The sequence below is a fragment of the Paenibacillus camerounensis genome, assembly GCF_000723885.1.
Taxonomy (GTDB): domain Bacteria; phylum Bacillota; class Bacilli; order Paenibacillales; family Paenibacillaceae; genus Paenibacillus_AQ; species Paenibacillus_AQ camerounensis.
Genome location: NZ_CCDG010000025.1, coordinates 57,522 through 99,519, shown reverse-complemented (window position 1 = coordinate 99,519; position 41,998 = coordinate 57,522). Strand labels below are relative to the sequence as shown.

Sequence of the window (41,998 nt, the reverse complement as noted above, 5' to 3'; positions counted from 1 at the left end):
CGCCATCGCCTTGCGCGGCCTGTCCGTCCGCAGCGCTCTGCCCTTGCATCGCCTGGCCCTGAGCTGCGTCGCCATCGCCTTGCGCGGCCTGCCCATCGGCATCGCCTTGCCCTTGCAGCGCCTGGCCCAGAGCCGCGTCGCCATCGCTTTGCGCGGCCTGCCCAACCGCAGCGCCTTGCCCTTGCAGTGCCTGACCCTGAGCCGCGTCGCCATCGCCTTGCGCGGCCTGCCCATCGGCATCGCCTTGCCCTTGCATCGCCTTGCCCAGAGCCGCGTCGCCATCGCCTTGCGCGCCACCGCCCGGCGCGCCACCAAAGCCGCCGCCGCCGAAGCCGCCCATGCTATTGCCGCTGCCGGAGCCGTCGCCGCTCGCGGCAATGGTACCGTCCAGTTGGCCGGAGACACTGGCGGCCATGGTTGACATGAAGGTCTTCACAGACTGGGTGCCGCTCTCATATTGTTCAAATGTATAGAAGGCAGAAGGGTCGGCCTTCACATAGCTTGAGATCATGGTGTCGAGCTCGTCCATCCGGGACTGGAAGGTATCATCCTGTAGGTATCCGTCGATCATCTGCTGGATGATGGCGTGATATTTCGCTTTGTACTCATCATTGGCAAGCAGCTTCGCGATCAGCGGACGCTCGGAGAGGGCGCCTTGGGTCGGCTCATCAATCATGACGTCGGAGCCGCCCATGCCGCCGAAGGCCATATTGTAGTCCCAAGGCAGAATGGAGAAAACACCGTCATCCTCATACAGGTAATAGTTCTGCTTGTTGCTGCCGAGATAACTGTCCATATTGCCGGTAACGGCATTAAGGGCAATATATCCGAGTGCGTCATCGACGTTGATGTATTTCTCGTAGCCGGTGCCGTTGTTCAGCTCATCCAGCATGTCGAGGAGAATATCATTGTTCGATTTATCGGACTTCATCTCAAGGCCGGTATAGAGGGAGGTATCGTCGCCGAGCCAGGTCAGATCGCTGCCTTGGCCGGTCATTACCCCCTTATACAGCGCGCCGTAGGAGTTGCCGAAGTTGCGTTCCAGATAAGCATCGCCGATCTGCTCTACCGCGAGATAGAAGCCCTTTAGCTCATCGTTGACATAAATGTTAACGAAGGAGTATTTTGGCGTCGGCAGGCCCATAGTCTCCGCGAGTTCATAGGTGAGAAACTCACGCATATAGGAAGCATCACTGTAGTTGTTGTTAAGATTGATTTTGCTAATCCCGAACAGGCTCTGATTTACGTATTCGTCAAAAGAAATTTTGAAGCTGTAACGGTCCGAGTCACTCATCTGCACAACGCTGCGCAGGCTTAAATTGCCTTTGGTCCGGATACCGACATTGTCCATTGTAATACCGTTGTATTCAACAGAAGCTGCTTTGTATTCCTCGGCGCTGGCATTGTCCAGCATATCCTGATAATCATCCGGATCTATCGTGATCCGCACATCCACAACCTTATCCTTCGGGAACACGTCAGTATCCAGACGCTGCTCCTCATTCGAAGCCGCCCGGTCCTGCGTATTCCCGTTAGCATTATTATTATCCGGCTGACATCCGGCCAGAGCGGCAGCCAGCAGCAGGCAGCACAGCATCAGCAGAAACGGCTTACCTCTTGCTTTCATCCCGGCACCGCCCTTCCTTAAGATACGTAGTCGCCGCTGTAGCTGATCAGCAGGACATTTTTGACACCGGTAATGTCGGAGACAGTGTTGACGAAACCGCCTTCCTTGTCGTCCAGACGAAGCTCCAGCGTCAGCTCAACATTGCCCTTTGTTACGGTTTTTTGCTTCACATTATAGCGTTTTACGGATTTGTTCAGATGGCTGTGGACCTCGCGTTCGCTGTCATCGCCCTCGCAGTTAACAACCAGCAGATAGGGGGTTTCCACTGAGGAACGTTTAATGAACAGGAACAGAATCAGACCGATAATAACCGAGCCGACAATAGCCAGTGTGAAAAAGCCTGCCCCGGTCACAATACCTGCTACCGCTGCCCAGAACAGGAAGATCAGATCCGTCGGATCTTTAATCGGCGTTCTGAACCGGACGATAGACAGGGCGCCGACCATCCCGAGTGACAACACCAGATTGGAGTTAATAGCGATAATAACCGTTGCGGTGATTAGGGTCATGCCCATGAGTGAAACATTGAAGCTTTTGGAATAGAGGACTCCGCTAAATACACGTTTATAGAGCAGGTAAATAAAGAAGCCTATCAGAAAAGCGACCCCGAGTGTAATCAGGATTTTGGAGATGCTGATGTCGGATACAAAGTTGTCGAGCACTGAATTTTTAATCATATCGGAAAAGGTTGTTGCTGTGTCATTGGCTTCAGCCGCAGTTGTTCCCGCAGCAGCCAGAGTAGATACAAAGCTCATTATTAATAATCCTCCCAAGTGTTGGTCTTCAAAAATTTCCGGCAAATCACATATTTTGACGCCGATTGCCGGTTCAAGCCTTCGAGCTGCAGCGCGATCCGGATGTATTCCGGAATGTATTCGTCGAATTTGACCTCGAAAATAATAAAGTTCTCTTCCAGCGCCCGCACAGGCTGCAGCCCCTGGTCAAAAATATCAGTAGCATGCAGACCGGTCCGCAGCTCCTTGTCAAAGGTAATCCGCACATTGCCGTTATGGCAGACGTAAGGCTCGCGCACATAATCGACGATTACTTTAGGGCGCAGCAGGTTATGGCGCATCTGATTGTAGAGCTCCATGAACAGCGGACTGCCGGGTACATTCAGCACCTCATAGTTGCCGGCCATAACCTGGTCGTACATCTCACGGGTTAACGGCTCTTTGACTTTGGCGATATAATCGTCCATTTTGATTTTTTTCTCAAAGTGAATGACATTATCCTGAGCATTGTAGATCCGGATGCGGTATTTGGCACGTTCCCTGAGCCCTCCGAGCTTTTCAGCCAGGGCTGTATTGTGCATATCATCAAAATAAAGGCTCCGGATATGATATTCCCCGACTTCATCGGCATTCTGATCGGCATCCATCAGGCTGTGCAGGCGCTGACGCAGAATCAGATATTGATGATAGTTGATGAAAAATTTCAGCTCATGCCGGAATTGCAGCTTGTTACTCATTTCACACCTCGTTTCTAACCCTTAGTAAATACCATTAACTGAACCTATCGTACGGGACAGACCTTATGATTGTCTTAAATCCAGCTGAGCGTTAGCTGAAAGTTTTTACACTGCGTTAACAAAAGTCGCGAATTGCGAGCACAATAGAGGGTTTCCGGTTGACTTTGGAGCTTAATGGAGGCTATCGTTGTTAACAAAGTACACAGCCTCAGGAGGGACCTGCGTGAAGGATTTGAAAATGGTGTTTATCATCGGAATGATTCTCATAGTGTTAATAGTAGCTGCGGTAGCACTGGAAAAACTGAAGACGGGGCGGACAGAGACTGCATTGTCACCGGGAACCCCGTATAACTTGGTTACTACGTTCAAAGAGGATACGGATACCAGCAGAGCGTTCACCTGGTATACGGAGGATGCTGCCGCTGCCGGGCGGCTGGAGGTTGTAAAGGGAGGCGAGGCCTCTTTTGACGGTGCTTCAGTATTCAGGATAAAGGCGGAAGATACCGCAATTAAGACGGATAAAGGAAAAAGAGGGGTGCATAAAGCGGAGGTTAGCGGGCTTGAGCCGGGTACCGTGTACACTTACAGGGCGGGTTCAGGCAAGGACGGGGAGTGGAGTGCTGCTGCCACCTTCACCACTGCGGAAGCAGACACTGACCAGGTGACCTTTATTAATGTGACCGATTCGCAAGGAATAACGCCGGCGGATTTTGCGGTGTGGGGAAGGACGCTGAACAAGGCGGCAGAGACCTTTCCGGCGGCACAATTTATTGTGCATAACGGGGACTTTACGGAGGATGCCGAAGATTCAGCAGCGTGGAACAGCTTTTTCAGCAATGTGGACAGCCTCGTATCCCGTATTCCGCTGATGCCGGTGACAGGAAACCACGATGAGGTCGATGAACAGGCAGCCGAATTCACCTCTCATTTCAATCTGCCGGATAACGGGGCCAAAGGCTCAATCGCCGGAACATCGTACTCCTTCGACTATGGACCAGTGCATATTACGGTGCTGAACACGGAGGGAAATTTGAAAAAACAGGCGGAATGGCTTAAAAAGGATCTTGCCGGAACGGACAAAGCCTGGAAAATTGTCGCTTTTCACCGTCCGGCATATGGCGGTAATACCTATAAGAAGCTGGACGAATGGGCTCAGCTTTTTGATAAATATGAGGTTGATCTGGTGCTGCAGGGGCATAATCATGAGTATTCGCGGTCTTATCCGCTGCTGGACGGGGAAATTGTAGCTGAGGGTGAAGGAGCCGCTGGTGCGTCCAGAGGAACGGTCTATGTCGTTACGAACGCTTCCGGCAACAAGTTCAATGAGAAAAAAGAAGACCAGTTCTATCATGCTGTACATTTTCAGAATAACAAGGCGATGTTTGCGGGCATTTCTATTAGCGGTAGAGTACTGAACTATCAGGCTTACGATGTGGATGGCAGCCTGCTGGATGAATTCACACTTACTCACTAAACACACGTAAACCCCTATCATTGATTGTTATCAACGACAGAGGCTTACGTTGTTTGCACTATACCCATGTTATGCTCAGACTCCTTATCCTATCCTTTGAACTCAGCCGGGTAGAAATCGTCCGAGGCGGCAGTGAATTTGCCTATCCTGTACGATAAATCTTCTCTAATTCATCCTCTGCCACGAGTGGATTGCGGTGTAACATTCGAGCTTTAAGAAGCTCCTGCCATTTCGTTCGGGGATGAATTGAAAGCTTTAACGCCAGAATCAAAGATATAGTCTCAAGCTCAGGGATTACAGCTGCTCAGGATTGCTGCGGAATCGTTACTGCTGTCCGTCAGACGTTCCTGCTAGCGGTGTAAGGTTCCCTTGAGTTGATGCCTTAAGTATACCTGCAGGCGGCTGGGCTGTAAAAAGCGCTAATCTTAAGAAATGGAACTATTTTTCAGCTCATCCTCTTGTAAGCGCTATTATTCTGTCTGGTTCTCAGTTTTTCGGTATTTACGGCCTGTACCCGGGTAATGCCTAGTTAGATCAATCGTGTATAATGAAGCCAACAGAGGAGGAGTATCAATGAAGCTGTTTCGGATAACAACATCACCTATGGGCGTAGAGCGGATCGGAGAGTTTCTGGAGAATAACTATATCTGTATCGGTTATCCCGGCACCGGAGATTTGGAACATGCCGGTCCGGAGGAGATGCTGGCCAGACTGCTGAAGAGCGGGGCATATAAGGGGCCGGAGCTTGAAGAAGCCGTGGTTAACCTTAACCTGTTCGTGCATGAAATGCAGGACGGGGATTATGTGCTGATTGCCGACGGGCAGTGGGTGCATCTGGGTGATCTGGGTGACTATTTCTATGACGAAACCGGCGATTCACCGGAGGACGGCCGCTGTCACCGGCGCGGTGTAACCTGGCTGAGAAGCATTCCGCAAAGCGCGCTGAATCCGGAAGCGGCAGAACTGCTGGCAGATGAGAGCCTGATCTCCAGGTACCGCGGGACGCTGCCGGCGGCACGGCTGGAGCTATGGATCGAAGGGAAGGGCCCTGCCGATTCCGTAGCTGACGGAAAGCGCAATTTGGTGGATGAAATAACCGTCACCAAAGCTGTTTCCGTCCTTAAAGAAGCTCTGCACAGCGAGGATGCGGACCGGCGTGAACGGGCAGCAATAGCCATCCTGCAATACGCAAAATAGAATGGGAGGCCAGGTGCGGGAGCACCTGTCTGAAAGCTTTTCGCAGACAAGCTGCTCCTGATATCACTCTGCTGATCATAATACAGCTGTGCGGATACATATTTACTTTACCGGTTTCTTCACAATATCCTGCCAGTGCGGCGGGAGCGGATAGCTTATTAAATGCGTGTAGTTAACCAGCCTGACTTCAGGTCCTGCGGAAATTTCAAAAGTTAACCGGTCTTCTCCAACAGAGATATGGGGGCCGACAACGGGTGTTACATCGAGCGTTACAGACAGCCGGAAGCCGCGAAAGCCGTTTATCCGCGCACACTCGGTTATTTTTACGAAATACGGATAGACGAGCGGCGGCTCAAGCAAGGAATGCTGATAATATTCCCGGACCGCCTCGTTGATATAGGGGGTCAAAAAATTCATAAGCGTATCCTGTATTCTCAGTTCGCTTGAATCCCTCACAGGTACAAGCTGAGCGGTTTCAGCTTGTACCTGAGTGGAAGAAGACAGGCTCAGAGCCGCAAACAGCAATAGTACGGTAAAGTTTTGTGTCCAATTCACTGATTACACCTCACCCCGGTTTTCAGGTAGGTTGTCCATATTCTCATATTAATAACGGGCTGTATGCAGCCTAACGCAACAAAAAAAAGCCTTCCGCCTAATGATGACGGAGGGCCTTTTTGCGCATTCTATAGCTGTTCTTCGTGTAAGGATCAGATGAAATCCACAAATTCGTTAACCGGCTTGCGGTAGCCGCGCGGTCTGATCTTATGCTTGTTGTCTTTGCCGATTGTGATCATCAGGGCAGGGACAAGGTTATCCGGTGCATTGAGCGTTGCATTCACAGCCTCGGGTACAAAACCGATCATCGGGCACGTATCCCAGCCCTTGTCCTTGGCGATCAGCATGAACTGCATAGCTGACAGGGAGGCGTTACGGATGGCCTCATCGCGCTGGAAGGCATCATTGCCTTCATAGGCATCATTAATGGACTGGATGGTGTTATCGTATTCCTCCTGGCTCATAGCACCGAGCAGCTTAAGGCCGCTGTAAATCTCCGGCGCCTGCAGGTAAGCATTCTTATCACCGTATACGATAATGACGGCTGAAGCAGTATGAACCTTGTACTGGTTGTATGCATCCTTGCGGAGCTGCTCCTTGACTGCCGGATCGGTAATTACCTTGTAGTGGGCATGCTGCAGATTGTTGCTGGAAGGGGCGAGACGGGCAAGCGAGAACATCTCCTCCAGCTCAGCCTTGGAAATAGAAACACCTTCTACGAAATTCATGGCGGATCTGCGGGCTTGGACTAATTCAGAAAAATTGCTCATTATTATGCCTCCATTAGTGTATGTATTGGTTAATAAAAATCAATAACTGATGTTTTATAATAAACTTACATTAAGTTACTTGCTTAAGATAGCATGGTGTTTGAGGATCGTCAATGATTTTAGGCAGTAATTCATAAATTTTTTTATAAAAAAGAAGGAAAAGCGAGAAAACGTCAATAAATAAGTGATTAATATCACAAATTAAGGCTAAATGGGTAAAAACTTTGTGACATAATTAACAATATCGGTGGTATAATAGGCACACTGACTTTGTGAGTTAGAGATGATTAAGCAGATATGTCAACGCGAAGGAGAGGCTAATATGTCTGAAACAATTACACAATCACTGCCTGAACAGGAAGAAACAGCTGCCGCAGCAAAAGTATCCAAGGAGGACTTGCTCGAACAGCTGCTGAAGCCTGAGGTTCAGGAGTCGCTTGCATTACTGGTGGAGGAGCTGCCTAAGCTGACTAAGCTGGCCGGAGTATTAACGAAATCGTTTGATTTTGTCCAGGCGGTTGCAACGGATGATGTGCTGAAGAATGACACTGTAGGTGCGATTAAGGAAATTGCCGAGCCTGTTGTAGGGTCGGTTAAAAACATGGCTGCCACCGTAATTGAAGCTAAGGACCGCGCTGAGGCCAGTACGGACAATATCAGCCTGTTCAGCATGATGAAAATGATCAAGGATCCCCAGGTTCAGAAAATGCTCCGCTTCGTGAACGCCTATCTGGAGGTCAGCGGCGAACGCAGTCCGCAGAAGTAAGTAACCTGTACTTTATTGATTTAGAATGTATACACACGTATGGACGGAGGAAATAGAATGTCAAAACATATTGTTATCCTGGGTGCAGGTTACGGCGGCTTGCTGAGCGCGCTGACTGTGCGTAAATATATGAGCAAAGCTGAAGCAAAAGTTACGGTTGTCAACCAGTATCCGACTCACCAGATTATTACAGAGCTTCACCGTCTGGCAGCCGGAAGCATCTCGGAAAAGGCGATTGCCATGCCGCTGGCGAAGCTGTTTGCCGGTAAAGATATTGATCTGAAGATTGCCAAGGTAAAATCCTTCTCCGTGGACAGCAAGCAGATCAGCCTGTCTGACGGTTCAACCCTTTCTTATGACGCACTTGTTGTCGGACTTGGCAGTACAACGGCTTACTTTGGTATCCCGGGTCTGGAGCAGTACAGCATGGTGCTGAAGTCGGCAGAGGATGCCAAAAATATTCACGCCCACATTGAAAGTAAAATCGCCGCATACGCGCAAAGCAAAAACCCTGCGGATGCAACCATTCTGATCGGCGGCGGCGGACTAACCGGCGTTGAGCTGGTTGGTGAAATTGCCGATGTTCTGCCTAAGCTGACTAAGCGTTATGGCGTAGATCCGAAAGAAATCAAGCTGCTGCTCGTCGAAGCAGGGCCGAAGATTCTGCCTGTATTGCCGGATCACCTGATTCAGCGGGCAACCGCAAGCCTTGAAGCACGCGGGGTACAGTTCCTGACCGGACTGCCTGTAACCAATGTTGAAGGCAACACCGTTGATCTGAAGGATGGTCAAAAGATCGTTGCCAACACCTTTGTATGGACCGGAGGCGTGCAGGGGAATCCGCTGGTCGGGGAATCCGGACTTGAGGTTAACCGCGGCCGTGCTACAGTTAATGATTTCCTGCAGTCCGCTTCGCATAAGGATGTGTTCGTTGCCGGAGACAGCGCCGTTCACTTCGCGCCGGACGGCCGTCCAAATCCGCCGACGGCACAGATTGCCTGGCAGATGGGCGAGCTGATCGGTTACAACCTCTATGCTTTGTTGAATAACAAAGCGATGGAAAGCTTCAGCCCGATTAATTCCGGAACACTTGCCAGCCTTGGCCGCAAGGACGGCGTTGCCATTATCGGCGGCAGCTCGACTCCGCTTAAGGGCCTTCCGGCAACTATGATGAAGGAAGCCAGCAATATCCGCTACCTGACTCATATTAAAGGCCTGTTCAGTCTGGCTTACTAGACGATTATCCCCTCCAATCCTGAAATGAGCCTTATTGAGGCCGGGATAATGGAGGGGATTTTTGCATTTATGGAAAAATCCGCTGTACTATTCGTTGCCCTTTGCTATAATATCCTTGTTTGCATTAATCTGGTTTGTCATAGGAGGATTTATAGTATGGGATTCAAGGATAATGATGTGATCGTATTTATCGGCGACAGCATCACAGACTGCGGACGTAATTATAGTGATGCTGCTTCACTGGGTTGCGGCTATGCCCTGATGGCTGCTGCCAGATTAGGACTGCTGTACCCGGAGAAAAAGCTGACCGTATTTAACCGGGGGATCAACGGCAACAGGATAACGGATTTGCAGCACCGCTGGGACAGTGACTGCCTTGAGCTGAAACCGGACTGGGTATCCATCTATATTGGAATCAATGATACCTGGCGCTGGTATGACTCAGGCTTTGAAACTACGTCAGAGGAATTTGAATCCGCTTACCGTGACCTGATTGAGCGTACACTGGCGGCAACGGATGCTAAGCTCGTTCTGATTGAGCCCTTTGTGCTGCCTGTGCCGGAAGACCGGAAGGGCTGGCGCACAGATCTTGATCCAAAAATTCATGCCGTGCGCTCACTGGCGCGCGAATACGGTGCAGCGCTTGTTCCGTTAGACGGCTTGTTTGCAGCTGCTGCGGTACAGGCGGAGCCTGCATACTGGGCGGGTGACGGTGTACATCCTTCACCTGCCGGGCATGCACTGATTGCTGAAGCCTGGCTTAAAGCAGCCGGCGCTATCTGCTAGCCCAGACAACAGCGTAAGACAGAAGACTGATCCGTACGTGTGTGCGGAACGGTCTTTTTTGAATCTGAGGCATGGCATTATCCTGTCTATATTTCATTCTGCTGCCCCGGACTGTTATAATGGATGGATATATACGGTTATGGAGGATAGGAATTTACTTTCACCGTTGAGCGATCAATATGCAGAAGGAAGTGGACAGATGACCAGCGATAACGCACATGATTTGCAGGGCCTGCAGGCAGCAGGGAAGGTGGTTGGCTATACCATCGCAGAGATGAAGCGCAGTGTGGTTCCGGGTATGACAACGGCAGAGCTGGATAAGATTGGGGAAGAGCTGCTGGAGCGTTTCGGGGCCAGATCGGCACCACGGGTCACCTATGATTTTCCGGGAAGCACCTGTATCAGTATCAATGATGAGGTTGCGCACGGTATTCCCGGCCCCAAGGTGATTCAGCCCGGAGACCTGATTAACATTGATGTATCGGCTGAGCTGAACGGATATTATGCAGATGCCGGGGTTTCTTTTCAGCTGCCCCCTTATAATGAAAAGCTGATTCACCTCTGCCGCAGTACGGAAGAGACCATGATGAGTGTAATTAATCATCTGCGGGCGGGGATGAAGGTCAATGAGATCGGCCGGGTGATGGAGCGCGAAGCCGGCAAACGCGGCTATAAAGTGATCCGTAACCTGTGCAGCCATGGAATCGGCAAAGCGCTGCATGAGAAGCCGTTTGAAATCCTGCCGTTTTATAATCCGCGCGTACAGACGGTGCTTAAGGAAGGCCAGGTCATTACTGTTGAGCCTTTCCTGAGTACCGGAGCGGATTTTGCAGAGCAGCAGAGTGACGGATGGACCTTAAGTGTCGGTGACGGCAGCCGGGTTGCCCAGTTTGAGCATACCATTATCGTGACCAAAGGCAAGCCGATTATCCTCACGAGCGCTTAAGAACTAACAGACAGCAGGAAATCGCGATGTAATCAGGGCTGCACCGGCAATAGTCAGGCAATGGCTGTCCGGGGCAGCTTTTATTATTGCTCGCCGTACTGCTCCAATGTTGTAAAAGCGCGGATCGTTCAAGACTGAAATGTTATCACAGGCGGCGGTGTCTCCACTTCTATTGACCCGGGGTTGTACATGCTGTCACTGCTGGCTGGTGAAGAGGCTATGCTGGAAGTGAAGAAGCAGATTGATTATCCTTATTTCCACAAGGGATCGCGCAGCGGCAGTGAAATTTGCTAGTTAAAGGGGCCTTTATAAATGAGCGGAAAAAAGGATCAATTTGAACCGTTGCAGGAGCTGCTTGACAGCAGCGGGTGCTGGCCGCAGCTTGAGGAATATATGCTGCGCAACAGCGGCCTGCCCGGGCCTAGAGCTAATCTTGCGCTGGCAGCACAGTTTGCCAGGTATTATGCCGAGAAGGAAATTACAGATACAGCATGGTCTTTACTTATACAATGGACCGGAGATCCCGGTGAATACCTCCCGTTCTGTGCCGTTCAAGCCTGTGCTGCCCACTACAGCTACGCAGACAACGAACGCCGCAGCCGGATCGGGGCCATACTCCGAACGGCCATGAACGATCCGAGGTGGAGAGTCCGTGAAGCGGCTGCAATCGGATTACAGTACATAGGGGAGGATGATTTCCGGCTGCTGCAGGAGCTGCTGGACGGCTGGAGGCCCAATGCTTCTGTTTTGGAGCAGCGTGCTTTCCTGGCCGGCCTGGCTCATCCGCCACTGCTCACAACCAGCCGTCAAATGCTGTATTGTCTGGAGCTGGCAGGTGAAATAACGGATGGCATTATTCAAGGGAAGACGCAAGGCTGTGATCCTGAGCATTTCCGCGTATTGTCCAAGGGTCTGGAATATAGTCTCAGCCTATTTGCAGCCGGCGAACCGGAGGCCGGATTCGCCCTGCTGCGCAGGCTGGGAGAGAGCGGCGATGCCAGGATGCTCCGGGTCGTAAAGGAGAATCTGGGCAAGGCGCGGCTCAGTAAAAAATATCCCGAGCAGGTTCAGGAGCTGCTTGCGGGATTGACAATAGTTTAAAATGTAACTATTATAGTTGCATCTATAGCTTTTGTCCGAAGGCCCTAAAGGAGAGATACTCATGAACATCAGCACCCGCTTTGCGGTCGCTATTCATATTTTGACGCTAATTGACAGTAATAAGGATGGAAAAAGCACCTCCGAGTGGATTGCCGGCAGTGTAAATACCAATCCGGTCGTGATCCGGCGGCTTACCGGTATGCTTAACAAGGCAGGGCTGGTGGAGGTCCGTCCCGGTGTAGCCGGTGCCAAGCTTACGCGCAGCGCAGCAGAAATTACCCTTTTGGAAATATACCGTGCTGTGAACGCTGTAGATGAAGATGGCTTATTCTCGGTGCATGATCATCCGAATCCGGAGTGTCCGGTCGGCAAGAACATTGCCGGTGCGATTGTTCCGGTCTTTTCGATGGCGCAGAAAGCGATGGAGAAGGTGCTGCAGGAGGTTACGCTTGATCTGATTGTGGACCAGATTCCCGTCAGTTAATGTAGCAAATATGTGTCTTTTTTAGAATTTTAAGTTAGCTTTCAGCGGGATTTTATCTTATTTTAAGGTTTGGGGAGTATAGTTGAGATCTCCACCCCCCAGTGGATGCATTTTGATAGATCCTGTCGTGCCTCGGCAGGGTCTTTTTGTTTGCTTTTTTAATTGAACTCATTTCATAAAACCTTTATGTGCGGTTCATCCGTTTTTAAGGTTCGGCCGTTATAGTAATCACATGACCCCCTTATAATAGACCTTGGCCCTGCCGGATACCGGCGGGGCTACTTTTTTGCCGGCAGAAGCATTTCTTTACATAATATTCCATACCCTTTAGACTTACATGAAGAGAGCCGCTGTGGCAGGGAGAGAAGAGGCCGGGCATACCGGAAATATGAAATAAGGGAGACAGAATACATATGAAGAATAATGATCTAGCCATGCTTGGCTCAAGTCTGATATTGGGGATTTCCTTTATCATTGGCTGTCTCATTATCAGCAGTGAACGTGCAGAGAGCAGTGATAAGGCCGTACAGGCGGCGGTAGCGCAGACACAGATTGAAGCGGAGGCTCAGTCTGAGCTGCAGGTGAAGATAAAGTCAGAGGGCAAAGAAGTGTTGAATATCCAGGAAGCAGCGCAGCTGCTTGGTCTGGAAGAGGATCAGATCATTAACATTATAAAAGCGGAAAATGCAATCCTCAGTAATAACGGAATCTTTACCGGGCATAGGCTGCCGTTTTTTAAAGTGGATAATGAGTTTAAATTTAGCAGGGCAGAAATGATGGCATGGGTCCACGCTGTAACAGAGCTAAACCGGATCTATAGGGCAGACAAGATTATTAAATAGAGATTGTTAAAGTAATTGACAAACTTATGGAGTGCAACTATAATAAAGTTAGTTAAAATGTAACTGATTAAGTTACAAGTGAATGATAATAATAGCAGAAGCCAAGACTAAGCTGCAATTAAAGGTTCAGCGGAGGCAGCTACTTTCAGGAGGGATTCCATATGACGGCAACAGCGGTATTACACGAGACAACGGAGATTGGTCTAGTAAAGATTAGAGTAAGCAACCTTGAACGCTCGCTTGCCTTTTATCAGAATGTTGTGGGGCTGCAGGTTCTGCGCCGGCATGGCCGGGAGGCGGAAATGACGGCAGACGGGCAGCGGGTACTGCTGAACCTGCGTGAAATTGAACATCCGCAGGTGTTAAGCCGTAAAGGTGCGGGATTATTCCACTTCGCCATTCTGTTGCCCGACCGGCCAAGTCTCGGGCTGGTGCTGCGCAATCTGATTGACTCAGAGATGGAGATCGGGCAAGGCGACCATCTGGTCAGTGAAGCCCTATATATTCAGGACCCGGACAACAACGGGATTGAACTCTACCGTGACCGTCCGCGTGATACCTGGCAGCGGGACTCTGCCGGAGATTACGTGATGACCACTGATCCGGTGGATGTAGACGGACTGCTGGCTGCTTCAGAAGGTCTTACCTGGAAGGGTCTGCCTGCAGGTACAGTGATCGGGCATGTGCATTTTCATGTCGGAGATCTGGCTGAGGCCAAGAAGTTCTATGTGGATGCGCTAGGCTTTGAGCCGACGACCCATTACGGTAATTCAGCGCTGTTTATATCGGCCGGCGGCTACCACCACCATATGGGGCTGAACATCTGGGCAGGCCAAGGTGCGCCTGCAACTCCGGATAATGCTCCGGGCATTGATTATTTCACGCTGGAGCTGCCCGGCGTACATGAGGTTGAAGAAGTTGCACTGCGGGTGAGGGAGGCCGGTTATCCGGTGACGGATACAGCAGACGGGGTTATTTTAACAGACCCGTGGAATGTCGGCATTCACCTGACTGTGCACCATAAGAAGCACTAATAGACCTGGAGGGATAAACGATGAAAATTGCAGTTATAGGAGCAGGCGGCAAGGCCGGAAGCGAGATTGTTAAGGAGGCGCTGGACAGGGGCCATGAGGTTACCGCCATTGTCCGCAGCGCTGCAAAAGTAACAGACAGCCGAGCAGCCGTTTTGGAAAAGGATGTTTTTGAGCTGTCAGGTGCTGATTTGCAGATTTTTGATGCCGTAGTCAATGCTTTCGGCGCGCCGTTCGGCCAGGAGCATCTGCATGTGGATGCCGGAAATGTGCTGATTAATGCGCTTAAGGATGCTAAGGGAACACGGCTGATCGTCGTCGGCGGAGCGGGCAGCCTGTTTGTGGATGAAGCCAAAACAACCAGAGTAGTAGAGACGCCGGGCTTCCCGGACTTCGTTAAGCCGACCGCGCTGAACCAAGGAAAAAATCTTGAAATTCTGCAGGGCACGGAAGGTCTGAAATGGACCTTTGTCAGCCCGTCCGCAAACTTTGCTGTTGGGGCTAGAACCGGTTCCTACACCAAGGGTAAGGATCATCTGCTGGCCAACTCCAAGGGTGAAAGCTATGTCAGCTATGCAGATTACGCTATTGCTATTGTAGATGAGCTCGAACAGCCGCAGCATATCGGGGAACGGTTCACGGTTGTTTCCGAGTCCTGAGCCGCAAGTGAATGGTGACTGATTAATTAGTGTGCAGGAGGCATAGCCGGATGATGCGGCCATGCCTCTTTTTGAGATATAATGAAGGGAAATTGTATGGAATGGAGCTGAGGCAGCTTGGAAACTTTTCTTGCGGTACTGTTAATGCTGGGGCTCATTGCGGCATCCAATGTTGTGAACAGGTTCATTCCTTTTGTGCCGGTTCCCCTGATCCAGATCGGACTTGGCGTTATCGCCGCACTGGTTCCTACGGGGATACATATGCATTTTGAGCCTGAGCTTTTCTTTGTGTTATTCATTGCCCCGCTGCTCTTCAACGACGGCAGGCGGACACCCCGCGGGGAGCTGTGGAATCTGCGGGCGCCGATTCTGCTGCTGGCGCTGGGGCTGGTGTTTGTCACTGTGGTTGTTGCGGGATATGCCATCAATTGGATGATTCCGTCCATTCCGCTGGCGGCGGCTTTTGCGCTGGCGGCGATCCTCTCGCCGACTGATGCGGTCGCGGTAGGCTCGCTGGCCGGAAGAGTGCATCTGCCTGGCAGCATCCACCGGATTCTTGAAGGGGAGTCGCTGATGAATGATGCCTCCGGCCTGGTTGCCTTCAAGTTTGCGATTGCCGCTGCGGTCACCGGTGTATTTTCGCTGCCGAAGGCGGGTCTGAGCTTTGTTATCATTGCTGCCGGAGGGCTGCTGCTGGGGGCGATACTATCTTTTTTGCTGATCCGCCTAAGTGTGTTCCTGCGCCGGTTTGGCATGGAAGATGTTACTATGCACGTTCTGCTGCAGATTCTTACTCCGTTCATTATCTATCTGGTTAGTGAGGAGATCGGGGTCTCCGGCATTCTTGCCGTTGTTGCAGGCGGGGTTGTATATGCGATTGAGAAGGACCGGGCCGCTTCTCCGCAATACAAGCTGCAGCTGGTATCGGCGAGCACCTGGTCAGTCCTGCTGTTTGTACTGAACGGCTTGGTCTTTCTGATTCTTGGGGTGTCGGTGCCGGATGTCGTTGAGGTGATTTACCGGGATGAGTCAATTAACAATTTTATGGTATTCGGGTATGTGCTGGTCATTACCGCCCTTCTGATTGTGCTGCGCTTTGTCTGGGTGTATCTGTATTCCCTGATTGAAAATCTGAGGTTTAAGGACAAGCGGACCCCGCTCAAATCCCTGGTGATTACCTCTGTCTCAGGTGTCCGGGGAGCCGTTACACTGGCCGGTGCGTTCTCTATACCTCTGGCATTGGGAGACGGAACCCCGTTTCCTGAACGCGACTTAATCATTGCGCTTGCGGCCGGTGTTATTCTGATGTCTCTGGTAATTGCAAGTATTCTGCTGCCGCTGCTGGCAGGCAATCCGGAAGAGACGGTTCTGCAGACAGCAGGCGGAGGCAGTACAGAGCTGGCGGCAAGATCGGTGGTCATAGATGCAGGAATGAGCATGCTGCGGAGCCTTGTCACGGAGACAGGGGAACGCGCTAATCAGCCTGCGCTGCTGGAGTTCACCGACAAGATTGACCGTATCTGTGCGCTCAGGCAGGATAATGATCCGGCAGCAGAACGAATGCGCCGCCTGGGCGTCGAAGCGAGGCTGAACGGTCTTGAGGCGGAACGCACCGAGCTAAGGCGGATGACAGAGACCGGAACGATTCCAGCCCCTGTTGCAGTGAAAATGGAGGAAATGCTGGATCATACTGAATCCATCCTGTGCCAGCGGTTTGATACGCATGTGAAGTTCTCGCTGACCGAGCTTCAGCGGCTGTTCTCGGGGCTCTTTACCGGCAGGCTCAGCGGTGAGGACGGCAGGCAGGCGATCCAGAATGCGGAAGAGGCGCGCAAAGCCAAAATTGCTATGTGCCAGGCTGCCGTCAGTGCAGTCACCAGTGGGATCAATGAGGAGAACCGTGCGGCGGCCGAGCGGGTTATCGATAAATATGAACGAATCGAATCAAGGCTGGAGCAGGGGGAAGGCTGGAGCAAAGACGGGATTGTTGACGATCAGAAGCTTGAGCTTAAGCTTAAGGCGATTCAGGAGCAGCGGGATACGGTACAGCAGATGTATCAGACCGGGGCGATCAATCTCAAGATTGCCGGCAGGCTGCGCCGGTTCGTGGATCAGCTGGAAACATCAATCTGGGAGGATTAACTATGGGGGAAAGCGAAACAATCGGGGTTGGCCTGCTTTTTGAGGAGATGACAGAAGAGCATCTGGCCGGTGTGCTGGATATTTATAATTATTACGTGCTAAATACGACCGTCTCATTCCATACGGAGCCTTTGACTCTTGACGAAATGAGACAATCCGTATTAAGCGGCGATCCGCGCTTCAAATCCTATGCCATTATGCAGGCAGGCAGTTTAGCGGGTTATGTCCTGATAACGAGGCATAAGAATAAGCAGGCTTATGATACTTCCGGTGAAATCAGTATTTATCTGAGTCCGGACAGCGGCGGGCGGGGGATTGGCGGGCAGGCATTAATGTTCATAGAGCAAAAAGCGGCTGCCCTCCAATTCCATGCTCTGGTTGCCACCGTCTGTTCAGACAATGAACCCAGCCGCCGTCTGTTCATCAGACACGGCTACGAGCAGAGTGCCCTGTTCAGGCAGATTGGCCGTAAGTTCGGAAGATGGCTGGATATCGCCAGCTACCAGAAAATAATCGTACCGGCAGATCATTCAAACAGCTGATCCTGTCATAGAAAAAGCCGGCTGCGGTAAGGGGGTTCCCTTAACCGCAGCCGGCCTCTTTCTGTATACACTTGCGGCTTATTTACAGACCGCAGCCGTCAGGCCTTTCTCCGGCGGAACATCTGGCCCAGAACCTCACTTAACACAAGACCTGTTGCAATGGCCCCGGATAACAGCAATGCCTGGACGCCGTATTGGATCGCCTGGTTATTGTCATTCTCGACAAATTTGCGCATGGCATCATACGCCAGTCCTCCGGGAACCAGCGGAATGATCCCGCCGACACTGAAGATGATAACCGGCATTTTGTAGGAGCGGGCAAACAGCTGGCTGATCACACCGACCACAACTGTAGCCAGGAAGGTCGCGACTACCGTGTCCAGCTGTTTATCAAGCTCCAAGTAAAGAACCCAGCCCACCATTCCGGCAATCCCGCACTGCAGCAGCGCACGTGCCGGAGCATTGAACAGGATACAGAAGGCGGCGGCGGCAATGAAGCTGGTAACTAATTGCAAAATCATGAACGACAGACCTCTTTCGCACCGTATATTTTAGAAGAGTGACAGCACAAGCCCGATGCCTGTCCCGATAGCAAATGCGGTCAGGAAAGCATCTGCTCCCTTGGACAGGCCGGATACGAGATGGCCGGCCATCAGATCGCGGACTGCGTTGGTAATGAGAAGTCCCGGGACGAGCGGCATGACCGAGCCGATAATAATCTTGTCCATCTCCTGGCCGATTCCTGCCTTGACTGAGAGAAATGCCGTCAGGCCGATCAGAAACGAGGCAGAGAATTCTGCGAAAAAGCGTACCTGGACAAGCCGGTGCAGATACGTTGCAGCTGCGAAGCCCAGCGCGGATACCAGCAGGGCCGGAAGGGCGTCCCAGATGCTGCCCTTGAACATGATTGTGAAGCATGCCCCGGTCAAGGCAGCAGCAGCAATCTGCAGCCAGGCCGGGTAAGCATGAGCGGCATCATCCACTTCCCCCAGGCGCTTACGGGCTTCAGCTGCCGTTAGCTGGCGTTCGCTCAGCCGGCGGGAAATATCATTAACCTCAGACACCTTTTTCAGATCGGTTGTCCGTTCCGCAATCCGGAATAGCTTCACCGGCTCGAGCCGGCTCGTAGTGAACATAATAACGGTCGGGGTCACATAGCTGTGTGCTCCGGGGAACCCGAGCGCTGCCGCCATGCGTGACATGGTGTCCTCCACACGGTAGGTTTCTGCACCGCTTTGAAGCATGATTTTGCCGGCCAAAAGACACACATCAATAATATCATGCGTGGAAGTCATACTGTTGTTGCTTGCACTGTCCAACTTCGTTAGATCCTCCCCTGAAATGTTATATATCCGATTGTCGCTGTAATTCCGCAAAAGATCAACTATTATTCATTTCAAACGCCAGAAAGTTAAAAATTAATTGAAAAAATGAACTAAATATCAACTTTTTACTTTTATCTTACGATATAAAGATGAAGAAAATCAGAAAAGGTTACAGGACTAACCCTTTTTTTGCTTGAACTGAAAGGAGAATTTTATGCCAGGCGCTTTTCCGGAGGATTCCCTGCTTGAACTCTTTATCTTTGAAACGATGCAATCACTGCAGCAGCTGGAGGATTCCGTACTTGCCGGAGAGCAGCAGGATTCGCTTCATCCCGAGGATATCAATCTTATATTCAGGATTATGCATACGATTAAAGGCTCGGCAGCTGTGATGGGATATGTGAACATCTCTGCACTGGCCCATGTAATGGAGGATTTGTTTTTTTATCTGCGGGACCGGCCTGAAGCCGCCTATGACAGCTCTGATCTGTCGGATCTGATGCTGCAGGGCATAGATTTCATTAAGCTGGAGACTGTCAAAATCCGCAGCGGAGATCCGGCAGACGGGGATGCTGCTGCTCTGGCTGAAGAACTGTCAGCTTATCTGCAGCTGCTGAAGATCCGCACGGAGACATCGGAGGAGACGGACCGCCGTCAGCACACGGAAGTGCAACCGGCTAAGGAGGTTAAGACCGGATCAGCGGAGCCCGGGCGCTACAGGGCACTTCTGCGGTTCGAGGAAGCCTGCCAGATGGAGAATATCCGCGCCTTTGCTGTGATTCATCAGCTGGATGAAACGATAAGCTGTACTTTTACTTACCATCCGGATGATATTATTGAGAATCCCGACAGTGCAGATGTAATCCGCAGGGACGGATTTATTATTATGCTGGAAACCGCTGCCAGCGGAGATTCTGTTGCTGATTTCTTACGGAATGCCCCTTATGTCTGTGAACTGGAATTTGACAAGCTCCATACAGCCGGAGACGACGTAATAGAGACTGCTGTTCAGCTGTCCGGTATGGATGCGGAAAGGCTGTCTTTGGCAGATACGCCGCAGGATCATACGGACCGCAAGCCTGCAGGGCCGGCGGTCCGGGATAAGAAGTCCAGAGAAGCCGCCTCACCGCCTGCACAGCAGACTATGATAAATGTGCATGTGTCCAAAATGGATAAGCTGATGGATCTGATCGGTGAACTGGTTATCGCCGAAGCGATGGTAACCCAGAATCCCGATCTGGCAGCCGTGCACGGCCCGCTGGATAATTTCGCCAAGGCTGCCCGGCATTTACGCAAAATATCGGGGGAAATGCAGGATGTGGTTATGTCGCTGCGCATGGTTCCTATCTCAGCCACCTTTCATAAGATGGGCCGGATTGTCAGGGATATGACCCGTAAGCTGGAGAAAGAAGCCAGCCTCGTAATAGTGGGAGAAGAGACAGAGGTCGACAAGCACATTATTGAGCACCTGTCCGATCCTTTAATGCATATCGTCCGTAATGCGCTTGACCACGGTATTGAGCCGCCTGAGGAAAGGCTGGCTGCAGGTAAGCCGCGCAGCGGAACAGTGACGCTGGAAGCCAGGCATTCCGGCGGAGAGGTGATTGTCATGATCCGTGATGACGGAAAGGGGCTGCACCGGGATAAGATTATCCGCCGGGCAGCGGAGAACGGTCTCCTGAGCCGGGATGAACGTGAGCTTAGCGACCGTGAGGTGTACAGGCTGATCTTTCATCCGGGCTTCTCAACAAAGGACAGCATCAGTGAGTTCAGCGGCAGAGGAGTGGGCATGGATGTAGTGGTCAAAGATCTGGAAAAGGTTGGCGGCACTGCAACTATAGATAGTGTGCCGGGTGCCGGCTCGACCGTCACTTTAAGAATTCCGCTTACCCTTGCCATTATTGACGGGATGAATGTCGGTGTAGGCAGTGCAAGGTTCACCTTGCCGACAAATTCCATTGTACGCTCCTTCAAGCCGGAACAGCAGGATCTGCTTACCGACCCGGAAGGGAACGAGTGGATTATGGTGCGCGGCAGCTGTTATCCGGTAATCCGCCTGCATAACCTTACAGCCGCTGCCGTAAGCGCCTCCCCTGTTGAGCAGGGCATTCTGATCATGGTCGAGGATGACGGGCGCAGCCTGTGTCTGCTGGCAGATGAACTGCTGGGACAGCAGCAGGTTGTTGTTAAAGCACTTCCGGACTATATTCTGAACAGTGCGGGAAGCAGGCCTTTTAGCGGATGTACCCTGCTGGGCGACGGCAGCATCAGCCTGATTCTCGATATCATCCGGCTGACGTCTTCCATGAACGCTGTTTCGGGTCAATAACATTCATGAGGTGATCACTTTGTCAGGTAACAATGTACATGAGAACACGCCGGAGGAGGATACACAGAGGGATAAATATCTGGTTTTTTCACTGGGGAGCCAGGACTACGGCATTGAAATTCAATATGTTACAGAAATCATCGGCATTCAGCCGATTGCCGGGATACCGGATCTTCCGGAATATATTAAGGGAATTATCAATCTGCGCGGGACTATGATCCCGGTGATGGATGTCAGGGTGAGGTTCAGGATGGAGCCGCAGCCCTATCATGACCGTACCTGTGTCATTGTCATTAACATCATGGATGAGGTGCTGGGGCTTATTGTTGAGAGTGTGTCTGAAGTACTGACCATTCTGCCGGGAGATACGGTTCCGGCTCCGGACATAACAGCAGGCGGCGGCTTTGTTACACGGATCGGTAAGACGCTGCAGGGAGTGAAGCTGCTGCTGGACTGCGGAAGGCTCCTCCGGGATGCTGAATTGGAAATATCAGGCGGAAGCAGACAGCCAAACGAATAAGGAGTAGATGATGATGAGATGGTTCAATAACATGAAAATCAGCGCAAAACTAATAACTTCGTTCATTATTGTCGCCATAATGGCTGGCATTGTGGGCGTTGTGGGGATTGTAAACCTTAACCGGACTGACCGTAATTATTCGGAATTGTACGTTAATTATGGTATAGGTGTAGCTGATATCGGTAAGGCCGGAATTGAATTTCACAAAATCCGCGCGCTTACGCGGGATGCGCTAATCAATGAGAGCAGCGTGGACAGAGAAGAGATTCTGAATGATATTAACGAGCTGGACATCCAGCTTATGGACAGTCTGAATGCCTTTGAGAAGAGCATTCAGAGCGAAGAGACACAGGTAATCTTTAATGAGCTGAAAGCCGGTATACTTAAGTATGACGAAATTCGTGACCGGGCTATCGCTATGTCTGCCAGCGGACGCAATGAACAGGCGCTTACATTGTTTTATGATAGCACATCTGGAATTGCTGCCAGTGCTAACGAGGCTATCGACAGCTTGTTTGCCAGCAAGGAGACTAACGGCTTAACTAAATCGGCGGCGTACACACAAGCCGCAGGGCGCACCACTATTATCATGATTGTTGTTGTAATTGTTGCTGTGCTGCTCGCTGTGCTGCTCGGCCTGATGATCTCCCGCATCATCAGCAGGCCGGTGGTCAAGCTGGTGCATGCGGCAGACCGAATTGCTGACGGTGACCTGAATGTGGAGATACAAACGGATTCCAGAGATGAAATCGGCCAGCTTGCAGCAGCTTTCAGACGCATGTCTGGCACGCTGAGCGAAGTGATGGGCAGTATCCGCGCCGCTTCCGAGCAGGTTGCTTCCGGAGCCAAGCAGATGTCCGAGTCCAGTATGGCATTGTCCCAGGGGGCAACGGAGCAGGCGAGCTCAATTGAAGAGCTGACAGCATCCATCGAGGAAATCGCTGCACAGACCTCCCGCAATGCACTGAGTGCAGAACAGGTGAACACGCTCGCCCGCGGGACCATGAACAATGCGGTGGACGGCAACGCCCGGATGAAGGAAATGCTGGGGGCTATGGAGCAGATCAATGAATCCTCCGGCAGCATATCAAAGATTATCAAAGTGATCGACGAGATCGCATTCCAGACGAATATTCTGGCACTGAACGCGGCTGTAGAAGCGGCGAGAGCCGGCCAGCATGGTAAAGGGTTCGCGGTTGTTGCCGAGGAAGTCCGCAATCTGGCGGCACGTTCTGCAGGTGCTGCCAAGGAAACTACAGTAATGATAGAGAGCTCCATCAAAAAAGTGGAGGGCGGCACCAGGCTTGCTGCTGCAACTGCTACAGCGCTTGAGCATATTGTCGGAGACGTCTCAAAGGTAGCCGAGATCATTGCTGAGATTACAGCCGCTTCGACAGAGCAGGCAGCCGGTATCAGCCAGATTAATCAAGGGGTAATTCAGCTGTCACAGGTGGTACAGAACAACTCCGCTACTTCGGAGGAGACGGCTGCCGCCAGCGAGCAGCTTGCCGGACAGGCAGAGCTAATGCGTGATCAGGTATCCCGGTTTAAGCTTAAGGAGCAGGGACACTACGCTTATGCCGGGCTCGATGAGCTTAATCCGGAGGTACGGCGCATGCTGGAGCAGATGTCACTGGGCAGACAGGGTTCAGGCAGCGGGGCCGGCCAATGGCCGAAGGAGCATTCCCACGCAGCTCCTGCGTCCATTGCGCTCAGTGATAAAGAATTCGGCAAATACAGCCTATGATTCCAATGACGGACCTTGAGTTTACACAGCTTGCGGAGCTTATCAAGGGCAGGGCAGGGATTCATCTCAAAGCGGAGAAAAGAGCCCTGCTGGCCGCCAGGCTCCAGAAGCTGGTTCAGGATAAGGGGTTGGCAAGCTTCAGTGAATACTATAATCTCCTTCAAGGCAGGAACCATACTTCAGCAGCGGAGCTGACGCAGCTCGTGGACCGGATCAGCACGAATCATACTTTCTTTATGCGGGAGCAAGGACACTTCACTTTTTTCCGCCAGCAGGTGCTTCCAGAGCTGCTGCAGCGGCAGGGGGAGCGTGATCTGCGGATCTGGAGTGCCGGCTGCTCCAGCGGGGAAGAGCCGTATACGCTGGCAATGCTCATTGATGAGGTGTTCAGCGGGAACGGCAGAAGGGGCTGGGATACTCAATTGCTCGCTACGGATATCAGCAATTCTGCACTGGAAGCTGCACGCAGAGGCAGATATAGCGCAGATGCGCTGGGTGCGTTGCCGGAGCGATGGGCCAGGCGTTATTTTGAACCGGAGGAAAAAGGGTATTATACTGTAAAGCCGGCTGTCCGCAGCCAGGTGCTGTTCCGCAGGTTTAATCTTATGGATGAGAAATTTCCGTTCACCCGGCGGTTTCATGCTATATTCTGCCGGAATGTGATGATTTATTTCGATCAGGCTACCCGTATTAGACTGGTGCACAAATTTTATGAGATGACAGAGCCCGGAGGATATTTGTTTATCGGTCATTCAGAATCGCTTGACCGCGAGCGCACGGCATACCGCTATGTAATGCCGGCTGTCTACCGCAAATAACAACAACGGCCGCAGGGAAAGAAGGTTGGCTTTATGAAGAATACCCGGGCTATTCGGGTATTGGTAGTGGATGATTCTATGCTGTTCCGGGAGATTATCTCCCGGGGCATTGCGTCGGATCCGCAGATTGAGGTTGCAGCCCGGGCCGGTGATCCGTTTGAAGCCCGGGACGAGCTGCTGCGTGTACGGCCGGATGTGATGATCTGCGATGTTCAGATGCCGAGAATGAACGGAATTGAATTCATCCGCCGGCTGCTGCCCCAGTATGCTATTCCGGTAATTGTCGTCAGCGGGGTTTCGGAGCTGGTATTTGAAGCGCTAAGCGCCGGTGCGGTTGATTTTGCAGCCAAGCCGAATATCCATTCTGCGGGAAGCGTTCAGCATTTTCTGGAGCAGCTTATTATCAAAATCAAAAATGCCGCACTGGCTAAAATTGTGCCTCCGCTTCCGCAGGTCCAGACTGGCGTTGCCCGCTATGCGGCTAACAAAAGGGATACAGGCGCACAGGTTCCGTTCAAAGAAAGGCTCATTGTCATCGGTGCTTCAACCGGAGGAACAGAAGCCATAGCCAGTGTACTTAACGCATTGCCGGCAGAAATGCCGGGAATTGTTGTTGTGCAGCATATTCCGCCTTTATTCTCGCGGATGTTCTCCGAGCGGCTGAATCTTAGCTCTGCACTGACAGTGAAGGAAGCAGAGAACGGTGAGCTGGTCGTTCCGGGAAAGGTGCTGGTAGCTCCGGGTGATAAGCAGGTTAGCGTACGCAGCCTGGGAGGCCAATACCGGCTTGAATGTACAGCAGGAGAGAAGGTGAACGGCCACTGCCCGTCGGTAGACGTGCTGTTTGCTTCAGCGGCCAAGGCGGCCGGCCCGAAGGCGGTAGGGGTTCTGCTGACCGGAATGGGGTATGACGGGGCAAAAGGGCTGCTTGCGATGCGCCGTAAAGGTGCACACACAATAGGACAGGACGAAGCCTCATCGGTCGTTTACGGAATGCCGAAAGCGGCTTATGAACTCGGTGCTGTAGAGAAACAGGCAGCACTTGCTGCTATTCCCCGGTTACTGCTGGCTATGCTGCAGTAGCCGGTTTTTTTATTTATCAATCGTACATAACCCCGTAGCTACACCTCCGGAGAAGATCGTCAGGATAGAATGGAAAAAGGTTTCTTTGGAGATCAGCACGCCGCCCGCCCCGATAATCAGAATATCGCTCAAAAAAATAATAACCCCTACGTTCAGCGGAATGTAGCGCTTGATAAACTTGGCCAGCAGATCGGTCCCGCCTGTGCTTGCCTTGAAGCGCAGCATCAGACCGAGTCCGGTACCCATAAGAAAGCCGCCGATGATCGCGCTTGAGACGGAGCCGATTTCAATATAATACAAAAAGTAATATTGCAGCGGTCCCAGCAGCTCGATCAGGAAAGATGAGGTAAGCAGCCCAAGAATGCTATTGTAAAAAATGTCCCGTTCCTTCATCCAGGCTAACAGGAAAATAGGCAGACTGCAGCAGATCACAGCCAGTCCGATTTTGATGCCGCTCATATAATTGATAATAAGGGCGATGCCGATGATTCCGCCGTCGAGTATTTTGTAGGGGACGAGAAAAAAGTTAGTTCCGGCTGCGATAAGGAGGCTACCCAGCAGGATAATTGCAAACCGTGACAATGGACGCATATTCAACATCTCCACTTGTAAGGCATGTCTTAATGAATATGCGGTAAACTGGAAAAAAATAGCCGGAATACAAAAAATCCTGCTTGCGCAGGATGAATGGGCGATAAGCCTTATACTTATACGAGCGCCGGCTCCGGCGACTTGAGCTGAAGCGGCGGCGTTACCAGCCAGCCCTTTTTCTTGTTTAACTTAAGTAGTTCTAGTCCCAGCGCAGCCATCTGGTTATGGAATTTCTTATACATGGCGCCAAGATCCTCACGGATTGACATTCCCATAGCCTGGCTGCATGTAACAAGGCCTGCTGCAGTTGAGGTGCTTAAAGCTGCGGCGATTTCCGGGTCGGAAAATCTGGCTCCGGCCGGGATTTCCTCAAGCTTCACCGAGGGTCGGTCAGGCAGTACCGGCGGTGGAGTGAAGCCGTGCAGCTTCAACAGCTTATCGCATTCTTTGATTTCTAGGTACACCTGGTCTATACATTCGTCGATCATCTTTTTCAGGTCACGGTCACCGGCATGATAATGAAATGCCTGATATGCGGACAATGCCATTTTGGCTGAGGCGGAAAACTGCCATAAATCATAAATCTCCCCGTAATGAAGAGGCTCATCCTTCGGATTCCCGTTAAGTACTCCAGACATATCCATATCTCCTTCGAAAAAATATAATTAAAAACATGAAGTTAGATTGTCCGGCAGAACTTATTTTATACGGATACATCCTGAAGCCAAGCCAATAAGACTTGCTGCCCCCTAACGCCCGAATCTGCTTGTACAGGCTTGCTTACCGTGAATACCGCTTGCGGTAACGGAGCGGGGAGATGCCCACCTTGCCGGTGAACCTCCGTGAAAAGTAAGCCGCACTTTCAAAGCCTGCCCGTTCGGCAATTCCGCCCACAGATAATTCTGTCTTCAGCAGCAGCAGCTTGGCCTGCTCCAGCCGGTAATCAGTCAAATATTCCATCGGTGTCAGCCCGTAGACTCGCTTCATGCAGCGGGCAAGGTAATTGTAATGAAAATGAAGCTCCTCCGACAGGAGGGCGTTCGTAAGCGGTTCCGCATAATGATTGCGGATATAAGCCTCCGTCTGCTCAGCGATCTCGACGGCATGGCTGCCGGCAGTATCCTGCTGAACCAGATCCATCATCCGCAGCATTTCCTCGAATATCCGCTGCTGCTGCCATACCGCTCCTGAGCGCCGGACGCGGTTCAGCTGAAGCAGCAGCTCAGCCTGGCCGCTGCGCTCAAACGGGTCCGGCAGCGGACCAAACTGCGGCACCCTAATGGTATAAGGATAGGTTAGAAACTGCCGGAAGTGGGCATCCCGGTCAGCATATACAGCCTCACCCTGCGCTTCGGCCCACTCCCCTACCGTGTGAAAATGAACCCATATAAAGGAGGTTGTCACCTCGCAGGGCCTAGCCGGGTAATGATACCGGTCAGGCAGCAGCAGCAGGCTGTGACCGGCAGGCACGGCCCACTGCTTATGCTCCTCTCCGAGATAAAGGCAGCCCTGTTCAACGAGAATCAGATCAAACTTGCCCATCGCTTTGCGGCTGGGATGCTGGTCTCCGGGCTGGTAGACGGTACGGTCACATTCCAGAAAGTAAGGGAAGGGCGGCGCGGCCAAGTGAATATATGAAGGTGAAAAAGTCATCCTCAGGCTCCTTTCCGGCTGTGTGAAATAGTGCAAAAACAGGGTTGCTTCTGCTCCTGTTTTTGTTTTATTTTACCGCCTATAATAGCAATTAGCGAGGAGAAATATATAGCGGAGGGAATATAAATATGAACAAAATTACACAGACAGCAACAACGCTTCCTGGCACTACCGAGATTAAAGATGAATTCTGGGGCCGTTATATCAAGCTTGTACAGGATGTTGTGATCCCTTATCAATATGAAGCGCTGCATGACCGTGTACCGGAAGCCGAGCCGAGCCATGCTATTGCCAATTTTGAAATCGCTGCCGGAAGAAAAAGCGGGGAATTCAAGGGCTGGGTGTTCCAGGACAGTGACGTGGCCAAATGGCTGGAAGCGGTCGGCTATTCTCTGAGCATTAGACGTGATCCGGAGCTGGAGCGCCAGGCGGATGAGGTTATTGATCTGGTCGGCGAAGCGCAGCAGCCTGACGGGTATCTGGATACTTATTTTATCGTTAAAGAACCGGGGAAACGCTGGACTAATCTTCAGGATTGCCATGAGCTCTATTGCGCCGGGCACTTCATCGAAGCAGCGGTTGCCTATTATGAAGCAACCGGCAAAGACAGGCTGCTGAACATTGTCCGGAAGCTGGTTGATCACATCGCTGAGGTTTTTGGACCGGAAGAGGGCAAGCTTAAAGGATATGACGGGCATCAGGAGATCGAACTGGCGCTGGTGAAGCTGTACAAGCTTACGGGTGAACAGAAATATCTGGAGCTTAGCAGCTTTTTCATCGACCAGCGCGGGCAGGAGCCTAACTTTCTCCGTCAGGAGTGGGAGGACCGGGGGCAGGTTACCCACTGGAGCGGCAAAACGGACAAAACTGATCTGGCGTATCTGCAGGCGCATCTGCCGGTCCGTGAGCAAAGTGTGGCAGTAGGACACTCTGTACGGGCGGTCTATATGTATACAGCGATGGCAGATTTAGCTGCACTTACCAATGACACCGGGCTGCGTGAAGCCTGCGAACGGCTGTGGCAGAATATGACGCAGAAGCAGATGTATGTAACCGGCGGAATCGGCTCTACCCATCACGGTGAAGCGTTCACCTTTGATTATGACCTGCCTAATGACACTGTATACGCGGAGACCTGTGCTTCCATTGGCCTAATCTTTTTCGCCAAGCGGATGCTGGAGCTTACTCCAGATGCCAAATATGCGGATGTGATGGAACGGGCGCTGTACAATAATGTGCTCGGCTCTATGGCACAGGACGGCAAGCATTACTTCTATGTGAATCCGCTGGAAGTGTGGCCGCAGGCCTGCAGCTGTAATCCGGGCAAGCATCATGTAAAGGCAGAGCGTCAGGGCTGGTTCGGCTGCGCCTGCTGCCCGCCGAATGTAGCGCGTCTGCTAACTTCCCTGAACCAGTACATTTATTCGGTACACGGCGATACGCTATATACGAACCTGTACATCGGCAGTGAATCCAGCTTCAAGCTTGGCGGGCAGGAGGTTGCGGTCAGCCAGCAGAGCAGCTATCCGTGGGAAGGTAAGATACAGCTGAAGATAGACCCGGCTGCGGCAGCAAAATTTGGTATCGCGGTACGTATTCCAGCCTGGAGCGCAAGTGCGGAGCTCACTGTTAACGGAGAGGCAGTTGATATTGCTTCCGTTCTGGAGCAGGGCTATGCCGTTATCCGCCGCACCTGGACAGCAGGAGATGTCATTGAATTGAGCTTCCCTATGACAGCAACCCGTGTCTACGCCCACCCGCAGCTGCGGGCGGATGCCGGCCAGACAGCCATTCAGCGGGGACCGCTGGTCTATTGTCTGGAGGAAGCGGATAACGGGGCAACGCTCAGCTCCATTTCGCTGGATGAAGCAGGAGCATTCACTGAGCGCTTTGACGATTCGCTGCTCGGCGGAGCTGTTGTAGTGAAGACAGATGGCTTCCGGATCGATGAGGGAAGCTGGAACGGAGGCTTGTACGGCAGTATGAAGGCCGGGGTTACGCCTGTTGAGGTTACCGCTGTCCCGTATTACCTGTGGGGCAACCGCGGCAGCGGCGAGATGAAGGTTTGGGTCCGGAGTTAGCTGCTGTAAGGCAACAGAGCAGGCGTTACACAGTTGTATAACCAATAACCACACCAGGAGATGGTTCAGAACGCATTAGTATTGAGGCTTGGAGCGGGTGTATTGTATTCCAGGCAGCAAATGTTAAGAGATCGGGGCATGAGTGGTGTGCTGCAGGCAAGCAAGGCTAAGAAGCCGGAGCTTTATGCTGCAGGCAGCAACTTTTTGCACGGTGCGGGCGTCTCATATAGTATCCGGTACAAGGAGGATCCTTTTATGAGACGCTTTTTAATTACACTGCCTGTGCTTGCAGCCCTGCTGCTGGCAGGCTGTGGAAACGGCGCCCAGCTGAACGGTGCAGGCGGACAGGCTGCTGAAGCAACGCTGCTGCCGTCAGGGACGCCGCAGGCGACAGCTGCGCTTCAAGCGGAAGCGACAGAGCAGGCATCAGCCTCACCGCAGGGAGAAGCAGCTACACAGTCCGCGCCAGAAGCAGACGCCAGTGCTGAGACGTCAGGCGGACAGGAAAATGCTGCGCAGCAGGCTGCTGACATAACGCAATCTATACGCGAAATTGCTTTTGATATTGATGGTATTGCTGACCCTATCGTTAATGATGAGATCAAGGCCAGCCTGAAAGAAGCGCTGGGAGGAATTGTGAATGAGGATCTGGAGCAATTCAACCGTGCGTTTACAACGCCGGAGCTGGCCCAGGCGAATGAGTACGGATTTAAGACTGGAGGAGGAATTACCTTTACCGGTGTGGATTATATCTCAGGGCAGTCCAGCGGCAGGGTAGTAATGAACGTGAATTACCAATGGATTACCGCAGACGGCGAAGTGAGGTCCGACAGTCCGAATTACTGGTTCATGCAGAGCAAGGAAGGCAAGTGGGGCTTGGTTACGATTGACTGATCTGGGGGAAACGTTCGATTGCTTAGTTAATATAAGATGCTGTAGTGTACTGCTTATACCAGACTTCTTAGAGCATACTTTAATTTCAGTACCTTCTTATCTTTAATGCTGTAAAAAGACGCCTTACTCTATGCCATAACCGTATCCTTCCTTATAACCTGACTGTGGAGGCTCTCAACTACCATGACTAGGTGTTTAACTGTACTTTGTGCAACTAAAACGCCTATTTTTTTGCGAAAATGGAATTTAACTGCACTTTGTACACTTAAAAGTACTAAAAAACTCCGAATTAGGCTATCTTTCCAGTTTTAGCTGCACGAAATACACTTAAAACGTGCCGAGGCAGATTTTTGCCGGATTTAGTTGTATAAAATGCAGTAAGGCTGGCATGTTCGAACCTGCTTGAGAAAACTTTGTTTAAGGGAGCAGGCGGATGTGCGCTGGATGTATTTTGTATAATAGACTGCTTAACGAACCTAATGTTCACCCGGATTGTCTAGCATCTAGTGTGCAACATACAAAAGATTCAGCATAAAGAGTAAATTGAGCCTAGCAGAAGTATTCAGCAACGCCACTAGCATGCACATTTGGGTAGTAGCTCCCAGCGACAGCAGCATAACCCTCGCAGCATTCAACCTATCAGCCGTACACAAAGAACCCGGTTAAGCCGCAATTGCGGATAACCGGGTTCTTAAGCCTATATAAGTGTTACTCACAAGTTAGCTTAATTCCGCCTAAGCGGATTCAGCAGTTTAATTAACCAAGCTCCACTACAACCCGGTGCACAGCGCCGTCGCCGACTGGGGTGATAATGTTGCCTTCAACAGCAGCGCCGTCGAGAGTCAGGCTGGCAACGCCCTTGGACACATGGTTCGGGTTCTTGATCGTGATGACATAAGTGTCGCCGCGGAAGACGCGGGTGATTTCGAAGCCATCCCACTCGGAAGGGATGCAAGGATCAACCTTCAGACCGGCAAAGTCAGCCTGAATACCAAGGATCGACTGGGTAATCGCTACATAGTTCCATGCAGCTGTACCTGTCAGCCAGGAGTTCTTCGCTTCACCGTGACGCACAGCGTCTTTACCGGCGATCATCTGCGAATACACATAAGGCTCCATACGGTGCACTTCACTGATATCCTCCAGGTAGGCCGGAGCGATTTTTTTGTAGATTTCGAACGCTCTGTCCCCATGTCCAAGCACGGTTTCGGCGATCATGATCCACGGGTTGTTGTGGCAGAAAATACCGGCATTTTCCTTGTAGCCCGGAGGGTACGTAGAAATTTCACCAAGGTTCAGATAGTACTTGGAGTAAGCAGGCTGTTGCAACACGATACCGTATTCAGTATCCAGGTGCTCTTCTACAGAAGTCAGGGCCTTGGCTGCCTGGCCGCCTTCAACACCGATGCCGGCCATAACGCAGATACCCTGCGGCTCGATGAAGATTTTGCCTTCTTCATTCTCGTTGCTGCCGATCTTATCGCCGTAGTGGTCATAAGCGCGCAGGAACCAGTCTCCGTCAAAGCCGTGAGTCAGCGTGATTTCACGCATATTGTCGATCTTCGCTACAGCGTCTGCAGCTGCATCGTCAAGTCCGCGCAAGCGGCAGATTTCTGCATAGTCCGGTCCGACGAAGACGAATAGTCCGGCGATGAATACGGATTCTGCTGTACCGCCTGCGATATTCTCAGTGGTCTGGAACGATTCGCCCGGCACGGTAGAGAAGCAGTTCAGGTTGAGGCAGTCATTCCAGTCCGCGCGGCCGATCAGCGGCAGGCCATGAGGTCCGAGGTTGTTCGTAACATGCTCAAAGGACAGCTTCAAGTGTTCAAACAGGGTAGCAGTATGGTCAGGATTGCTGTCAAATGGAACCTGCTCATCAAGAATGGAATAATCGCCGGTTTCCTTAATGTAGGCAGCTGTTCCCGAGATCAGCCAGAGTGGATCATCATTGAAGCCGGAGCCGACTTCGTTGTTGCCCTTTTTGGTAAGCGGCTGGTACTGGTGATACGCGCTGCCGTCAGGGAACTGGGTAGCAGCGATGTCGAGAATACGTTCTCTGGCACGCTCAGGGATCTGGTGAACGAAGCCGAGCAAATCCTGGTTGGAATCGCGGAAGCCCATACCGCGGCCGATCCCGGATTCGAAGTAGGAAGCGGAACGGGACATGTTGAACGTAACCATACACTGGTACGGATTCCAGATGTTAACCATCCGGTTCAGCTTGTCATCACCGCTCTGGATCTGGTATTTGGACAGCAGGTTATCCCAGTGTGCAGCCAGGACAGCAAGTGCAGCGTCAACCTGCTCGTCTGTGGCGAACTGGTCGATAACAGCCTGTGCCGGTTTTTTGTTGATGACATTCAGTGCTTCCCATTTCTCATCTTCCGGATTCTCGATGTAACCGAGAACGAAGATGAAGGATTGCTGTTCGCCCGGTTCAAGCGTAATCTCCAGAGCGTGGGAGCCGATTGGCGACCAGCCGGAGGCTACGGAATTGTTAGCCTGTCCGGAAGCAACCACCTCAGGGTTGTCCAGTCCGTTGAACATGCCAAGGAAGGATTCACGGTCAGTGTCGAAGCCGGCCAGCGGTTTATTTACAGAATAGAAAGCGTAGTGGTCTCTGCGCTCACGGTATTCGGTTTTGTGATAGATAACGGAATCCTTGACTTCAACTTCACCGATGCTCAGGTTGCGCTGGAAGTTGGTCATATCATCATGGGCATTCCACAGACAGAACTCGGCAAAGGAGAACAGCTTAACTGTTTTCTTCACATCGCCGGTGTTCTTAACGATGAGGCGGTGTACTTCAGCATTGTGGCCCATCGGTACAAAAGCAAGCTGGTTAACGGAGATACCGTTACGCTCACCAGTGATGGACGTGTAGCCAAGACCGTGGCGGCACTCGTAGAAATCAAGGTCACGCTTAACCGGCATCCAGCCCGGAGTCCAGAAATCACCATCGTCGTGCAGGTAGTAGTAACGGCCGCCGTTGTCCAGCGGAATATTGTTATACCGGTAACGGGTAAGTCTTCTCATGCGTGCATCACGGTAGAAGGTGTAACCGCCGGCAGTATTGGAAATAAGACCAAAGAATTGCTCGTTACCGAGGTAGTTGATCCATGGATAAGGTGTTTTAGGAGTGTTAATTACGTACTCTTTGCGAGTGTCGTCAAAAGTTCCGAATTTCATTTAGGAGAGTCTCCTTTCGATTGTGAACGCGCGTTTACGGGAGTCGGAAAAAATTCCCTCGGGGCAAAGGGAGTTTCTCGCAAAAACGGCACCCATCCTGTTCAGGATGGCTAAACCGTTGCTGCTTGCTTATTCAGGTTGCTTTCGGCGGCTGACAGGAATCTCGTTCGACCAGCCGGGCCGGAAAGCTGATGGTGCTGAAGGTCGGCTGCTGTGAATCACAGAGCTCGATGACCTTCTCGACGGCAGCCTTGGACATTTCATAAATCGGCAGGCGCACAGAGGTGAGCTTGGGATGGATGCGGGCAGCGAGCTGCACATCATCGAATCCGGCAATCGAGATGTCCTCAGGCACGGAAATACCGTGCTCAGCGAGCGCTTCCATGGCCGAAATCGCCATATCGTCATTGGAGGAGAAGAAAGCGGTCGGCAGCGGATTACCCGAAGCAATCAGCTGTTTAACCTCTTCATAAGCCTTCTCCTTCAGGAAATCGCCCTGCAGGACAAACTGTTCATTGGGAATAAGCCCGTGGCGCTTGAGCGTATCCGCGTAAGCCATGTAACGCTCTCTGCCGGAATAAGTGTTCATACGTCCGCAGATCATGCCGATTTCTTTGTGGCCAAGTCCGATCAGATGCTCAATGGCTTCGACCGTGCCCTCATAATCCTTGGAGTTAACAATAGCCAGATGATTGCGGTCCAGATGCTCTGCCATGATCTCCGAAATATCATAATCAATCAGCACAAGCGGGGAATCAAGCCCTACCATTTCCCGCACGATATCAATATCCTTCTGGGTGCCGACGATGATGCCGCCATCGATCCGTTTCTGCAGGAAAGCCTGCTTGACCTTCAGGAAATCATCGGGGGAGTATACGGTGTGGATCAGCACATAACAGCCTCTGGCATTCGCCGTGTCGACTACGGCATCGACGAACGGTGCAAAGTAGTTATTCTGGTAGATCCGGGTCGTGTTCTCCTTCTCGTTCATGCTGATGGCGAAAAGTCCGATTGTATCGGTCTTCTTGCCGGCCAGAGCCCTGGCAAAGCTGTTAGGCTCATACTGATGCTGCTCAATAATCTTCAGCACCTTGGCCCGCGTCTCTTCAGGGACATTCGAATAGTTGTTGATCACGCGGGACACCGTGCTTCGGGACACCCCTGCGAGCCTCGCGATATCTTCGCTGCGCATATTGCCCCCTTTTTGCCAACCAGATTGGAAGGCATGGCGTTTCTATTTGTAAACGCGCGTTTATGAGTTCATTGTAAAATATAATGTCCCGGAAATCAATCCTCTTTTTACAATTATCTTTTTGAAAAACTGGTGAACAGAAGCTACTATAATAGAATAGATTCAATATAAGTAAATGGAAGCAGAACTATATAGAAACGGGTCAGGTGATGAAGTGTCAGTGCTGTCAATAAAACAACTGGAGAGCTATACCGAACACTCTGTTGTATTTCCCGCATTTACAATGGAGGTTTCCCGGCATGAAGCGGTTGCGCTGCATACGGGCATGAACGCACGGGCTGTGCTCCTCGGCATTCTTACAGGCAAATTGCCTGTGGCTGAAGGCGAAATTACAATTAATGGCCATATATATACCGGACGTATCCGGCAGGCGGTGCCTGAGATTGCTTTTATGCTGTTGGAGGAAGGGGAATACACCAGGTTAACGGTAAAAGAGAACCTGCGCTTTTACAGTAAGCTGTATGGCTCCAGCCGGCCGGTGGATGAGGTAATCCGGATGGTCAGGCTTGATGCCAAAGCAGGTGTGCGTTTATCCGCTCTGAGCCATTCCGAGAGAAAACGTGTACAGTATGCCCGGCTGATTATCCAGGGTTCGCAACTGCTTGTCTGTGAGGAGCCGGACCAGAATGTCGATAACGAAACAAAGCTTGTGTTCAGGCGGCTTGTGCAGCAGCTGTGCGGCAGCGGTAAAGCGGTGCTTATTCTGACCGGTAACATGGAGACTGCGCTCAGTACAACTAACCGGGTATACCGGCTGGATGAAAAGGGACTCCAGGCTTTTGATATCCAAGGTGAAGAGGACCAGACTGAAGGGTTAGCCGAAGCTGAGCCGAATCTTTTAGATATAGCAGAGGAAGAAGCAGTTAATGAGGCAGAGCAGACGCTCCGGCTGTTCCGTTTTGAGAAAATCCCAACCCGCATAAACGACAAAATCATTTTGTTCAATCCGCCGGAAGTTGATTATGTCGAGAGCAGTGACGGTCAGACCCAGCTTTCAATAGGGGGTGAGCTGTATCCGACGACTTTTAAAATTAATGAGCTGGAGGAGCGTCTGCATTCCTACGGATTTTTCCGCTGCCACCGTTCTTATCTCGTTAATCTCCAGAAGGTCCGTGAGGTCATCACGTTCACCCGGAACAGCTACAGTCTTGTGCTCGATGATGCGGCGAAGACCTCGGTCCCGTTGTCTAAGACTAAGATGGCCGAATTAAAGGAAATGATGGGGCTGAAATAGCTCCATTCAGGGATACATATGCTCCATTCAACTTCTTTTGTGCTCCGTTCACGGTGATTTTAATGCGCTGCTGCTGCTTTTCCCGTAAGATTTGGACATAGACAGCACAAGACGGAGGATGAGCAGGGGATGGAGAATATTATTGAAGTCACTTCATTGCAGAAAGCATTCGGGTCTTCCCGGGCGCTAAAGGATGTCACGTTCAGTGTGAAAAGAGGAGAAATTTTCGGGTTCCTCGGACCCAGCGGCTCTGGTAAAACAACTACTATTAAAATCCTGACAGCCCAGCTGAGGCCGACATCCGGAAGCGCGTATGCATTTGGTGTAAGCACTGAGCAGTTAAATTCTGAGAAGTACCGGCAAAAGGTCGGAATCATCACAGACAATACCGCCTTGTACGGAAGGCTGAATGTCTACGATAATCTGAAGCTGTACTGCGATCTTTACGGCGTGCCGTATCAAAGAATCGCTGAGGTGCTCCAGATGGTTAATCTGGCGGGTGAAGAGAAGAAGCCTGTATCCAAGCTGTCGAAAGGGATGCTGCAGCGGGTTATTCTGGCAAGGGCATTTCTGCACGAGCCTGAGCTGCTGTTCCTGGATGAGCCGACTTCGGCGCTGGATCCGGTCAATACAAAGCATATTCATGAAGGGCTGCTTCTATTAAAGGAGAAGGGCACGACGATTTTCCTGACGACACATGACATGAACGAGGCAGAGGCGTTATGCGACCGGGTTGCGTTCCTGAACGACGGGGAAATCCGGCTTCTGGACAGCCCCAAAAAGCTGCGCCAGCAGCGGGGCGAGCCCACTCTGACGGTCGAGCTGGCCGACGGCAGCATGGTCATTGTCCCGAAGGGGCCTGAAGGTGCGGACCAGATGTTCCGTTATATGAGCTCGAACCAGCTTGTTTCCGTGCAATCGAATCATCCGACACTAGGCGATATATTTGTAGAAGTGACAGGGAGGAAGCTGGCATGACCTTTTCAACGAGAAGAATATTTGCTATTCTGCAAAAGGATTATAAGGACTTGTCCCGCAATTTGTTCGTATCCACCACATTAATTATGCCGCTCCTGATGGCTGTTTTATTCGGCCGCATGGGGATTGAAGGCATTGCTTCTCATTATTTAATCATTAATTTGGGCTTCATCCTGGTAGGGGCTTATGTCCAGTCCTCCCTGATTGCTGAGGAGAAGGAGAAGAACACGCTGCGCGGACTGATGTTGTCACCGGCCAGTACACTGGAAATCTTTTGCGGAAAAAGCCTGCTGAGCTTTATCGCCACAGCTGTTGTTGTTGCCGGATCAATCTGGCTCAGCGGCTATAATCCCCGGAATTTGGCTGTAATTGCTATTGCGCTCGTGTTATCCGCTGTGTTCTATGTTGGACTAGGTACGCTGATCGGATTGTTTACCAAATCGGTTATGGAGGCCTCGGTAGTTATCGTTCCGGTTATGTTCATCTTCAGCTCCGGCTCTTTCCTCACTCCGTTTATCGATAAATATCCGGTACTGGCTGTGGTAGAATACATGCCGAACCTTCAATTGCTGGAGCTGGCGAACCGTGTTGAGGCTGGTGCCGGTCTGGGCGATGTTTTGCTTCATCTTCTGGTCATCCTGGCATGGGTGCTCGTCATTCATGCGGTTGCCGCCTATGTGTATAAGAAGCGGATGGTGGATGAATAGAACTGAGTAGGCCAAGAGAGGGGCAGTCTGTGACCGGCATGGTTGAATACAGCTGTCTCTGTTTGCTGCTATGTCCAGATAATGAACGAGTTTGTATAAAAAATCCGCTGAGAAAGTGCATTGAAACTTCGCTCAGGCATGCTAGTATTGAGCATATGATTATTGAGAATGATAATCAATTACATCAATGGTCGGGAGTGGAGAGTTCAATGGTACAACGGGGTCGGAAATATATCTGGGCAGCAATGCTCCTAATGGTAATGGCTGTACTGGCTGCCTGCGGAGACAATGACAACGCAGCCAGCGGAAATGCCGCGCAGACAGAGAATGCGGCGGAGACTGCAGCAAGCAGTGCACCGGACAGTAATACAGCAGCAGAAACAGACAATTCAGGCGGCGCTGAAGGCGAAATGCGCACTGTAACCGGAGAATTCGGTGATGTTCAGATTCCGGCGCATCCGCAGCGGGTTGCCGGTATTTATGTAGAGGATTATCTGAAGGCACTGGGTGTTACACCGGTGGTGCAATGGTATCATCCGAGCTGGGGCAAGCAGGATTATCTCGGACTGGATGTACCGGAGTTTGATATAACAGGCAGTATGGAGGCACTGCTGGACCAGAATCCGGATCTGATCATTCTGGACGGCGGTGCAGACAAAACAGCCTACGAGAACTATTCCAAGGTAGCACCGACTTACCGGCTGCCTGAGGCGGTACTTCAGGATTCCAGACTGATGCTTGCTGCGATTGCTGATGCCCTGGGAATTCCGGAAAAAGCCGAGAGCGTGCTGGCTGAGTATGACGCAAAGTTGGTGGACGGTAAAGCCAAGCTGCAGCAGGCAATCGGCCAGGAGAAGGTAGCTGTAATCCGGCTCAATGTAGCGGATAAGTCGTTTGCCTTGTTCGGCGTCAAAAACCGTTATACCGGGGTTATTTATGATCAGTTCGGGCTAACGCCTGTTGATATGGCAGCAGAAATGTCGGACTACCAGTCGATTATCTCTGAAGAGGTGATTCCGGAGCTGGGCGCTGATCATATCATTGTGTTCCTGGATAACGGTGATTGGGACACGCCTGAGAATCAGGATGCCCTAAGCATTCTGGACGGGCCGCTTTGGAAGAACATTCCGGCAGTGAAGAACGGAAATATTTACAAAATGGAACGTTCACACTGGCAGTCCGGTGCCATTACCGCTAATTCCATGAAGCTTAATGATCTGCTTGAGGCGATAGTTAAATAGTCCATTCCCTTGAGAGCAAATATTGAAGAAGGTCTATCAGCATGGTTGATAGGCCTTCTTTTTTGTTTTACACTGAATAGATGAAAATCATTCTCAGTTAGGAGACGAAGCAATGGAGGACAGGGGAGCTGATGGTCCATACCCTTACAGACTGTTATATAACCTTAATAGTATAGAGACATTTGCGCAGCCGTGGTCCGATAACAGGCAACCCGGCTGCTATCCGGTTCCGGCTCTGATTATAGTATCAGACGGGCAGGGCTGGATTGAAGCAGGCGGGCAGCGTTACCAGCTGGACAAGGGCGCCGGATTTCTGTTTGAATGCGGAGCAGCGGGCCGGATCAGTGCGGGGGAGCAGGGGGTGAGCTTTTACCGGCTGAATTTTGAAGTTATTGCTTCCGGAGAGAACGGGATGTACGCAATGCATAATTTCCCTGAGGAAGGGCTGCTGCAGTCTGGTCCGATACAGTGCCGTCCCTTCCCGCAAATCATTATGCTGCTGGAATCGATTCAACAGTGCCTTAGAAGCTTAGAGCATATAGAGCACTTTGCCGCCCAGAGCCGGTTCCAGGAACTGCTGCTGCTGCTTATGCGTGCCAATCCCTATGCAGCTGTACCTGTGGATGAACGGACGGCGGTTCAGCGTTCTATTCAATATATGCAGGAGCATTTCAATGAAACGGTAACAGTTGACGGGCTGGCTGAGATTGCGGGCCTGGGACGCAGCCGCTTTACGAGACTGTTCAAGGAACAGACCGGCCAGATTCCGCTGGAGTACCTTAACGGACTGCGGATTGAACGGGCACAGCAGCAGCTGCTGATGAGTAAAGACCGGCTGCATGAGATTGCTCTGGCGGTGGGCTACAGCAATGAGTACTATTTCAGCCGCCGTTTTAAGGGGAGCGTCGGGGTTACACCTGGCAAGTACAGAAGCCTTTACCAGGAGGGGACACGGATATTCGCCCCGTTTCTGGAGGATTATCTGCTGGCTCTGGGCATCATGCCTGTTGCGCAGTACTGTCATGCGGATTGGGGTAAGCAGGATTACCTTGGGCTTCACCAGATTCCGGCGTTTGATATTTCCACCGGCGACTGGCAGGGGCTGTCCCGTTATACGCCGGAGCTGATTATGCTTGATGACGGCTTTCAGCGCTGGCATCTTGAGGAATGCAGTCAGGTAGCGCCATTGTTCAAGCTTCCGTTTCATCAGGAGAATTGGCGTGCTACCCTGCGTTCAGCGGCAGCGATTTTCGGCCGGTCCGGAAGCGTTCAGGAGGTTATTGGCAGTTATGAGGACAAGGTGCGTGCAGCAAGAGAGCGGCTCAGCCGATCAGCAGGTATGCAGACTGTAGCGGTGCTGCGGATCTCTTCCGCGGGCATTATGCTGTACGGATGTGACGGGCTGGGTTATACGGGAGGTGTGCTGCATAGCGACCTCGGGCTGCAGCCGCATCCCTTAGTCCGTCAGCTGTGCCGGGGGCAGAAGCAGGTGAATCTCAGCCTGGAGGCACTTGCACAGCTGACGGCAGATCATCTGTTCATTACCTTTGACCGCCAGATGGGGGAGGGCCGTGAGCTGCTTGAAAGTCCGCTCTGGAGCAGCCTGCCGGCTGCACGCAGCGGCTGTGTCTACGAGATGGATTTTATGGCCTGGATGAATTATGGCGTGATGTCGCACCACCGCAAAATTGCTGATGTACTGCAGGTTCTGGCGTGAGGCTGATTCGCGCAAGGGACACCTGACATAGCAAATAACAATTATTAGGAATATGACTAATGATAATGCTTTCATAGAAAAACAAGGTTATTCTTTATTTGGAACTAATAGGTAATCATCTGGAGGTTTCATAATAACCATTCTATGGAGGTATGTATGAAAAAGATCATTTCCGTTCTTATGGCAGGCCTCATGTTAACAGCTAACACTACAGCAGTCTCGGCCGCGGAACAGCCGGAGCCGGCACCGTTGGTCACGCAGACAGATGCGGATGCGAGAATGCAAAGTATTTTATTTGATCAGGAAGAACTTCAGGACACTTCGGTTGATGAGGTGGCTGCGGCACAAGCTGTTCAGGAATTTCTTGGTCAAATATCGGTCTTTGAACAAAACGGCCTACAGAGAAGAGCCGGGGCGGAGCGTCAGGAAATAACGCCTTTGAAGGGGATAGATGAACGGACTTATTATAATATCGACCTTTATCAGGGTGACAGCTATACAGGCTACATCATTCTCGGAGATCTTGAAGGTAACGGTAATCTTGCCGTTATGGAGCATGGAACATCGCCTTCACCCGTCCAAAGAACGAACGCAGACCCCGCATTGGCTAATACAGAAATCCTCTATGGCGGGCCGCTGTTGTCTTATAGTGTAGAGGTTGATAAAGAACAGCAAGTATTTGATAAAACAGCGCTTAATGTTATCACAGGTGAGAGAATTTCAACAGATGCCCTGGCCTTTCAAATGCCTGAGTTCAGTATAGCTGCAGCCCAGCCTTCTCCGCCCAGCAGCGGCTATACTCAGATTACTTTCCCGTCCCAGAGTGTCTTTCTATCAAATGTGCAGGGCTCCTTGGGATTAGCTGAGAATTTTGGCTGCGGTCCTGCTGCCGGCACTAACCTCTTGTATTCGCTGGGGCAGCGCAATTCATCCTATAATGATATGCTCTGGTGGAAGGCTGATCCGGCAAGGGCTATGGATATGTATACTATGGGCAGTATTTTAGT

At 51.4% G+C, this 41,998-nt stretch carries 38 protein-coding genes (1 of these 38 running past the window's edge); 26 read left to right on the top strand and 12 right to left on the bottom strand.

Annotated features, from left to right (window positions below; genetic code table 11):
- The 3 genes from BN3772_RS11130 to BN3772_RS11120 all read right to left on the bottom strand — a co-directional run.
- Window positions 1-1,627: CotH kinase family protein (locus BN3772_RS11130; RefSeq protein WP_052380457.1), on the bottom strand; the 1,627-nt coding region annotated here is incomplete at its 3' end.
- A gap of 17 nt (window positions 1,628-1,644) precedes the next feature.
- Entirely contained in the window at window positions 1,645-2,382 is a 738-nt protein-coding gene (locus BN3772_RS11125) for a DUF4956 domain-containing protein (protein WP_042199443.1), read from the bottom strand.
- 2 nt (window positions 2,383-2,384) lie between these two features.
- Window positions 2,385-3,098 carry a polyphosphate polymerase domain-containing protein gene (locus tag BN3772_RS11120; RefSeq protein WP_042199442.1) on the bottom strand — a complete coding sequence of 238 codons (714 nt, stop codon included), beginning with the start codon at window positions 3,096-3,098 and terminating at the stop codon, window positions 2,385-2,387.
- Between the two features lie 223 nt (window positions 3,099-3,321).
- Between BN3772_RS11120 and BN3772_RS11115 the strand changes: the two genes are divergently transcribed.
- Window positions 3,322-4,572, top strand: coding sequence for a purple acid phosphatase family protein (locus BN3772_RS11115; RefSeq protein WP_086074512.1), 1,251 nt, complete (start codon window positions 3,322-3,324; stop codon window positions 4,570-4,572).
- Window positions 4,573-5,145: 573 nt separating this feature from the next.
- Entirely contained in the window at window positions 5,146-5,769 is a 624-nt protein-coding gene (locus BN3772_RS11110; RefSeq protein ID WP_042199441.1) for a hypothetical protein, read from the top strand.
- A 102-nt stretch (window positions 5,770-5,871) separates the two neighbouring features.
- Here BN3772_RS11110 and BN3772_RS11105 read toward each other — a convergent pair whose 3' ends face one another.
- Both BN3772_RS11105 and BN3772_RS11100 read right to left on the bottom strand, forming a co-directional pair.
- Window positions 5,872-6,324, bottom strand: coding sequence for a DUF3888 domain-containing protein (locus BN3772_RS11105; RefSeq protein ID WP_042199440.1), 453 nt, complete (start codon window positions 6,322-6,324; stop codon window positions 5,872-5,874).
- Between the two features lie 152 nt (window positions 6,325-6,476).
- A complete protein-coding gene (locus tag BN3772_RS11100) occupies window positions 6,477-7,094 on the bottom strand; it encodes a nitroreductase family protein (RefSeq protein WP_042199438.1) in 618 nt (205 codons plus the stop codon).
- Window positions 7,095-7,416: 322 nt separating this feature from the next.
- Between BN3772_RS11100 and BN3772_RS11095 the strand changes: the two genes are divergently transcribed.
- From BN3772_RS11095 to BN3772_RS11040, 11 genes are all read left to right on the top strand, one after another.
- A complete protein-coding gene (locus tag BN3772_RS11095; RefSeq protein WP_042199436.1) occupies window positions 7,417-7,860 on the top strand; it encodes a helical membrane plugin domain-containing protein in 444 nt (147 codons plus the stop codon).
- Window positions 7,861-7,917: 57 nt separating this feature from the next.
- The gene (locus BN3772_RS11090; RefSeq protein ID WP_042199435.1) at window positions 7,918-9,096 is read left to right on the top strand and encodes an NAD(P)/FAD-dependent oxidoreductase; all 1,179 of its coding nucleotides are present in this window, start codon (window positions 7,918-7,920) and stop codon (window positions 9,094-9,096) included.
- Window positions 9,097-9,252: 156 nt separating this feature from the next.
- The gene (locus BN3772_RS11085) at window positions 9,253-9,882 is read left to right on the top strand and encodes an SGNH/GDSL hydrolase family protein (protein WP_042199434.1); all 630 of its coding nucleotides are present in this window, start codon (window positions 9,253-9,255) and stop codon (window positions 9,880-9,882) included.
- Window positions 9,883-10,081: 199 nt separating this feature from the next.
- Entirely contained in the window at window positions 10,082-10,828 is a 747-nt protein-coding gene (map, locus tag BN3772_RS11080; RefSeq protein WP_042199433.1) for a type I methionyl aminopeptidase, read from the top strand.
- A 312-nt stretch (window positions 10,829-11,140) separates the two neighbouring features.
- Window positions 11,141-11,929, top strand: a complete 789-nt coding sequence (locus tag BN3772_RS11070) for a hypothetical protein (protein ID WP_042199432.1) — start codon at window positions 11,141-11,143, stop codon at window positions 11,927-11,929.
- A 61-nt stretch (window positions 11,930-11,990) separates the two neighbouring features.
- Window positions 11,991-12,413 carry an Rrf2 family transcriptional regulator gene (locus BN3772_RS11065; RefSeq protein ID WP_042199430.1) on the top strand — a complete coding sequence of 141 codons (423 nt, stop codon included), beginning with the start codon at window positions 11,991-11,993 and terminating at the stop codon, window positions 12,411-12,413.
- 413 nt (window positions 12,414-12,826) lie between these two features.
- Entirely contained in the window at window positions 12,827-13,255 is a 429-nt protein-coding gene (locus BN3772_RS11060) for a MerR family transcriptional regulator (RefSeq protein WP_042199428.1), read from the top strand.
- A 161-nt stretch (window positions 13,256-13,416) separates the two neighbouring features.
- Window positions 13,417-14,289: a VOC family protein gene (locus BN3772_RS11055; protein WP_042199427.1), complete on the top strand. Its 873-nt coding sequence runs from the start codon at window positions 13,417-13,419 to the stop codon at window positions 14,287-14,289.
- A gap of 20 nt (window positions 14,290-14,309) precedes the next feature.
- Window positions 14,310-14,945 (top strand): NAD(P)-dependent oxidoreductase, encoded by a 636-nt coding sequence (locus BN3772_RS11050; RefSeq protein ID WP_042199425.1) that lies wholly within the window; start codon window positions 14,310-14,312, stop codon window positions 14,943-14,945.
- A 117-nt stretch (window positions 14,946-15,062) separates the two neighbouring features.
- A complete protein-coding gene (locus tag BN3772_RS11045; protein WP_042199424.1) occupies window positions 15,063-17,087 on the top strand; it encodes a Na+/H+ antiporter in 2,025 nt (674 codons plus the stop codon).
- A gap of 2 nt (window positions 17,088-17,089) precedes the next feature.
- Window positions 17,090-17,629: a GNAT family N-acetyltransferase gene (locus BN3772_RS11040; RefSeq protein WP_042199423.1), complete on the top strand. Its 540-nt coding sequence runs from the start codon at window positions 17,090-17,092 to the stop codon at window positions 17,627-17,629.
- 98 nt (window positions 17,630-17,727) lie between these two features.
- Here BN3772_RS11040 and BN3772_RS11035 read toward each other — a convergent pair whose 3' ends face one another.
- The gene (locus BN3772_RS11035; RefSeq protein WP_042199422.1) at window positions 17,728-18,150 is read right to left on the bottom strand and encodes a threonine/serine exporter family protein; all 423 of its coding nucleotides are present in this window, start codon (window positions 18,148-18,150) and stop codon (window positions 17,728-17,730) included.
- Between the two features lie 30 nt (window positions 18,151-18,180).
- Window positions 18,181-18,924, bottom strand: a complete 744-nt coding sequence (locus BN3772_RS11030) for a threonine/serine exporter family protein (RefSeq protein ID WP_042182577.1) — start codon at window positions 18,922-18,924, stop codon at window positions 18,181-18,183.
- Window positions 18,925-19,168: 244 nt separating this feature from the next.
- Here BN3772_RS11030 and BN3772_RS11025 point away from each other — a divergent pair, with 244 nt between their 5' ends.
- From BN3772_RS11025 to BN3772_RS11005, 5 genes are read left to right on the top strand one after another with little or no spacing between them, the layout of a single operon-like run.
- On the top strand, window positions 19,169-21,283 hold the full coding sequence (locus BN3772_RS11025; RefSeq protein ID WP_042199421.1) for a chemotaxis protein CheA: 2,115 nt from the start codon (window positions 19,169-19,171) through the stop codon (window positions 21,281-21,283).
- Between the two features lie 19 nt (window positions 21,284-21,302).
- The gene (locus tag BN3772_RS11020; RefSeq protein ID WP_042199420.1) at window positions 21,303-21,803 is read left to right on the top strand and encodes a chemotaxis protein CheW; all 501 of its coding nucleotides are present in this window, start codon (window positions 21,303-21,305) and stop codon (window positions 21,801-21,803) included.
- Between the two features lie 13 nt (window positions 21,804-21,816).
- On the top strand, window positions 21,817-23,550 hold the full coding sequence (locus BN3772_RS11015; RefSeq protein WP_042199419.1) for a methyl-accepting chemotaxis protein: 1,734 nt from the start codon (window positions 21,817-21,819) through the stop codon (window positions 23,548-23,550).
- Window positions 23,547-24,368, top strand: coding sequence for a CheR family methyltransferase (locus BN3772_RS11010; protein ID WP_042199417.1), 822 nt, complete (start codon window positions 23,547-23,549; stop codon window positions 24,366-24,368). The genes BN3772_RS11015 and BN3772_RS11010 overlap by 4 nt, the downstream gene beginning before the upstream one ends.
- 33 nt (window positions 24,369-24,401) lie before the next feature.
- A complete protein-coding gene (locus tag BN3772_RS11005; RefSeq protein ID WP_042199415.1) occupies window positions 24,402-25,451 on the top strand; it encodes a protein-glutamate methylesterase/protein-glutamine glutaminase in 1,050 nt (349 codons plus the stop codon).
- Between the two features lie 9 nt (window positions 25,452-25,460).
- Here BN3772_RS11005 and BN3772_RS11000 read toward each other — a convergent pair whose 3' ends face one another.
- From BN3772_RS11000 to BN3772_RS10990, 3 genes are all read right to left on the bottom strand, one after another.
- Window positions 25,461-26,042: a YitT family protein gene (locus BN3772_RS11000; RefSeq protein ID WP_244444717.1), complete on the bottom strand. Its 582-nt coding sequence runs from the start codon at window positions 26,040-26,042 to the stop codon at window positions 25,461-25,463.
- A gap of 116 nt (window positions 26,043-26,158) precedes the next feature.
- On the bottom strand, window positions 26,159-26,680 hold the full coding sequence (locus BN3772_RS10995; protein ID WP_042199411.1) for a DUF3231 family protein: 522 nt from the start codon (window positions 26,678-26,680) through the stop codon (window positions 26,159-26,161).
- A gap of 142 nt (window positions 26,681-26,822) precedes the next feature.
- Window positions 26,823-27,695 (bottom strand): helix-turn-helix transcriptional regulator, encoded by an 873-nt coding sequence (locus tag BN3772_RS10990; protein WP_042199409.1) that lies wholly within the window; start codon window positions 27,693-27,695, stop codon window positions 26,823-26,825.
- A gap of 128 nt (window positions 27,696-27,823) precedes the next feature.
- On the opposite strand from BN3772_RS10990, the gene BN3772_RS10985 reads away from it, so the two are divergent.
- Complete coding sequence (locus BN3772_RS10985; RefSeq protein ID WP_042199407.1) at window positions 27,824-29,776, top strand: glycoside hydrolase family 127 protein; 1,953 nt, start codon at window positions 27,824-27,826, stop codon at window positions 29,774-29,776.
- Between the two features lie 255 nt (window positions 29,777-30,031).
- Window positions 30,032-30,670 carry a hypothetical protein gene (locus BN3772_RS10980; protein WP_157643578.1) on the top strand — a complete coding sequence of 213 codons (639 nt, stop codon included), beginning with the start codon at window positions 30,032-30,034 and terminating at the stop codon, window positions 30,668-30,670.
- A 756-nt stretch (window positions 30,671-31,426) separates the two neighbouring features.
- Here BN3772_RS10980 and BN3772_RS10975 read toward each other — a convergent pair.
- Together BN3772_RS10975 and BN3772_RS10970 are read right to left on the bottom strand one after the other, a co-directional pair.
- Window positions 31,427-33,862: a glycoside hydrolase family 94 protein gene (locus BN3772_RS10975; RefSeq protein WP_042199405.1), complete on the bottom strand. Its 2,436-nt coding sequence runs from the start codon at window positions 33,860-33,862 to the stop codon at window positions 31,427-31,429.
- Window positions 33,863-33,995: 133 nt separating this feature from the next.
- Complete coding sequence (locus BN3772_RS10970) at window positions 33,996-35,054, bottom strand: LacI family DNA-binding transcriptional regulator (RefSeq protein ID WP_042199404.1); 1,059 nt, start codon at window positions 35,052-35,054, stop codon at window positions 33,996-33,998.
- Between the two features lie 220 nt (window positions 35,055-35,274).
- Between BN3772_RS10970 and BN3772_RS10965 the strand changes: the two genes are divergently transcribed.
- The 6 genes from BN3772_RS10965 to BN3772_RS10940 all read left to right on the top strand — a co-directional run.
- The gene (locus tag BN3772_RS10965) at window positions 35,275-36,348 is read left to right on the top strand and encodes a LytTR family transcriptional regulator DNA-binding domain-containing protein (protein ID WP_244444716.1); all 1,074 of its coding nucleotides are present in this window, start codon (window positions 35,275-35,277) and stop codon (window positions 36,346-36,348) included.
- 129 nt (window positions 36,349-36,477) lie between these two features.
- Complete coding sequence (locus BN3772_RS10960) at window positions 36,478-37,326, top strand: ABC transporter ATP-binding protein (RefSeq protein WP_042199402.1); 849 nt, start codon at window positions 36,478-36,480, stop codon at window positions 37,324-37,326.
- Window positions 37,323-38,033 carry an ABC transporter permease gene (locus tag BN3772_RS10955; protein WP_042199400.1) on the top strand — a complete coding sequence of 237 codons (711 nt, stop codon included), beginning with the start codon at window positions 37,323-37,325 and terminating at the stop codon, window positions 38,031-38,033. Before BN3772_RS10960 ends, BN3772_RS10955 begins: the two co-directional genes overlap by 4 nt.
- A gap of 209 nt (window positions 38,034-38,242) precedes the next feature.
- Window positions 38,243-39,274: an ABC transporter substrate-binding protein gene (locus BN3772_RS10950; protein ID WP_042199399.1), complete on the top strand. Its 1,032-nt coding sequence runs from the start codon at window positions 38,243-38,245 to the stop codon at window positions 39,272-39,274.
- Between the two features lie 112 nt (window positions 39,275-39,386).
- Window positions 39,387-40,991: a helix-turn-helix domain-containing protein gene (locus BN3772_RS10945; RefSeq protein ID WP_042199398.1), complete on the top strand. Its 1,605-nt coding sequence runs from the start codon at window positions 39,387-39,389 to the stop codon at window positions 40,989-40,991.
- 156 nt (window positions 40,992-41,147) lie between these two features.
- On the top strand, window positions 41,148-41,998 hold the 5' portion of the coding sequence (locus BN3772_RS10940; protein WP_042199397.1) for a hypothetical protein. The gene runs 433 nt beyond the window's last position; the window shows 851 of its 1,284 coding nt (coding positions 1-851); the start codon lies at window positions 41,148-41,150; its stop codon lies off the right edge, out of view.

Coding starts and splice junctions, on each gene's coding strand:
- BN3772_RS11040 (WP_042199423.1), top strand. CDS start 17,090: ATGGGGGAAAGCGAAACAATCGGGGTTGGCCTGCTTTTTGAGGAGATG.
- BN3772_RS11120 (WP_042199442.1), bottom strand. CDS start 3,098: ATGAGTAACAAGCTGCAATTCCGGCATGAGCTGAAATTTTTCATCAAC.
- BN3772_RS11085 (WP_042199434.1), top strand. CDS start 9,253: ATGGGATTCAAGGATAATGATGTGATCGTATTTATCGGCGACAGCATC.
- BN3772_RS10960 (WP_042199402.1), top strand. CDS start 36,478: ATGGAGAATATTATTGAAGTCACTTCATTGCAGAAAGCATTCGGGTCT.
- BN3772_RS11055 (WP_042199427.1), top strand. CDS start 13,417: ATGACGGCAACAGCGGTATTACACGAGACAACGGAGATTGGTCTAGTA.
- map (WP_042199433.1), top strand. CDS start 10,082: ATGACCAGCGATAACGCACATGATTTGCAGGGCCTGCAGGCAGCAGGG.
- BN3772_RS10980 (WP_157643578.1), top strand. CDS start 30,032: ATGAGACGCTTTTTAATTACACTGCCTGTGCTTGCAGCCCTGCTGCTG.
- BN3772_RS11100 (WP_042199438.1), bottom strand. CDS start 7,094: ATGAGCAATTTTTCTGAATTAGTCCAAGCCCGCAGATCCGCCATGAAT.
- BN3772_RS11070 (WP_042199432.1), top strand. CDS start 11,141: ATGAGCGGAAAAAAGGATCAATTTGAACCGTTGCAGGAGCTGCTTGAC.
- BN3772_RS11010 (WP_042199417.1), top strand. CDS start 23,547: ATGATTCCAATGACGGACCTTGAGTTTACACAGCTTGCGGAGCTTATC.
- BN3772_RS10955 (WP_042199400.1), top strand. CDS start 37,323: ATGACCTTTTCAACGAGAAGAATATTTGCTATTCTGCAAAAGGATTAT.
- BN3772_RS11125 (WP_042199443.1), bottom strand. CDS start 2,382: ATGAGCTTTGTATCTACTCTGGCTGCTGCGGGAACAACTGCGGCTGAA.
- BN3772_RS11035 (WP_042199422.1), bottom strand. CDS start 18,150: ATGATTTTGCAATTAGTTACCAGCTTCATTGCCGCCGCCGCCTTCTGT.
- BN3772_RS11025 (WP_042199421.1), top strand. CDS start 19,169: ATGCCAGGCGCTTTTCCGGAGGATTCCCTGCTTGAACTCTTTATCTTT.
- BN3772_RS11095 (WP_042199436.1), top strand. CDS start 7,417: ATGTCTGAAACAATTACACAATCACTGCCTGAACAGGAAGAAACAGCT.
- BN3772_RS11050 (WP_042199425.1), top strand. CDS start 14,310: ATGAAAATTGCAGTTATAGGAGCAGGCGGCAAGGCCGGAAGCGAGATT.
- BN3772_RS10950 (WP_042199399.1), top strand. CDS start 38,243: ATGGTACAACGGGGTCGGAAATATATCTGGGCAGCAATGCTCCTAATG.
- BN3772_RS11060 (WP_042199428.1), top strand. CDS start 12,827: ATGAAGAATAATGATCTAGCCATGCTTGGCTCAAGTCTGATATTGGGG.
- BN3772_RS11000 (WP_244444717.1), bottom strand. CDS start 26,042: ATGCGTCCATTGTCACGGTTTGCAATTATCCTGCTGGGTAGCCTCCTT.
- BN3772_RS11005 (WP_042199415.1), top strand. CDS start 24,402: ATGAAGAATACCCGGGCTATTCGGGTATTGGTAGTGGATGATTCTATG.
- BN3772_RS11065 (WP_042199430.1), top strand. CDS start 11,991: ATGAACATCAGCACCCGCTTTGCGGTCGCTATTCATATTTTGACGCTA.
- BN3772_RS10990 (WP_042199409.1), bottom strand. CDS start 27,695: ATGACTTTTTCACCTTCATATATTCACTTGGCCGCGCCGCCCTTCCCT.
- BN3772_RS10985 (WP_042199407.1), top strand. CDS start 27,824: ATGAACAAAATTACACAGACAGCAACAACGCTTCCTGGCACTACCGAG.
- BN3772_RS11090 (WP_042199435.1), top strand. CDS start 7,918: ATGTCAAAACATATTGTTATCCTGGGTGCAGGTTACGGCGGCTTGCTG.
- BN3772_RS11015 (WP_042199419.1), top strand. CDS start 21,817: ATGAGATGGTTCAATAACATGAAAATCAGCGCAAAACTAATAACTTCG.
- BN3772_RS10970 (WP_042199404.1), bottom strand. CDS start 35,054: ATGCGCAGCGAAGATATCGCGAGGCTCGCAGGGGTGTCCCGAAGCACG.
- BN3772_RS10995 (WP_042199411.1), bottom strand. CDS start 26,680: ATGTCTGGAGTACTTAACGGGAATCCGAAGGATGAGCCTCTTCATTAC.
- BN3772_RS11110 (WP_042199441.1), top strand. CDS start 5,146: ATGAAGCTGTTTCGGATAACAACATCACCTATGGGCGTAGAGCGGATC.
- BN3772_RS10975 (WP_042199405.1), bottom strand. CDS start 33,862: ATGAAATTCGGAACTTTTGACGACACTCGCAAAGAGTACGTAATTAAC.
- BN3772_RS11030 (WP_042182577.1), bottom strand. CDS start 18,924: ATGACTTCCACGCATGATATTATTGATGTGTGTCTTTTGGCCGGCAAA.
- BN3772_RS10945 (WP_042199398.1), top strand. CDS start 39,387: ATGGAGGACAGGGGAGCTGATGGTCCATACCCTTACAGACTGTTATAT.